A 54,055-nucleotide genomic window follows, 5' to 3' on the forward strand; every position below is an offset into this window, starting at 1 on the left:
ACGGCACCCGACGGCGGGCGGCGGGGGGGGGGGGGGGGGGGGGGGGGGGGGGGGGGGGGGGGGTCCGGGGGGGGGGGGGGGGGGGCGGGTGCCCCCCCCCGGGGCCCCCCCACCGCTCTGAGGCACAGTGCGGTGATGCTCTCCACGACGGGCTCCGGACCGGTTCGCGCGCCGACCGGCGAGAGCGGGCCGAGCAGCGCCTCGCCGACCGCCCCGATCACGGCGGCGGCCGACAACTGGGCGTTCTGCTGGGGCAGTTCACCCGCCGAGATGCCCGCGACGATGACCGTCTCGGCGAGCAGGTGGTAGCCGCGCCGGTAGGTGAGCCGCTCCTCCTCGACGAGCGGGTCGACCGGTTCGGCCAACAGTGCCCAGGCCGTACGGGGACTGCCCAGCGCGCGGTACGAGAAGACCTCGACGAGCGCGCGCAGCTGCTCGGTGGAACCGCTCCGTGCCTGCACCGCCCCTCGTACCGCGCTCAGCTCATGGCCCGCCACATGCCGGAAGACGGCGGCGAGCAGCTCCTGTTTGGAGGCGAAGTGGTTGTACACGCTGCCGGTGGCGACGCCGGCCCGCCGGGCGAGCGCGGAGATGCCCGCCGCCGGATACCCACCCTCCGCGAGCAGCTGCCGCGCCGCGTCGAGCAGCCGCTCGCGGTGGGCGAGGCGGGTCTCCTCCGTGCGGGCGGTGGGTCGGTAGGCCATGAGTTGAACCCCGATTCATATCTTCTGTTGTCCAGCCAACCACTGTTGTTCTCCGCGTGCAATGGCCCGTCGCGCAACCGGGCGGCTCCGCGCCGGAGGCGTTCCGCGCCGGTCAGGAGCCGTCCGGGTCCGGCCCGATCTCCTGCTCGGTCCACAGGGTCTTGCCGTGGGCGCCGTACCGGGTGCCCCAGTGGGCGGCGAGCTGGGAGACGATGAACAGTCCGCGCCCGCCCTCGTCGACGGTGCGGGCATGGCGCAGATGGGGCGAGACCGGGCTGCCGTCGTGCACCTCGCAGGTGAGCGTGCGGTCCAGGATCAGCCGGAGCCGCAGCGGAGGGGCCCCGTAGCGGACCGCGTTGGTGACCAGTTCGCTCACGATGAGCTCGGTCGCCTCGATCGTCTGCTCGTCGAGGTGCCAGCCGTCGAGCCGGTCGCGCACGAGGGTGCGGGCGACGCCGGGGGAGGTCAGGTCGCCGGGCAGGTCCCAGGTCGAGTACCGGTCGGGCGGGACGACGCCGGTGCGGGCGAGGAGCAGGGCCGCGCCCTCGGGGTGCGCGTCGGCGGGCAGGTTGTAGAACACGTCGTCGCACAGGTCCTGAAGGCCGCGGTCGTGATCGGACAGGGCCTCGCGCAGACCGGCCGGCCGCCGGCCCTCGGGCATGGGGGTGCCGGAGAAGAACGCCAGGACGCTGCCTTCGTCGAGCGCGAACGTGCCGGTGGCGAAGGGGGCGCTGTCGACGGAGAAGAGCCGGGGGCCCTCGGGCACGTCCAGCGGGACCATGGTGCCGTCGGGGGCGAGGAGACCCGCGGTCGCGTTCCCCGCCCGGGCGATGGTGCAGGTACCGGCGAACGGGTCGTGGACGGCGTACATGCACGTGGCCGTGAGGGACTGCCCGAGCAGCCGGTCCGCGGGCGGCAGCTCCTCCCGCTCCCTGGCCAGGCGGTCGGCGGTGTCGGCCAGTCTGGCCAGCACCTCGTCGGGCTCCAGGTCGAGACCGGCCAGCGCGTGCAGCGCGGTCCGCAGCTGACCCATGGTGATGGCCGTCTGGAGCCCCGGACCCTCGACGGCGCCGACCACCAGTGCGGTGCGGGCGCCGGAGAGACCGATGGTGTCGAACCAGGAGCCGCTGTTGCGTCCGGGCAGCAGGACATGGGCGGTCTCCAGGGCGACGTTGTCGTCGTCGCTCTGCGGCAGGAGCCGGCGCTGAACCGTGGACGCGATCACATGGTCGCGCTCGTACCGCCGGGCGTTGTCGATGCTGAGGGCGACATGGGCGGCGGCCGTCAGCGTCAGCGGGAGGTCGTCCTGCCCGAAGGGCTCCGAATCCCGGCACCGGTACAGGCTCACCAGGCCGAGGACCGTGCCGTGCAGTTTCAGCGGCACCGCGATCATGGTGTGGGCCCCGGTCGCCCCGATCAGCCGCGCGCTCTCGGGGGCGGCGGCGAGCCAGGGCGTACGGGCACCGATCCGTACCAGGCGGGGCCGGAGGTCCGAGACGGCCAGCGCGTACGGCGTACGGGCGGGCAGTCGGCGCATCTCGCCCACGAGGCCGTCCCGGTGGCCGTCCGCACCGTGGGCCCGCAGGGCCACGCGGCGCAGCGGCACGTCGTGCCCCAATGGCCCCGGCGGCGGATCCGACCCCCGCAGCACCTCGTCCACCACCTCGACGACGGCCAGGTCGGCGAAGACCGGCACCACGGCCGTCACCAGCCCCTCGCAGGTGGCCGCCACATCGAGCGACCTGCCCACCCGGGTGCGCACCGCGGCCAGGCAGGCCGCCCGGGTGCGCGCCTTCTCCTGCTCGTCGACATCGACGACCGTGGCCAGCAGTCCGAGCGTCCGCCCCCGTGTGTCGTCGAGCCGGTGGATGTCGACCTTGAGACTGCGATCGGGACCGGGGTCGTCCATGAGCCTGCCGCGGACCACCAGGTCACGCACGGCCACTCCGCTGTCCAGCACTTCGCGCAGCACCCGCTCCGCCTCGTGCGGCCGTTCCACCCGGTAGGCGTCGGTGAAGTACTGCCCTGTCGGGGGCTCGGCCGGAGCGGCGGCGGGGAGGAGGTTCGTCCGCACCACCCGCAACTTCGTGTCCAGCACATGCAGCCCCACGGCGGACTGGGTGAACAGGGTGTGCATGATCGCCGCCGTCATGTCGCCGGCCCCTGCCGAAGCGGGCACCGTCGCACCGGCGTCCGACGCGTCCGACACGGATTCACCCCCATCAGGCTCCGCCGCCTGCACGGATCGGCAGTTCAGGGACAAGCGTCGGCGCACCCCGCGGACTTCGCCACCGGGGGACCGCGCGGCCGCCCGGGGCGCAGATATGAGAGTTGACTCTCACGTATTATGAGAGGAAGCTCTCACGTCATGGGTAATCGACTGGGCGATATCGAGATCACCGATCCACAGGCCATGCGGGCACTGGCACATCCGGTGCGGCTGGCGATCCTCGACCACCTTCGGCGGCACGGGCCCGCCACCGCCACGCAGCTCGCGCCCGGCGTGGGAGCGACTCCGTCCGTGACCAGCTGGCATCTGCGCCACCTGGCAGGATTCGGACTGGTCCGCGACAGCGAACCCGGCCCGGACCGCCGCCAACGGCGGTGGGAGGCGGTGGCGAGCGGCTTCCGGTTCGAGACGCCGCAGGACCCGGCCGACGAGGAGGGCCGGTCGGCCGCGCGGGTGCTGTCGCAGGAGATGTTCCGGCGCTCCGCCGACTTCCCGGGCCGATGGGCCGCCGAGGTCGAACCCGGACTCGACCCGCAATGGCTCGGGCAGGCCGGGCTGGCCGACACCCGCGTCGTCGTCTCCACAGAGGAGCTCGCGGCGATCGAGGACGGCATCGAGAGCCTTCTCGCGCCCTACGTCACCCGCGAGCCGGCCGAGCGGCCCGCCGGGGCCCGCGGCGTCCGGCTGCTGCGCTACGTCCTGCCGGAAGGCGCCGAGGAGCAGACCGGGCGGACACCGTGACCGGCCCGGCGCGGAGCGCCGAGCCGTCGCTCTGGCGGGACCGGCTGTTCCGCCGCTTCTGGGCCGGTCAGTCCGTCTCGCAGTTCGGCGACCGGATCACCGAACTGGCACTGCCCCTGATCGCCGTCGGCGCCCTGGACGCCACGGCCAACGAGGTGGCGTGGCTGACCGCGCTCATCTGGACCCCGAACCTGCTCGCCATGGTCCTGGGGGCCTGGGTCGACCACCGGGCCCGCAAACGCCGTCTGATGATCCTCGCCGACCTGGTGCGGGCCGCGGTGCTGCTCAGCCTCCCGGCGGCCTACCTCCTGGACGCGGTGACCCTGGGGCAGCTGTACGTCGTGGCGCTGCTGACCGGCGCCGCGGGGGTGCTGTTCAACACCGCCTATCCGCCGTTCTTCGTGCGCCTGGTGCCGCGCGCTTCCTATGTCGACGCCAACAGCAAGCTGAGCGCCGCCCGGTCCGCGTCGTTCGTCGCGGGACCGGCCATCGGCGGCCCGCTGGTCCAGGTGCTGACCGCGCCCGTGGCCGTCGTGGTGGACGCCCTGACGTTCCTGGTGTCGGCCGTCCTGATCAGCAGGGTCCCGGTCGCCGAACCGCCGGCCGCCGCCACCGCGGAGCCCTCGCTGTTGCGGCGGGCCCGGGACGGCCTGGCCTTCGTCGTCCGGCACCCGGTACTGCGGGCCGGGCTCGGCTGCGCGGCCACCGTCAACTTCTTCACCTTCGTGGCGGGCAGCGGACTGTTCGTGCTGTACGCCAGCCGGAGTCTCGGACTCTCCGCCGGGGTGATCGGCATCGCGTTCGGGGTCGGCGCGACCGGTGCTCTCCTCGGCGCGGTGCTCGCCCCGCGGATCTCGCTCCGCTTCGGCGTGGGGCGCAGCATTTGCCTGGGCGCGGTGCTGTTCCCGGCGCCGTTCGCCATCGCCGCCGCAGCGGACGGCCCGCTCTGGCTGCGCGTCGCAGCCCTGGCCGCGGCCCAGTTCCTCTCGGGCTTCGGCGTCATGCTGTTCGACGTCAACCTCAACTCCCTCCAGGCCGCGGTGATCCCCGACGGCATGCGCAGCCGCGTGGCCGGTGCGTACAGCACGATCAACTACGGGATACGCCCCGTCGGTGCCGTCGCCGGCGGGCTGCTCGCCACCCTCGTCGGCCTGCGGGCCACGCTCCTCGTCGCCGCCGTCGGCGGGGCCCTTTCGCTGCTCTGGCTGCTTCCCTCGCCGATACCCGGCATCCGTTCCCTGACACCGGGCGACGCACCGGACGACGTACCCGACGACGCGCTGTGCGGCGCACCGCAGGAGGCACCGGACAACGCCGAGGGCGGCGCCGGAGACGTGGACGCCGGCAATCGGCCGGTGGCTCCATGAGACGTGGGCGGCGGCCCGGCGCGGACCACGGACACCGCTTCGGCCTCAGCCGGGAGAGTCCCCCCGAGGGGCCGGGCCGCCCAGACCCTGGTGGTCCGGGACGTCCGCGACCGCGGCCAGCAGCGGGTCGGACAGGGCGGTCGCGGACAGGCGCTCCAACGCGGCTGTGCGCCGGGCGAGTTCCGGCCTGCGCGGCGGCGGCGCGGCGGCGCTCACGCGCTCCAGCAGCGCGCGCAGGCGCCGGACGACCTGCGGGTTGGACGACCCGTACAGCAGCGTCTCGTCCAGGGCGAGGGAGACGAAGTCCGCCCAGTCGGGCGCCGGGTACGACACCCGGGGGGTGCCGCTGCCGTCGAGCAGCCAGGCGTCGCCCAGGGGGCGTGGCGCCAGCCGCAGGAGCGCGTCCTCGATCTGGTCCAGGGCCTGCACCGCCGTCGTCGGGTCGTTCACGGCCGGTGACAGCGCCCTGATCGCGATGTCGGCCAGCAGCCGGAACCCGTACGCGGCGTCCTGCTCCACGGTGCGGCTGGGACCGTACCGGACACAGGCGGCGACGCGCGCCGGACGGACGTCCACACCGCCCCGGCCGCCCACCGGTTCCAGGAGCGCGATCGTGGCGCCGGCCCCCGCGAAGTCCCCGATCGCGCGGACGAAGCGGATCCGGAGACCGTGGCGGGCGGCGAGCCGTACGAGCTTCGGCTCGTCCGCGGAGAGCAGGACGGCCGGCCCGCCCCCGTGGACGACGGGTACGCGGGCGCCGCGGCGGGCGTCGTCGGCGGTGGGCGGCACGGGCACCACGGGCCCCGGCGGATACGTCTGGTCGATGACGGTGCGCAGCCGTTCGGCCACCCCACGCGAGAGGCCGCCACCCGTCACCGCGTGCCGCAGGGAGGCCAGGAGACGGAGCACGACGACGGAATCGACCAGCACCAGCCCCACGGCGAGGGTGACGCTTCCCCGGGGCACCAGATCGTCCTGCACCTGGCTGAGGGCCACGAGCGCGTACAGGGCGGTGCCGATCAGCAGCCCGAAGAGCACCAGGTACCGGCTGAAATGACCCAGCGCCGAGACCAGCCGGGGCGACATCGACTGGACGGTCTGGATCACGAGCGTGATCGCGGTGACGATGAAACCGGCGAGTGTGATCATGCCGCCCGCGATGGCGGCGAGCGTCGCCTGCGCCGTCGACGCGTCGAACCCCAGCCCTGTCGACGGCAGATGCCGCTCCCAGCGGGGCACGGCCCATCCGAGGAAGGCGCCGAGCACGACCAGCAGAACGGCCGCGCCGCGACTGCGTACGTTGCGGGCCCGGTGGGAGCCCCTGCTGCGGCGGGGTGCCCGGGCGCGGACGGGCGGCGTCATCGTGGGGCGTGCGGGGAGCGCGCGGGGCCGGGCGGGGATGCGGCGCTGCTCATGCCCCTCCTGACCCCGATGCCGTCACGTCCGAGACCGCCATCGTGGAACCCCGCCACAGGTCCCACAAGCCGCGATGCTCCGCGCGGGCGAAGAGGCCCGGTACGGAGCCGCCTTCGAGTCCCCCGTTCGGAGCAGCCCCGATCGTGCCCCGATGCCCGCCGTCGGAGGGTGGGCCGGAGGCGTCCGCGCACCTCGGCCGAGGGTGCCGCGCGAGAGGGAGACCGAGAAGATGACCCGGAAGACAGGCTCCAAGCCCGCGCAACAGCGAATAGCGGAGGACAACTCCGCGGTACTGCGGCGATTCCCCTTCGACGACACCCGCGACCTCGACGACGCCCGCCGCGGATTCGTCGGGACCTCCGGCCGGCAGGTGATCCGTGACGCCGCCGGACGCACCGTCTGGGACCTCGAAGCCTACGGATTCCTCGCCGGGGACTGCCCCGGCACGGCCAACCCCAGCCTGTGGCGCCAGAGCCGTCTCTCGGCCGATCACGGCCTGTTCGAAGTGGTCGAGGGCATCTACCAGATCCGCGGCTTCGACCTGTCCAACATGACGGTGGTGGAGGGGGAACGGGGCGTCCTGGTCATCGACCCCCTCATCTCGGCGGAGACCGCTGCCGCCGCCCTCGCCCTGTACCGCGGACACCGGGGCGACCGCCCGGTGACCGGTGTCCTGTACACCCACAGCCACGTCGACCACTTCGGCGGTGTACGGGGCGTGGTGACCGACGCCGACGTCGGCGGGGTTCCGGTCATCGCTCCCAGGGGGTTCCTGGAGCACGCCGTCAGCGAGAACGTCCACGCCGGCACGGCGATGGCCCGCCGCGCCGCCTACATGTACGGTGCCGCGCTGCCGAAGGGCGAGCGGGGCCAGATCGGCGCGGGACTCGGACAGACGACCTCGACGGGAACCGTCGGACTGATCCCGCCCACGCTGGACATCACCCGCACCGGGCAGACGGAGACGGTGGACGGCATCCGGATGGTCTTCCAGATGACACCCGGAACCGAGGCCCCCGCCGAGCTGAACATCCACTTCCCCGACCACTTCGCGCTCTGCATGGCGGAGAACGCCACCCACAACCTGCACAACCTCCTGACGCTGCGCGGCGCGCAGGTGCGCGACCCGAGGGAGTGGGCCCGGTACCTGACGGAGGCCGTCGGCCTCTTCGGCGACAGCACCGACGTCGCCTTCGCCTCGCACCACTGGCCCGTGTGGGGCCGGGAGCGCGCCATCGGGTTCCTCACCGAACAGCGCGACGTCTACGCCTATCTGCACGACCAGACCCTGCGCCTGCTGAACCGGGGACACACCCCGCTGGAGATCGCGGAGACGATGGAGATGCCGCCCGCCCTGGAACGGGCCTGGCACACCCACGGCTACTACGGATCGGTCAGCCACAACACGAAGGCCGTCTACCAGCGGTACATGGGCTGGTTCGACGGGAATCCCGCGCACCTGTGGGAGCATCCGCCGGTCGAGAGCGCCAGGAGGTACGTCGAGTTCATGGGCGGCGCCGACGAGGTGCTGCGCCGGGCGCACGAGTCCTTCGCCGCCGGAGACTTCCGCTGGGTGGTCCAGGTCGTCAACCACGTGGTGTTCGCCGACCCGGACAACGCCGGGGCCCGCGACCTCCAGGCCGATGCCCTGGAGCAGCTCGGCTACGGCAGCGAGAACGGCACCTGGCGCAACTTCTACCTCACCGGGGCGCTGGAACTGCGCCACGGCCCGGTCGGCACCCCGACCGCCACCGCGTCCCCCGACCTCATGCGCGCCCTGACGCTCGACCAGCTCTTCGACGCCCTCGCCATCCGGGTCGACGGACCCCGCAGCTGGGACGCGGACATCTGCGTCCGCTGGAACGTGAAGGACCGGGAGCCCGTCACCGTGCGGCTGCGCAACGGCGTGCTCACCCATGTGACGGGCATCGGGCCCGCGGCCTGCGAACCGGACGTCGAGGTGACGCTCGACGAGGACGCCCTGCGCGCCGTGCTCCTGGGCGAGGCGTCCGTCCCCGGTCTGGTGGAGCAGGGAAGGGCGAAGGCCGACGGCGATCCCACGAAGGTGGACGAACTGCTCGGCCACCTCGGCGAGCCCGACCCCGGCTTCGCCATCGTCACCCCGTGAACACCGTCACCCCGTGAACACCGTCACCCGGTGGGTGCGGGGGCCGCCACCGGTGTGCCACGGCGGCGACCCCCGCACTTCGCCCCGGGTTCACCGGATGGTTCCGGAATCAGGAAATCCTTCTGTCGGCGGCCCCGCGGTCCGGCCCCGGACCGTCGCCGCCCGCACGAAGGAGAACGACGCGTCATGTCCCACCCCGTGCCCGAATGGGCCGATCCCCAGGTTCCCGCGGAGTCGCTCGACCCCCAGGGCCTCAGCCGCCGGGGGCTGATGCGCCGCGCCGGTCTGTTCGGCGCGGCCTTCGCCGCCGCCTCGCTGCCGCTGCCCGCGCTGGCCGACAGCCGGGGAGGACGGTCCCACGGGCACGGACGTGGCCACGCCCCTGATCTCGTCTATCTGGTCGGTGACCACCACAACCACTCGGTCTACAGTCACGACGCCAAGTACACGTTCTCCCAGCTCGCCTCGGCAGGACAGAAGTTCGGCCTCGACTGGATGGTCTTCACCGAGCACAGCAACGTCGGCCACGCCGGGTCGGGTGCCGCGCAGGAGCACCGGGAGATCCTCAGGGCCCGCGCCGACAACAAGCGCATGCTGATCTTCCAGGGGCTGGAGTGGTACATCCCCGGCGCCGAGCACTGCACCGTCTTCTCGCCGCCCGGGCGGCACGAGGTCGAGCTCCTCACCCGCTTCGAGGAGGCCTTCGACGGCAAGCTGCTCGGTTGGACGGCCGGTGGCCCGACGCACCCCGATACCCCGCGCAACGAGGCTCACGCGGTCAAGGCCCTCAAGTGGCTGGCCGAACAGCGCCGCACCCGGTACGTCGACGACGTGCTCGTCCTCGCCAACCACCCCATGCGCCTGGGCATCGACTCCCCGCACGAGATGCGCGGCTGGCGCGACGCCGCACCCGGGATCATGATCGGCATGGAGGGTGCCCCCGGCGCCCAGGCCGGTGCGATCCCGGGCTGGCACCCGGACACCAACGTCCGCGGCGAGTACACGAATTCACCCTCAGCCGACTCCTGGCCCGGCTACCCGCGCGAGGCATACGTCACCTACGGCGGCTTCGACTGGGCGACCGCGACCGTCGGCGGCCTGTGGGACGCGATGCTGGCGGAGGGCAAGCTCTTCACGATCACCTCCAACTCCGACGTGCACCGCGTCGCCCAGGACACCTGGGTCAACGGCGAGTGGCCGCCCGGCCGGGACTTCGACAACACCGGCCGCCTCCCCGACCCGTACAACACCACCGAACCGCAGCCCGGCGGCGACTTCTGGCCCGGCCAGTTCAGCCGTACACACGTCGGCGTCACCCGGTACGGCTACCGCAACGTGATGGAGGGGCTGCGGGCCGGCCGGGTCTGGGTCGACCACGGCCATCTCATCGACGGAATCGATGTCAAGGTGCGCGGTGAACACGGCAACAGCGCCACGCTCGGCGGCCGGCTGCGCGCCAGGCGCGGCGAGCGGCTCACCCTCACCGTCACGGTGACCGCCGCCTCCCGACGCAACCCGTACGGTGTGCTGCCGCGCCTGGAACACGTCGACGTCATCCGCGGCGCGGTCCGCGGCCCGGCCGCCGACCGCGACGACTGGCACGCCCCCGACACCCGGCTCGCCCACACGGCCGACGTCTCGGGCCGCCGGGGCACGTACACCCTGCGCATCCCGGTCGGGCGCGCGGACGAGCCGTTCTATCTGCGGCTGCGCGGCAGCGACGGCAAGCGTCACGGGGCGGGTTTCCTCGGCTCGGCGATCGACCCGCACGGACCGCTGCCGCACGAGCCGGGACAGGGCAACCCGTGGCTGGACACCTGGTTCTACACCAACCCGGTCTTCGTGGACGTGGTGCGCTGAACCCGGGCGAACGGCCGGGGCGGCCCGTGGGCCGCCCCGGCCCGGCTCAGGACCCCAGCGCCGCCGAGACCACGGCCCTGGCCTCCTCCTGCACCCGGCCGAGATGGCCGGTGCCCAGGAACGACTCCGCGTAGATCTTGTACACGTCCTCGGTGCCCGAGGGGCGCGCCGCGAACCAGGCGTTCTCGGTGGTCACCTTGATGCCGCCGATCGGCGCGCCGTTGCCGGGCGCCTCCGTCAGCACGGCCGTGACCGGCTCACCGGCCAGCGTGTCGGCGGTGACCTGCTCGGGGGAGAGACGCGCGAGCACCGCCTTCTGCGCGCGGTCGGCGGGAGCGTCGATCCGGGCGTACGCCGGCTCGCCGAACCGGGCGGTGAGCGCGGCGTAGTGCTCGGACGGCGACCTGCCGGTCACCGCGAGGATCTCCGAGGCGAGCAGCGCCAGGATGATGCCGTCCTTGTCGGTCGTCCACACCGAACCGTCGCGGCGCAGGAAGGAGGCCCCGGCGGACTCCTCGCCGCCGAACCCGAGCGAGCCGCCGACCAGGCCGTCCACGAACCACTTGAAGCCGACCGGCACCTCGACCAGCTCACGGCCGAGACCGGCGGCGACCCGGTCGATCATTCCCGAGGACACCAGCGTCTTGCCGACCCCCGCGGCCGCGGGCCACCGCTCCCGGTGGGCGTACAGGTAGTCGATGGCGACGGCGAGGTAGTGGTTCGGGTTCATCAGCCCGGCGTCCGGTGTCACGATGCCGTGCCGGTCGGCGTCGGCGTCGTTCCCGGTCGCGATCTGGTAGCGGTCGCGCTGCCCGATCAGCGAGGCCATCGCGTACGGCGACGAGCAGTCCATCCGGATCTTTCCGTCCCAGTCCAGCGTCATGAACCGCCAGGTGGGATCGGCCAGTGGATTGACGACCGTCAGATCGAGCCGGTGCTGCTCGGCGATCCGCCCCCAGTACGCCACCGACGCGCCGCCCAGCGGGTCGGCGCCGATGCGTACCCCGGCCGCCCGGACCGCGTCCAGGTCGAGCACGGACGGCAGGTCGTCCACGTAGTTGCCGAGGAAGTCGTACGTACCGGTGGTCGACGCCGCCCGTGCGCGGGCGTACGGCAGCCGGCGCACGTCCTTCATCCCGGCGGCGATGATCTCGTTGGCCCGCTCCTGGATCCAGCCCGTGGCATCGGACCCGGCCGGGCCGCCGTTCGGCGGGTTGTACTTGAACCCGCCGTCACCGGGCGGGTTGTGGGACGGGGTGACCACCACACCGTCGGCGAGCCGGGCCGTCCGGCCCCGGTTGTGCCCGAGGATCGCGTGGGAGACGGCCGGGGTCGGGGTGTAGCCGTCGGCCGGATCGATGAGCACGGTCACGTCATTGGCGGCGAACACCTCGATGGCGGTGATCCGGGCCGGTTCCGACAGCGCGTGGGTGTCGGCGCCGAGAAAGAGCGGCCCGTCGGTGCCCTGCATGGCCCGGTACTCGCTGATGGCCTGGCTGGTGGCGGCGATGTGGTCCTCGTTGAACGCGGTGGCCGTGGACGACCCGCGGTGACCGGAGGTGCCGAACGCCACCCGCTGGTCCGGCTCGGCCGGGTCCGGGTGCAGTGTGTAGTACGACGTCACCAGCCGGGCCACATCGATGAGATCCTCCGGCCGGGCCGGCTGTCCAGCTCGTTCGTGCGGCATCTGCCCACTCCTCGGTATCGGTCGTTCGGTGTTCCCCCGTCACATTTTCGCGGGTGGCCCGCGCCGGTCCGTGACTGCCCCGCCGAATTCCGCTGGCGGCCGGGCAGGGCCCCGGCATAGGTTCGTCCGCGACCACGAGCGGTTCACCGCGGATCGCGTGCGACGGCGGGCTTCCGGCCGGACCAGGAGAGACGAGATGTCACGAGACGATTCCGGGCCGGACGGCCGGGTACTGCTGCGCGAGGCCACCGCGGCGGACGCCGGGCCGCTGACCCGGCTCTTCCTCGACTCGCGCGCCGCGTCGATGCCGTACCTGCCGAAGGTCCACAGCGACGAGGACACACTCGCCTGGATGGCCCATGTGGTGCTGCCCGGCACGACGGTGCGGATCGCCGAGACCGGCGGCGGGGAGCTGCTGGGCTTCGCCTCCCTCGACGGAACCGAGCTGGAACACCTGTACCTGCGCCCCGACGCCCGGCGCCGGGGCATCGGCTCACTGCTCCTGGCCGAGGCGCGCCGGCTCGCGGCCGGTGAACTCACGCTGTACGTCTTCCAGCGCAATGCGGACGCCAGGGCCTTCTACGAGCGGCACGGGTTCACCGCCGTCGAGTTCGACGACGGCAGCCGCAACGAGGAGCGGGTACCGGACGTCCGGTACCGGTGGACGGCCGACAGCGCGTTATCCACCCGAGACGTTGATCTCCACCGTGTGCGGTGGTTGAGTGTGGCACGCGCCGGCGGAGTTCCGGCCGACGACTCCGTGTCAACTCCCCGCGAAAGGAAGGCCCACGTGGCAGCCGCCCCCGCGCCCCGGGTCGCCGTGGACTGGTGGCGGGACGCCGCCATCTACCAGATCTACGTACGCAGCTTCGCCGACGGCGACGGTGACGGAACCGGCGATCTCGCGGGCGTACGCGCCAAGCTGCCGCACCTCGTCGAACTGGGTGTGGACGCGATCTGGTTCACCCCCTGGTATCTGTCGCCGCTCGCCGACGGCGGATACGACGTGGCCGACTACCGCGCCATCGATCCCGCGTTCGGCAGTCTCACCGAGGCCGAGGGACTGATCGCGGACGCCCGTGAACTGGGCATCCGCACGATCGTCGACATCGTCCCCAACCATGTCTCCGACCAGCACGCGTGGTTCCGCGCGGCCCTCGCCGCCGGGCCCGGCAGCCCCGAGCGGGAACTGTTCCACTTCCGGACCGGGCGCGGCCCGAACGGCGAACTGCCGCCCAACGACTGGGTCTCCGAATTCGGCGGCGTCCCATGGACCAGGCTCCCGGACGGCCAGTGGTACCTGCACCTGTTCGCCGCGCAGCAACCCGACCTCAACTGGGCACACCCGACGGTCCGCCAGGAACACGAGGACGTGCTCCGCTTCTGGTTCGAGCGGGGTGTGTCGGGCGTACGGATCGACTCGGCGGCCCTGCTCGCCAAGGACCCCGCGCTGCCCGACTTCGTCGAGGGCCGCGACCCGCACCCGTTCTCCGACCGCGACGAACTCCATGACATCTACCGCTCCTGGCGGGCCGTCGCCGACGAGTACGGGGCGGTATTCGTCGGTGAGGTCTGGCTCCCGGACAGCGAGCGCTTTGCCCGCTATCTGCGCCCGGACGAACTGCACACCGCCTTCAACCTCAACTTCCTGGCCTGCCCCTGGGAGGCCGGCAGGCTGCGCTCCACGATCGACGACACGCTCGCCGAACACGCCGCGGTCGGTGCCCCCGCCACCTGGGTCCTGTGCAACCACGACGTGACCCGGACCGCCACCAGGTACGGCCGCGAGGACACCGGATTCGCCTTCCCCACCAAAGCCTTCGGCACGCCGACGGACCTGGCACTGGGCGGCCGGCGGGCCCGCGCCGCGGCACTGCTGTCGCTCGCCCTGCCCGGCGTGGTCTACCTCTACCAGGGCGAGGAACTGGGACTTCCGGAGGCCGACATCCCGCGCGACCGGATCCAGGACCCGATGCATCTGCGCTCGGGCGGCACCGACCCGGGCCGCGACGGATGCCGGGTACCGCTGCCGTGGTCCGAGCGGGCGCCGTACGCCGGATTCGGCTGCACCACGGAGCCATGGCTTCCGCAGCCGGCCGACTGGAGTTCGTACGCCGCCGACCGGCAGCGCACCGACCCCGAGTCGATGCTCAGCCTCTACCGCGAGGCGCTGCGGCTGCGCCGGACCGAGCCCGGCTTCCGCACGGCGGGGGCCGGGGGACGGCAGCTGACCTGGCTGCCCTCCGCACCCGGTGTGCTCTCCTTCGCCCGGACCGGCGGACCGGTCTGCGTGGTCAATCTGGGGGAGGGGCCTGTGGAACTGCCCGAACACACGGACATCCTTCTCCTCAGCGGACCGCTGGACGGGCAGGGACGGCTCCCGCGGGACACCGCGGCCTGGTTGCGGCCGTAGGGCCGCCCCCGTCGGGTGGGCGGATGATCCGCCCACCCGGGCCAATGCCAGGATCGCGGAGTGACGGGCACTGCGGCACAGTGGGCACATGGACGATCTGAATGCCCTCGCCGACGAGCATCTGGCCGCGGCCCGGACCTCCGCGCACGGCCGCAGCGCCCACCGTCTGCTGCACGAGGAACCCCTGAGGCAGACCGTCATCGCCCTCACCTCGGGCTCCGCCCTCGACGAGCACAACGCCCCCGCCGCGGCCTCCCTCCAGGTGCTGCGCGGCAGGGTCCGGCTCACGGCGGCCTCGGGCGATGTGGAGCTGGGGGCCGGAGGGCTGCACCCGATCCCGCAGGAGCGGCACGGTCTGCTGGCGCTGGAGGACGCCGTGGTGCTGCTGACCGCCGTCAACGACTGACGGCGCCGGGGCGCGCGGCGGAGGCCGTCCGGGTGCGCTCCAGGACCCAGAGCACGAGGCTGCCGGCGGCGAGGGCGCCGCCCAGGAGGCAGACGCCGCTCCAGCCGGCCCGGGACCAGACCACCGAGGCCAGCGCCGCTCCTGCCGCCCCGCCCATGAAGAAGAGGGTCATGAAGGCGGAGTTGATGCGGTTGCGGGCCTCCGGACGGAGTGCGTAGATCACGTTCTGGCTGCTGTTGAGCCCGGCCTGCTGGGCGATGTTCAGCAGGATCACGCCGACCGTCAGCCACAGCAGCGACCGTTCACCGGCCAGCAGCGGCAGCCAGGCGAGCGTGAGCAGCGCGGCCGCGGTTCCCGACACGGCCTGCACCCGGCCGCGGTCGCTCAGCCGGGCCCCGATGTTCATGCCCACCACACCGATGACGCCCACCAGACCGAAGAGCCCGATGGCGGCCGCGTTCCACCCGAAGGGCGACCGGGTCAGCAGGAACGTCAGCGCGGTCAGCTGCACGCTGTACGAGGCCATGGAGAACGCGCCGATGGCCGCCCGCCGGCGCAGCACGGGTTCCTCTCGCAGCAGGGCCAGCGTGGAGCGCAGCAGCCCGGTGTACGACAGGGTGGCGACGTCGCCCGTCCGGGGCAGGCGGGGGAGCCGCTTGTGCAGGAGTACCGCCATGACGGCCATGAGCAGCGCGTTGACCCAGTACACGGTCCGCCAGCCGCCGAACTCGGAGAGCGCACCGGCGGCCATCCGTCCGAACAGCCCGCCCAGCAGCACGCCGGACATGACGACGCCGACGATCCTGCCGCGTTCGGCCGGAGCCGCGAGGGCCGCCGCGAACGGCACCACGACCTGGGCCCCGACGGAGGTCAGCGCGGTCAGCAGCGTACCGGCGATCAGCAGCGGTCCGGTGGGGGCGGCGGCCGTCGCCAGGAGGAAGAAGGCGGTCAGGGCGAACAGGCCCACGGCGAGCCGCCGCCGGTCCATGACGTCCCCGAGCGGGACGAGCAGGATCAGCCCCAGCGCGTACCCGGCCTGGGCGGCGGTCACGATCAGCCCCGCAGCGGTGACACCCAGGTGCAGATTGCTCTCGATGACGTCGAGGAGCGGCTGTGCGAAGTAGTTCCCGGCGCAGGACAGAGCGGCGGCGAGAGCCATCAGCAGAACCAGACCGCGGCCGAGCGCGGGCTGCGGGGGCGTGGTGCGGGGCACGGCCCTGCTGCGGATTTCATGAGTGGTGTGAGCCATGTGACCCAGCCTCAGGGACCAGCCATCCATGAGTCCAACACATGTTTTTCATTCCATCGATCGTGGTTCACGATGGATGGATGGAACTTCAGCAGATGCGGTACGTCGTCGCGGTGGCGGAACTGGGCAGCTTCACCCGCGCCGCGAAGCGGTGCCTGGTCGTCCAGTCCGCGTTGAGCCATCAGATCGCCCGGCTGGAGAAGGAGCTGGGGGCCCGGCTCTTCGACCGCACCAGCCGCCGGGTACGGCTCACCGCGGCGGGCGAGGTGTTCCTGCCGGAGGCCCGGCAGGCGCTGGACGCGGCGGAGCGGGCCCGCGCCGAGGTCGCCGCGACGGCGGGGGAGGTCAGCGGCCGTCTCGCGGTCGGATCCATCCCGACCATCTCCGCGGTCGACATCCCGGCCGCGCTGCGGGCCTTCCACCTCCGCCACCCGAAGGTGCGCATCGTGCTGCGGGACGGGGCGAGCAAGGACCTGGCCCAGGAGGTGCGGGACGGGACGCTCGACGTGGCGTTCCTGGGGGTGCTGCCCAGCTACCGGCCCAAGGGCGTGAGCGATCACGAGCTCGCCACGGGCGAACTGGTCGCCGTCGTGGCACCCACCCACGCCCTGGCCGGGCAGGCGGAGGTGGGCCTGGACCGGCTGGCGCAGGAGATGTTCGTCGACTACCCGGACGGCACCGCCGCCCGGGCACAGTCGGAGGAGGCGTTCGCCGCGATGGGCCTCACCCGTGAGGTGGCCTTCGAGGTCAGCGGCACCGACTTCATCGTCCGGCTGGTGCGCAGCGGCCTCGGCATCGCCATGTTGCCGGCCGCCTTCGCGGCGGAGCTGACCGGCGTGCACGTGCTCTCCGTCCGTGACGCCCCCGCGCGCACCGAGCGCCTGGTCTGGAGCCGCTTCCGTCCCACCCCGGCCGCCGCGGCGTTCCTCACGGGGCTCGGGGTGGATCCCGGAGCGACGGCCGGCTCAGGCGCCCCGTCCCGGTGACCGGAGTACGTGATCGCGGCTTCGGACCCGACAGGTATTTCCGTTCATGTAATTTGAAATCGTAGTAACCTCGCCCTCCGCTGCCGAGGCCGGTGTGGACGACGCGGTCATACGCTTCGAGCTCTTCGACGGAGGGCATCACGCCGTCGAACACCGGATGCCGCCGGCCCTGGCCCGGCTCTCCCGGCAGATGACCGAACCGGGCTGAGGAGCCGTCCGCCGACCGTTCGCGCGGGGGCGTCTTCGCGCCATCCCCGCCGACCGTCCGGCGGATGGGGTGCCACCGGAGTTTGCTGGGCAGGTACTGGTGTACGACCCCGGGAAGCGGGGTGCGGAGACCGGTGGCGAGGGACGTGTGACGTGAGGGAGCAGACCGTGTGGCAGTTCTCCGACGATCGTGGACAGTTGTCGACGGCCGAGCGGCGCCCGGCGCGGGTGCTCGCCTATGTCCAGGCCGGCGCGACCCTGTGGGACCACGGAATACGCCCCGGTGCGATATTCGGCTCCGATCACGACGACCGGGGCGTGCCGGACGCGGCGAAGACCGGTTCGCTGCCCTTGGCCGAGGTCGGTTACCTCGGCGCGGGCAGCACCCTGGACGTGGACACCCTGCTGAGCGGCGAGCCGGACCTCGTCGTGGCGGTCAGCTACGGCGGCGGTCATGTCTACGGGCTCGCCGCCGAGACCGCCAAGCATCTGGAGGAGCACGTCCCGGTCGTCGTCATCGACGTGGGCCAGGCACGCACCCTCGCCGAGATCGGCGACCGGTTCGCCCTGCTCGCCCGCTCGCTCGGGGCCGAGGAGCCGGAGGCGGCGACCCAGGGCCTGGACGCCGCGCGGCACCGGCTGAGCACGCTCGGCGCCGGTGCGGACGGCCCCCGGGTCGTCGCGCTCTCACCGGCCGGCCAGGAACGGACCCACCTCGCCCGCCCCCGGATGTGGCCGGAGCTGCGGGTGCTGGCCGAGCTCGGCGTCGGCCTCGTGGAGCCGGCCGAGGGGCCCGGTGCCAACTGGTCCACGGTCGGCTGGGCGGAAGCGGCGGCGCTGCGCCCGGCGGTGGTGCTCGCCGACATCCGGGCCAACGCCACACCGCTGGACGAGTTGCGGACCAACCCCGACTGGGCGGCGATCGAGGGAGCCGCCCGGGTGGTGCCGTGGAACCCGGAGCCGGTGTGCAGCGCGCGGGCCCACGCCGCCTTCCTGAACCTGGTGGCCGACGCGGTGGAGGCGGCCGGACGCTGAGCACCGGCGGCGACGCGCGCCCGGCACGCGACGGGGATCGCCGCATCCCGGGCGGTGGGATCCGGAATCGGTGCGCCCGCGCGCCGACGCCCGTACGGACGCGTCCGATCGCGCGGGGCGTACCGGTTCGCCAGGCTGGTCGGGACCATCCCGCGCCGACCGCGTACGTCCCCAGGAGCAGGCATGCAGCAGGACAAGCACCCTTCCTACCGTCCCGTCGTCTTCCGAGACCGTTCGGCGGGCTACGCCTTTCTGACCCGGTCCACCGCGTCGAGCGAGCAGACGATCGACTGGGACGACGGCAACAGCTACCCCGTCATCGACGTGGAGATCTCCGCCGAGAGCCACCCCTTCTTCACCGGGAAGGCGCGCGTCGTCGACGCGGAGGGCCAGGTCGCCAAATTCGAGCGCCGGTACGGGGGCGAGGACGCCTCCTGACCCGCGTACGGACCCGGGTCCCCCGTCCCTGTCCGAAGGGGCGGGGGACCTGCTCGTCACACCTCTTGGCACCGTCGGCCAACCCCTCGCGACTTGCCTGCAACTCGCACTGACGCGCGTGACCGGAGCGCTTCCCCGGAGCACGGCCCGCCGCCTCCGCCACCGGGGCTCCGGGCGGTGGGCGCACGCCGTCGCCGTCTCCACCCACCTCCTGCGCGTGCCGAGGCCGGACGCGGCCACTACGCCGCCAGGACCTGGACCGGGGCCGGCCTCGCGCTGCGGATCAGGGCCCGGGGCGGGCGGATCGAGGCGTGCGTCGGCGGAGCCCGGTCGCCCGATGTGACCGACACCCATCACACACGAGGCAGGATCGGGCTCAATGTGTCCGGTGGCCGCGCCGCCTGCCAGGACACCTTCGTCACCGCACTGTAGGAGATCCCATCCCCATGCTCGACAGAACCGACCTGCTCGTCATCGGTGAATGCGTCGCCGACATCGTCCGGCTGCCGGGTGCGGCCGACCAGGTCCACCCGGGCGGCAGCCCGGCCAACGTCGCGTACGGCCTGGCCCGGCTCGGGCACGCCACCACCCTGCTCACCCAGCTCGGCCCGGACGACAACGGCCGGCTGATCAGGGACCATCTCGCCGGAGCCGGCGTCGAGGTCCGCACGGACGACGCCACGTCCGCCACCCCGGCCGCCGCCGTCACCCTGGACGGCGACGGCCGGGCCGCGTACACCTTCGACATCGCCTGGACGCTGGGCCCGGTCTCCCCGGACCGGCAGCCCCGGCACGTGCACACCGGTTCCGTCGCGGCGGTGATGGAACCGGGGGAGGCCACCGTCGTCGGCGCGGTGGAGTCGCTGCGGACGTCCGCGACGGTCAGCTACGACCCCAATGTGCGGCCCGAACTGATGGGGGACCACGACGCGGCCGTCCGCCGGGTCGAACGGTGCGTCGCGCTCAGCGATGTGGTCAAGGCCAGCGACGAGGACCTGGAGTGGCTCTACCCGGGCCAGGATCCGGAGCGGGTCGCCGAGCGCTGGCTCGCCACCGGCCCGGCACTCGTCCTCGTCACCCGGGGCGGCGACGGCGCACTGGCCGTACTGCCCTGGGGGCGGGTGACGGTCCACGCGCTGCCCACCGAGGTCGTGGACACGGTGGGGGCGGGCGACGCCTTCATGTCGGGCACCCTGCACGCCCTGGCCGGGCAGGGGCTGCTCGGCGCGGACGGCCGGGAGCGGCTGCGCACGCTGGACCGGACCCGGGTGGCCGACGTCCTGCGGCACGCGGTGGCCTCCGCCGCGGTGACCGTGGCCCGGGCCGGCGCCAACCCGCCGGACGGCGCGGAGCTGCGGGCGGCACTCGACCGGAGCTGAACACGCCCCGGCCGGGGACGGCGGGCCCGGCAGGCTCCGTCACCCGGGCACCGCCAGATGCGGGCTGCTGTCGTCGTCGAGGAACTCGACGACGGCGAGGACGATCAGCGCGCACAGCGCGATCCACACCGTGACCAGCCCCGTCGGCCGGTCCCAGGCCACCAGGACGGCGGCGGCGACCACGACGACCGCCCAGTTCAGCGGGCGCCTGGCGCGGTGCACCCACCGGCCGACCGGGCCGCCGGTGAACCCGGCCGCGTCCCGGACGGCGCCGATGCCGCCGTTCCACATCGCCATGACGCGGCCGGCGGCGCGGCCGTCACCGGTCAGCCAGGCGGCGAGCGCCACCACGATGCCGAGCGTGACGACCATCCGGACCAGGATCCGCATCGGTTCGGCGAGGGCGTCGAAGACCGCACCGGCCGCGGGCTGGGACACCCCGGACGGCAGGCTGTCGAGATAGAACGCCCGGCCCACCCAGATGGCCAGGCCGAGCACCGCGGCACCGGCCGCGACCGCGAGCGCCGTCGTGACCAGTGCGCGACGGCGGCGTACCGCGAGGAGCACCCCGCCCGCCGCCAGCACCAGGGCCGCCAACGGCAGCCAGAACCCGATGACCTGGAGCGCCCGGAACCACTTCTTGGCCTTGCCGACCGAGTCGGAGGTCAGCACCGTGAAATCGGTGTGGATCTCGGGGATCCTGGCCGCGACGCCCAGTCCCCGGTCGACGAGACGTTGTTTCACCCGGTCGATGACGGGTGCGAGGTCGATGGTGACGGTGTCGCCGGTGAGCTCCACCGCCCCGCCGCCGCTTCCCGAAAGCGCCTTCAGCGTGGCGGACTGGGCGGACCGGTTGAGGTCGGTCCAGATCTTCGCGAAGGCGTCGCTGGAGACGAACCTCTCCGTGGTCCCGCGCACGAAGTTCGAGATGCCCGTGGTGAGGGGTCCGCTCAGCTTCGACAGCGCCTTGTCGAGCACCGGCCGGTCAGCGGGGGAGACATCGGCCAGCAGGGCCTTCACGTCCAGGTGCCCCATGACGGCACCGGTGACGCGATCGGCCACCGCGGTCCGCACATCGGGGTCGGAGGCGAGCGGCGCGATCATCGCCACATAGTTGTCCGTATCGCCGATCTGGTTCTTCGCCCAGGTCGACACGATGCTCAGCGGAGTGAGGACGGCCGCGACGACGATGAGCAGCACGGCGAGGAACGAGCGGGCCCCGGGCCGGTGCCGGACCGGGGCGCGGGTCTCCAGCACGGCCACCCTGGCGCGCAGCGCGTCCAGTTCGGCGTGCTCGTCCGGGGGGTTCGACTGATCGTGGTCCGCTGCCATTCCCCCAGGGGACGGCCGTCCGTCACGCACGGCGCGGCGGGCTGCTGCGGACGGGTGAACACGGTCACCCTGGCGCGCGGCACCGTTCGGCCCGCCGGAGGTATCAGTGACCCTTTCGGCTCATTGGGCGCATCCTCGCCGGGGCTACGGCCGTTCGACAACCAGTAGGCCTGATCGATTACGGAGGAGGGGGCGGACATGACGATGGCCGAGAGGGGCGTCGCGGTGACCGGACTGGGGGTGGTGACTCCCGCAGGCGCGGACGAGCACACTCTCTGGGAGGGGCTGTGCGCCGGTGTTTCCACGGCCCGCGGCTGCGAGGAACTGGCCGGGCTGCCGGTCGACTTCGGCTGCCCGGTGGACGGGATCGACCTGGACGCGGCGGTCGGCGGGCGTTCGGTGTGGCGGATGGCGCGGTTCGTGAAGATGGCGCTGGTCGCCGCCCGCCAGGCCGTGGCGGACGCCGGGCTGTCGCCGGAGCGGTGGGACGGTGACCGGGTCGCCGTCGTGCTCGGCGTCGGGGTGGGCGGGGTGTCCGTGCTCGTCGACAACGTGCGCAGGCTCGACGACGGCGGAGCGGACGCGGTGTCACCGCTGCTGGTTCCGATGATGATGCCCAACGCGGCCGCCGGGGAGCTGGCCATCGCGCTGCGGGCCCACGGCCCCAGCCTGGCCCCGGCGACCGCCTGCGCGTCCGGGGCGACGGCCATCGCCGTCGCCCGCGACCTGCTGCTGAGCGACCGGTGCGACGTGGTGGTGGCGGGCGGTGCGGAGGCCGTACTGACCCCGCTGGTGGTGAGCGCCTTCGCGGGGATGGGCGCGCTCTCGCTGCGCACCGGCGATCCGGCGGGTGCCTCGCGGCCGTTCGCCGCGGACCGGGACGGGTTCGTGATCGGCGAGGGCGCCGCCGTGCTCGTACTGGAACGCACGGCCGACGCGTACGCCCGGGGCGGACGGGCGCGCGCCCTGCTGACCGGTGCGGGCTCCGCCACCGACGCCCACCACCCCACGGCCCCGGACCCGGAGGGCGGCGGTGCGCGCAAGGCCGTCGGGGCGGCGCTGCGCGAGGCGGGCTGGGCGCCCCGCGAGGTCGACCACATCAACGCGCACGGCACGTCGACGCAGCTCAACGACGCGATGGAGACCGCTCTGATCTCCGAGATCTTCCCGCACCGCCCTTCGGTGACCGCGCCGAAGGGCGTCCTCGGGCACACCCTCGCAGCGTCCGGGGCGATCGAGGCGGTCGCCACCGTACTGACCCTGGAGCGGGGTCTCGTCCCGCCGATCGCCAACCTGGACTCACTGCCGGACGGGTTCGACCTCGACTGTGTGGTCAAGGAGCCCCGGATCCAGCCGGTCGAGCGGGCGCTGAGCCACTCCTTCGGCTTCGGCGGACACAATGTCGTGCTCGCCTTCCAGCGCGCCGGTGCGGACGGCCCGCCGAGGAGGAGTCCGGGTGTCCTCGCCGTTGCTTGATCGTTATATTTTCCATGACCGCAACGATCGACAGTCCCTCCGCAGAACGGTCCACGGAGCTCCTCACCGATGTGCTCCTCGGCGGCAACCACCGCCGGGAGCACGGCTTCTGGCGGCGGCTGATCAGCACCGACCCCTTCCGCCGCCCGGACCACCGCACCCCCGAGGAGCGCCTGGCCCTCACGTACGAGCGGCTGCGCGTCCTCAACGACTGCCTGGACAGCGGGGCCCGGCTGGCCGCCGACCCCCGCGCCCTCGCCGCCCTGCACGAATGGCTCGGTCCGGTGGACCCGGCGCTCACCACGGTGGCGGGGATCCACTACAACCTCTTCCTCGGCAGCCTCCTCGACCACGGTGGCGACGGCGATCGCGATCTGTCGGACTTCCTGCGGCTGCGGCGCATCGGCACCTTTCTCTGTACGGAGGTGGCACACGGCAATGACGCCGCGGCCGTCGAGACCACCGCCGCGTACGACCGTGAGCGCGACGGGTTCGTGCTGTGCACCCCGCACGCCGGGGCGCAGAAGTTCATGCCCAACACCGGTCCGGCCGGCGGCCCCAAGACCGGGCTGGTGGCCGCCCGCCTGCTCGTCGACGGCACCGACCACGGGGTCTTCCTCTTCCTCGTGCCGCTCACCGACGAGGGACAGCCGCTGCCCGGAGTGCGCATCCGCACGCTCCCCACCCGCACGGGCAGCCCGGTGGACCACTGTCTGACCTCCTTCGACCGGGTCTTCGTGGGACGCGCCGCGCTGCTCGACGGGGACCACGGACGCGTCGGTGCGGACGGGGAGTTCAGCAGTGCCGTCGACAACCGCAGGCGGCGCTTCCTCGCGTCGATCGGGCGCGTCACCTCCGGGAAGATCTCGATGACGGCCTGCGCGGTCGGCTGTGCCCGCGCGACGCTCGCGGTCGCCGTCCGCTACGGCGGTCACCGGTACATCTCGGGCCCCCGCGGCTCGCACCGGGTGCCGGTGATGGCCCACCGCAGCCACCACGGACCGCTCGCCGCGGCCATGGCCACCGTCTTCGCGATGAGCCTGCTGCACCGCAGGGCCCTGGACCGCTGGGAGCGGAGCGAGCGACCGGAGGAGGCCGAGCGGCTGGTCGCCGTCGCCAAGGGGTGGATCACCTGGCAGGCCCGGTCCGTGATCGTCGAATGCCGTGAACGCTGCGGCGCCCAGGCGCTCCTGGAACACAACGGCATGAGCGAACTCGTCACCGGGGTGGAAGGCGCCATCACCGCCGAGGGGGACAACCTGGCCATCCACGCCAAGGCGGCCGCGGAGATGCTCTTCGCCGCCGGACCCGCCGCCGGGGCCTCGTCCGGCGGCCCCGGCGATCTCGACGACCCGGGCTTTCTCGGCGGGCTGCTCACGGAGCTGGAACGGATCTGGTTCGACCGGGCCCGGGAGCGGATGGGCCTCGCACCGCACGGTGACCCGCTTGGGCGGTGGAACGCGGCGGCCGGGCCCGCCCTGCGCGGCGTCGAGGCCCACGCCCAGCGGCAGGCGGCCGAGGCATACGCGGAGGCGGTGGCCGTGCTCCCCGAAGGGCCCGCCCGCGACCGGCTCGGCGAGCTCGAACGGCTCTTCGCGCTCGACCGGATCGCCCGCAGCAGCGGTGACCTGCTGGCGGCGGGCCTGCTGAGTGCCGACCAGGTCAACGGCCTGCCGGCCAGGGTGGAGCAGCTCATCACCACGGTCGCCGCCCATCTGCCGGACCTGGTCGACGCCTTCGCGCTGCCGCCGCAACTGCTCGCGGACTGGCCGATCGCGGGCGCCGACTACGTGGCCGCGTACGACGATCCGGGGGCTTTCTGGCAGACCGGCGGGGGTCGGGACGCGGTTCGGGACGAGCGGTGACGGCCATGACGAGGAAAGGAACAGTTGTCCGGGGCCGTCGGGTCAGAGAGACCGCCGGGGCTCTCGGTGTGCGTGTTGTCCTGCTGGCCTTCTGGGGTACGGCGTCCGTCCTGGCCCGGTGGTGCGGTGAGCGCGAGGAGCACGCTGCCGAATCGGTTCGGCACAAGGCGTAACTGGAGGCACTCCTCCCAGTTGATTCGGCGTCGGGACGGTGTCACCGCCGGCCCGACAGCCGGACCGAATGATGGAGAGAAAGCTGATGAGTGCGATTCACCCCAAGATCACCGACGTTCTGACACACACCTTCAAAGTGCCCGCCGCAGAGATCCACCCGGGCTCCACGATGGACAGCCTGGAGATGGACTCCCTCGCCGTCGCCGAGTTCGCCGTCCTCATCAGGGAGACGACCGGCGGCGACCGGGACTTCGACCAGCTCCCCAAGGACGCCACGCTGGCCGACATCAGCCGGTTCATGGACACGGCGGCCGGCGGCGCGCGGGTGGGCGGCGGGGCAGCGATGAGCAACGCCCGATGAACAGGCCGGCCGTCGCCGTCACCGGACTGGGCATGATCACCCCGGTCGGCAACGACACCGAATCCACCTGGCGGGGCGTGTGCGCGGGTGTGTCACCGGCCCGCACCGTCGCCGGGCTCGACGGATGCGCGATCGACTTCGCGTGCATGGTCGACGGCATCGACCTGGACGCCGCGATCGGCGGCCGTGCGTCCTTCCGCATGGGGAAGTACGTGAAACTCGCCGTCCTCGCCGCCCGCGAGGCGGTCACCGACGCCGGGCTCGACCCGGCGGGGTGGGAGGGCAGCAGGGTCGCGGTGGTCGTCGGCACCAGCAGCGGCGGCTCCGCCTCGCTGACCGAGCAGGCCGTCGTGCTCGACCGGCTCGGCGCCGGGGCCACCTCACCGTCGGGCATCCTGCTCACCATCCCGAACATGCCCGCCGCCGAGATCGCGATCCAGCTGCGGGCCACCGGACCCAGCCTGGCCCCGTGCACCGCCTGCTCGTCCGGCGCCACCGCACTGTCCGTCGCCCGCGACCTGCTGGTCACCGGGCAGTGCGACATCGCGATCGCCGGTGCCACCGAGTCGATCGTCTACCCGGCCGCCATGGCCGCGTTCGCCAGGTCCGGGGCGGGAGCCCGGCGCGACGGCGACCTGGCCGGACTGTGCCGGCCCTTCGCGGCCGACCGGGCCGGCCTGGTCATGGGCGAGGGCGCGGCCGTCATGGTGCTGGAACGGACGGACGACGCCCGGGCCCGGGACGCGGCCCCACGGGCGCTGCTCGCCGGCACCGGAGCCACCACCGACGCCCACCACCCCATCAGCCCGCATCCGTCGGGCGTGGTCGCCCAGGCGGCGGTGGAGGCCGCGCTGCGCGACGCGGGCTGGGCGGCCGAGGACGTCGAGCACGTCAACGCGCACGGCACGGCGACCCCGGTCAACGACGCCACCGAGGCCGCCCTGATCGCCCGGGTCTACCCGCACCGGCCACCCGTCACCGCGCCCAAGGGCGTACTGGGGCACTGCATGGGAGCGGCCGGAGCGATCGAGGCCGGACTCACCGTCCTCACGCTCCAGCGCGGAGTCGTACCACCGATCGCCAACCTGGACGCCCCGGCGCCCGAGTTCGACATCGACTGCGTCACCGAGCGACCTCTGCGGCGGCCCATCAGGCGCGCCGTCAGCCATTCCTTCGGATTCGGCGGCCACAACGCCGTACTCGCTCTTCAGCGTCCCTGAGAGCCGTTCCGCAGGCAGCAGGCAGGTGGTGCGACGGGAAAACAGCCCGGCGTACCACCGGCCACACCGGCCGTGAGCTGCACAGAGGCGCGTGATAGCTTGCCGGGGCCAGTCAAACTCCACCTAGGGGTCAGGGAATCCGGTGCGAATCCGGAACTGACGCGCAGCGGTGAGGGGGACGGGCGGGGCCACAGCCACTGGGAGCACCCTCGGGTGCCCGGGAAGGCGCTCCGTCCGGACGAACCCGAGTCCGAAGACCTGCTGGCATCCGCGACCCGGCACCGGGCCGCGGGACTCCGTACCACGGGCTCCGCGCATGAGCCCAGAGACGCAGAGGGACTCCGTGCCGTCCATAGCCAGCCCCGTCCGCACCGTCGCCCTGCTGTCCGCGGGACTGGTCCTGCTGACCGCCTGCGGAGGCGGAGCCGGTGACACCACCGCGAAACCGGGCCGCGCGGACGGATATCCGGTGACGCTGAAGAACTGCGGCCGTACCGTCACCGTCGACGCCGCGCCGCGCCGCGCCGTCTCGGTGGACCAGGGATCCACGGAGATCCTTCTCTCCCTCGGCCTCGCCGACCGGATGGCCGCCACCGCGACCTGGACCGACCCGGTGATGAAGGGCCTGGAGAAGGCCAACGACGAGGTGCCCAGGATCGCGGACAACCGGCCCTCCTCGGAGAAGGTCCTCGACCGCGAACCGGACTTCGTCAGCGCCTCGTTCGAATCGACACTCGCCAAGGGCGGCGTCGCACCCCGCGAACAGTTCGAATCGCTCGGCGTCCCCACCTATGTCTCGCCCGCCGACTGCGCCGGCAAGGACAACAGCGGCGGCGGCGACGGAGCCCGCACCGCACCGCTCACCATGGACAGCGTCTACGGCGAAGTGCGCGACCTGGCCAAGGTGTTCGGCGTACCGGAGCGCGGCGACTCGCTCGTGGCCGCACTGCGCGAACGGGTGAAGAAGGCGACCGAGGGCATCGACGCCTCCGGCACCACCCTCCTGTACTGGTTCTCCGACTCCAAGGCCCCCTACCTGGCGGGCTGCTGCGGAGCCCCCGGAATCATCACCGGAGAACTCGGCGCGAAGAACGTCTTCGACGACACCCACGAGGAATGGCCCCAGATCAGCTGGGAGACCGTCGCGGACCGCAACCCCGACGTCCTGGTCATCGGCGACCTGACCCGTAAGGCCCAGACCGCCGAGAGCGCCGCGAAGAAGATCGAGTTCCTGGAGTCCAACCCCGCCACGAAGAACATGGACGCCGTCAGGCACAAGCGGTACGTCCTGTTGAGCGGCCAGGCCATGAACCCGTCCGTCCGGACGGTCGAGGGCGTCGAACGTGTCGCCGCCGGACTGCGCGGGTTCGGGCTCGCGCGGTGACGCCGACCGAACGCGGCACGACGGTGACCGCGCCACCGGCCGTCGTCGCACCGGTGGGCGTCACGAAGGGCGTACGACGGCTGCGCGGCGGGGTCCTGTGGGCCTGCGGCCTCGCGCTGCTCCTCGGCTCCGTCGCGGTCGCCGTCACCATCGGACCCGCCCGCATCTCGGTGGGCGACGTCTGGTCCGCGGTGGCCGCCCACCTCGGCGGGGGCCAGTCGCGGCTCTCCCCTATCCGGGACGGCATCATCTGGAACCTGCGCATGCCGCGCACCCTGCTCGCCGCGGTGTGCGGCGCCGGGCTCGCGGTCTGCGGCACCGTCATGCAGTCCCTGCTCCGCAACCCGCTCGCCGACCCGTTCGTCCTCGGCGTCTCCTCCGGCGCGTCCACCGGCGCGGTCGTGGTCGTCGTCCTCGGTGTCGGCGGGGGAGCCTTGTCGATCTCGACCGGCGCGTTCATCGGGGCGCTGTGCTCGTTCGCCCTGGTGCTGCTGCTCAGCCACACCCTGGGCGGCACGACGGACCGGGTGGTGCTCTCCGGTGTCGCGGCCATGCAGCTGTTCTCCGCGCTCACCTCCTTCGTCGTGATGACCGCCGCCGACGCGGAGCAGACCCGCGGGGTGCTGTTCTGGCTGCTCGGCTCGCTCAGCGGGGTCGGCTGGACCGATGTGTGGGTCTGCGCCGCCGTGCTCGCCGTGACCCTGCTGATCTGCCTGGGCCACGCCCGTACGCTCGACGCCTTCGCGTTCGGCCAGGACGCCGCCGCCACCCTCGGCGTCGATGTCGCGCGTACCCGGATCGTGCTGCTGTGCACGACCGCGCTGCTGACCGCCGCGCTGGTCAGCTCGGCCGGTGCCATCGGCTTCGTCGGTCTGGTGCTGCCGCACGCCGCCCGTGCCCTCGCCGGTTCCGGCCACCGGCGGCTGCTGCCGGTGACGGCGCTGGCCGGGGCGGTGTTCCTGGTCTGGGTCGACACGCTCGCCAGGACCGTGCTCGACCCGCAGGAGGTGCCCGTGGGCGTGGTCACCGCACTGATCGGGGTGCCCGCGTTCGTCCTGGTCCTGTACCGCACCCGGAGGACCTCATGACGGACGCGGCGGGCGCGGGACTGCGTGCCGAACGGGTCAGCCGGACGGCGGGCGGCCGCCTCGTCCTCGACGGGATCGACCTCGCGCCGCGGCCCGGCGCCACCGTGGGGCTGATCGGACCGAACGGATCCGGCAAGTCGACCCTGCTGCGGGTGCTGGCGGGAGTCCTGGCCCCGGAGACCGGCGTGGTCACCCTCGACGGACTGCGGCTCACCGAGATCGGCCGCCGCACCGTCGCCCGGCGCGTCGCAATGGTCGACCAGCACGCCGTCACCCAGGTCGAGCTCAGCGTGCTGGACGTGGTGCGGCTCGGCCGAATCCCGCACCGCAGGGCCTGGTCGGCGCCGGACGGGGCGGACGAGGAAGCGGTACGCGAAGCGCTCGCCCGGACCGGTCTCACCGACCGCGGCGACCAGTCCTGGCACACCCTCTCCGGGGGCGAGCGCCAACGCGTCCAGATCGCGCGTGCGCTCGCCCAGCAGCCGCGGGAGCTGCTGCTCGACGAGCCGACGAACCACCTCGACATCCAGCACCAGCTGGAGCTCCTCGCGCTGATCGCCTCACTGCCGCTGACCGGTGTGATCGCCCTGCACGACCTCAACCTGGCGGCGATGTTCTGCGACCGGATCGCGGTGCTGAAGAAGGGGCGGGTGGTGGCCGCCGGCACCCCCTCGGAAGTGATCACCGAGGAGCTGATCGCGGACGTCTACCGGGTCGCGGCCCACGTCACGCCGGACGGCCCGGACGGGCGGCCCTCGGTGCGGTTCCTGCCGGGGCGGCCGGTGGGGACACAGCGGTCGGTGGGGTCGTAACGGCTGGTGGGGACGCGCCGAATGGGGGGTCCTAGCGGCCGGTGGGGACGTAGCGGCTGGTGGCGGCGCAGCCCGTTGTCGGCGACGCGGCTTCCGGCCGGGGAGCGGCCGGCTCCTCGTGGCGGGGGCCGCGACGCCGAGCGGGCGGACCCGGCACTGCGTGGCGTGGGTCCGCCCGTTCTTTCCGGGTGCGGCGGCTCGCCGCGGTGCGTGAGGTGGAGTGGGCCCGGCGGGTCAGCGGCGGCGTCCTCCGCCGAGGCCGCCCCCGATGTCCTTGCCGCCCATGTCCTTCCCGGCGATGCCGGTGTCGTCCGCGTAGTCGATCTGCTCCTTGCGGAGTTCGGCGGAGACCTCCTTCTGCTCGGTCACCTTCTTGGTCTCCATCCGCACCCGCTCGACGGCCACGGTCTCCTTGCGGGAGGTCGGGCGTTCCGCGTGCAGGGTGACCTCGACGTCCTGTTCGCGGATGGCGGCACGCTCCCCGGGCTTGTCGCCGGGCTGGAGCGGTTCGCGGATCAGCCGCACCTCCTCGTGCGTCACCGGGACGGTCCTGGTGACGTTCTCGGTGACGACGTACTTGTGCAGCCGGGCCGTTCCGCTCTCGTACTGCTCGGTGCCGACGAGGAGTTGCTCCTCGGAACGGATCATCTCCTCCTTGCCGCCCAGGTCGGCGGCGGACCGTTCGGCGCCCGCCCCGGCGCCGACGAGGGGACGCGAGGTGCCGGCGGCCGCCCCGGCGTCGCGGTGCCTGCCCTGGCCCGCGCCGGTCCCGGCACCGGCCGTGCCCGCACCGGAGGCGCCCGTCATGCCCGTCCTGCCGGCCCCGGTCGTGCGTCCGGTGCCGGCCGCGCCCATGGCCCCGGCGGCTCCCGCGGCACCCATGGCCGTGGTGCCCGTCCCGGACGTCGTCGTGTTCGCCGTGCCCGGTCGGTCGCCCAGCTTCGCGGTGGTGTTCCTGGCGAGGCCGTAGTGCTTGTAGAGCTCTTCCTCCTCCGCCACGGACAGATGCGCGTCGGCGTCCACCCGGGGGGCGTCCTTGACCCGTTCCTTCGGATGCGAGATGTGCAGATCGGATCCCACACGGCGGGCGCCGGCAAGGGGAACGAAACTCTCCTTCATGCCGAACAGGCCGGTCTTCACCGTGATCCAGTCCGGCCGGCCGGTGTTGTCGTCGACATACACCCGGCCCACACTGCCGACCTTCTCGCCGTCGGTGTCGTACACCGTGAGGTCGTCGAGCTCTCCGGAATCCGTGAAACCGTCAGCGGCTCCCATGACCGATTCCTCCTCGTCCGGGCGCGTCCTGTGGCGGGGGCCGACAGGGGAGGCGCGTCCGCATTCCATCGGGCCTCACCCGGATGGACGCTGCAACCTCCCGGGCCGGGGTGCCGGGCCGCCGCATGCTCGGCGGTTCGGCGGTGACCGCCTGCCACGGTGGTGGGCGCCCCGATCCTCCATTAGGCCATTCGGGTGAGGAGTGGCGCGTGGTGAGTGTGCGTGCCGGACGGGCGGGTGGGCGGGCGCCGCCGCACCGCGAAACCGGAAGGATCCGTCCGGTGTTCCACCGGCAGGACACATCGCGCGGCACATTCGACGAGGACGCGGAGACCGCGACCGGACGCGCCCGCGGCCTTCCGTCGGGCCGGGCGCCGGGATCATGGCCTCCGGCCGGCCCGACCCCGCGGAGCCGGGCGCCCGAAACCGGCCGGGCACCGAGCAGTTGACCGTCGGCGCGCGAGGTGGCCACCAACGCCGTACGGGCGCTGTGCGCCCACCCCGGGCAGCTCGGGCTCCTCACCCCCGGCCGGGTGGGCCGGGCCGACGTGGCGGAGGAGACCGAGACGCCTCGCTGGGGCAGCCCGCCGGCTGCTTCCCGTTCGGGCATCCCACCCGGGACCTCACCCTTGACGGCACCGTGACACCTCCGGGCGCCCCCGTGCCCTTGGGCGGCCGTCCGGCCGCTTCCCGGAACTGGAACTCGCCGTACCGGAGCCCGCCCTGCCCCACCACCCGGGCTTCGTCGGCAACAGCACGGGACCGCTCCCGGTACGGCCCCGCCCGTCGCTCCCGCGGTCGTACACCCCGCCCCCACGCGGCGCGTACGACCGCCGCCTCCGGTACAAATGCCGGCACATATGATCGACGGGCCAAGAGCCGACCTACATCCTGCCGCGCCACCGGGGGTGCCCCATCAGTTCCGTACGCATCCTGCTGCCCGAACAGCGCGGCGAACTGCTGACCCGGTACGAGGACGGTACGGAGCTGCACCATCTGGTGTGGCGGCTCGGGCCGGGGTGGCGGGTGTGCGGCAGCGCCGTGCTCGGCGGCGGCATCGGCCCGCGCGACTGGATGCTCAACGCACAGGTGCCCGGTGGCTACCCGCGCCTGGACCCCGACCGGCACCTCGCCGAGATCGCCGCCGCCGAGCACCTCACGGGACCCGGTGCCGGTCTGATGACGGCCGCCGACGTCACCGCGTACACGGTCGCCGCCGAGGCCGGTGTGACGGCGACCGCCACCTGCGGACTCGGCGTACGCGGCTGGGCCGCCGCCCCGGCGGAGGGCACCGAGGTGCCACTGCGCCCCGGCACCGTCAACATCGTCGTCACCGTCCCCGTGCCGCTCTCCGACGCCGCACTCGTCAACGCCGTCGCCACCGCCACCGAGGCCAAGGTCCAGGCACTCCTGGACGCGGGCCTGGACTGCTCGGGCACCCCCACGGACGCCGTCTGCATCGCCGCCCCGTCCCCCGGGCCGACGCCCGCCGAACCCTTCGCGGGACCGCGTTCCCTGTGGGGCGCGCGACTCGCCAGGGTCGTGCACGCTGCCGTCCTGGAGGGCGCGCTGCGGCAATCCTGAGAGACCACAGCGCCGCGATCCGACCCGGACGCGGCCGTCGAAGGGAACCCCTCATGACATCGGGCACCGCGGACACCACCACCGCCGACACCACCGCGTACCGGCCGGTCGTCGCCGTTCTCGGCACCGGGATCATGGGATCGGGAATGGCCCGGAGCCTCCTGCGCGCCGGACTGGACGTCCGCGCCTGGAACCGTACGGAGTCCAGAGCGGCCCCGCTCGCCGCCGACGGCGCGGTGGTCACCGGGACGGCCGAGGAGGCCGTACGCGGCGCGGATGTCGTCGTCACCATGCTCAGCGACGGCCCCTCCGTGGCCGCCGCACTCGCCGCCGCGTCCGGGGGAGTGCACACCGGTCAGGTCCTGCTCCAGAGCTCGACGGTCGGGATCGACGCCACCACCGATCTCGCCCAGCGCGCCGCCGACCTCGGCCTGGTCTACCTCGACGCACCGGTCTCCGGCACCAAACAGCCTGCGGAACAAGGGGCGTTGACGGTCTTCGTCGCGGGCCCCTCGGCCGTCCGTGCGACGGTCGATCCGGTGCTGGACGCGATCGGGCAGCGCACGGTGTGGGTCGGCGAGGCACCGGGAGCGGCCTCGCGGCTGAAGCTGGTGGTCAACACCTGGGTGATCACCATGGTCAACAACATCGCGGAATGCCTCAATCTCGCGGAAGGGCTGGGCATCGATCCGCAGGCGTTCCTCGACGTCATGAAGGGCGGCCCGCTGGACTCCGCCTATCTCCAAGGCAAGTCCGCCGCCGTCCTCTCCGGCGACCTCACCCCGAGCTTCACCCTCTCCACCGCGCTCAAGGACACCCGCCTCATCCTGGACGCGGCACAGTCGGCGGGGGTGCGACTGGACCTGGTCGCGGCGTCGGCCGACCGCTTCGTGCGGGCCGAGGCGGCGGGACACGGCGGCGAGGACATGATCGCCACCTACTACGCGGGCCGGGCCCCGGAGCAGGACGACGACTGACGCTCCTGCGCACCACCCGCCACCCGCGAACGGAGCTTCTGTACGACTCCGGGGGGCGGGGAAGGGCGGTCGGTGGCGATGTGTCAGACAGGCCGGGCGTCGTACGGAACGGTCAGCAACTCCCGTACGAGCAGCCCGACCTGGTCCGTCTCGATCAGGAACCCGTCGTGACCGTGGGGCGAACGAATCGTCCTGAGCCGATCCGCGCCCGGCAGCAGCGCCGCCAACTCGGCCTGTTGCGAGGGGAGATGGAGCCGGTCGGAGTCGACGCCCGCGATCAGGGCCGGCATCCGGGCGCGGCTCAGCGCCCGGGTGACGCCACCGCGCCCGCGTCCGACGTCGTGCCCGTTCATCGACTCCGTCAGCGTGACATAGCTGCCGGCGTCGAAGCGGTGCACCAACTTGGCCGCGTGGTGGTCGAGGTACGACTCCACCGCGTACCGTCCGCCGTGCCAGGGATGCTCGTCCGGTTGCGCCGTACCGCCGAACCGGGCCCCGAGTTCGGGCTCGCTGCGGTACGTCACATGAGCGATCCGGCGGGCCAGGCCGAGGCCCCGGTGCGGGCCCCCGCCCGGTGGCGCGTCGTGGTAGTGACCGCTCCGCCAGCCCGGATCGGAGCGGATCGCGGAGGTCTGCAGCGACCCCCAGGCGATCTGCTCCGCCGACGACGCCGCGGGTGCCGCGAGCACCAGCAGCGCTCCGGTACGCTCCGGCCGGCTCACCGCCCACTCCAGCGCCCGCATGCCGCCCATCGACCCGCCGATCACCGCCGCCCAGTTGCCGATGCCCAGTGCATCGGCCAACGCGGCCTCGGCGTCCACCTGGTCACGGATCGTCAGGTACGGGAAGTCGCCGCCCCAGCGCGGCCCCTCCGGACGGTGTGAGGACGGCCCCGTGCTGCCCTGGCAGCCACCGAGCACATTGGGCGCGACGACGAACCAGCGCTCGGTGTCCAGCGCCTTCCCGGGGCCGACCAGTGCGTCCCACCAGCCGGCCGTGGGATGCCCGGGGCCCGCGGGTCCCGCCACGTGGCTGTCACCGGTGAGGGCGTGCAGCACCAGCACCGCGTTGGCGCCGTCCGGGGCCCGGCGGCCCCAGGTCTCGTAGGCCATGCGGACGTCCGGCAGCACACCGCCCGCCTCCAACGGCAGCGGCCGCTCCAGCCGCACCCAGGAGCGGCGGCCGGGCGGGTCCTCCTCCCGCCGGCCTCCGGTGGCCGGCGGGAGGAGGGACGCGGGGGAAGGGGCCGTGTGGTTCAGGACGCCGCCTTCGCCGCCAGGAACCCGGTCTCCAGATCGGCCTTGAGGTCGGCCACGTTCTCCAGGCCCACCGAGAGACGTACCAGCCCCGCGGTCGCTCCGGTGGCGGCGAGCTGTTCCTCGGTCAGCTGGCTGTGCGTGGTCGACGCCGGGTGGATGATCAGGCTCCGCACGTCGCCGATGTTGGCGAGGTGGCTGAACAGTTCGACCGCGTCCACGAACCGCTTGCCCGCCTCGACCCCGTCCCGCAGTTCGAAGGCGAGCACGGCCCCGGCGCCGCGTGGCAGATAGCGGCGCCCCGCCTCGTACCACCGGCTCGACGCGAGACCGGCGTAGTGCACCGCCGACACCTCGTCGCGCTGCTCCAGCCACTCCGCCAGTGCCAGGGCATTGGCGGTGTGCCGTTCGAGCCGGAGGCTCAGCGTCTCCACACCCTGGAGGAGCAGGAAGGCGGAGTGCGGCGAGAGGGCGGGGCCGAGGTCGCGCAGCAACTGGACGCGGAGCTTCACCGCGAAGGCCCCCGGCCCCAGGTCCGGCCAGTAGCGCAGCCCGTGGTAGCTCGGGTCGGGGGAGACGAAGTCCGGGAACCGTTCGGGGTGCGCGCCGAAGTCGAACGTCCCGCCGTCCACCACCACACCGCCGATGGTGGTGCCGTGCCCGCCGAGGAACTTCGTCGCCGAGTGCACGACGACGTCCGCGCCGTGCTCGATCGGACGCAGCAGGTACGGGGTGGGCACAGTGTTGTCGACGATCAGCGGCACCCCGGCCGCGTGCGCGGTGTCGGCGACCGCCCGGATGTCGAGCACGTCGCCGCGCGGGTTGCCCAGCGTCTCGGCGAACAGCGCCTTGGTGTGGGGACGGATGGCAGCGGCCCATGCCGCGGTGTCGTCCGGGTCGTCGACGAAGGTCACCTCGACGCCGAACCGGGGGAGCGTGTGCCGCAACAGGTTGTACGTGCCGCCGTACAGCGAGGCGGAGGAGACGATGTGGTCCCCGGCGCCGGCCGACGTCAGCAGGGCGAGCGTCTCGGCCGCCTGACCGGAGGAGAGCGCCACGGCGGCGACTCCGCCCTCCAGCGCGGCGATCCGCTGTTCCAGCACGTCCTGGGTGGGGTTGTGGATCCGGGTGTAGATGTTGCCCGGCTCGGCGAGCGAGAACAGGTCCGCGGCGTGCCGGGTGTCCCGGAAGACGAAGGACGACGTCTGGTAGATCGGCACGGCCCGGGCGCCGGTAGCCGGATCGGGGACGGCTCCGGAGTGGATCTGCTTGGTCTCGAAGGACCAGGCGGGACCGGCGTCCTGCCGGTCCTGGTCCTCGGGGGTGTGGCCTGCGGTGACGGAGTCGACGGGCTGGGTCATGGTGTTCCTCGCACGGTGGTCTCTCGGGGCGCGGACGCGTGTGGGCGGATGTGTGTGGGCGGGTGTATGGCTCGCCTCGTCCAGATGGTCCTGGTCCCGGGAGGACACGACTTCGTGTTCCAGGACCGCGGCGCGGACGGCGGAGACCACGGCGGAGTCGGGTCGGCCACCGGGGCGGACAGCCAAGAGCACGGCGCCGGTGGCGGTCGCCCGGTCTGCGGACAGTGACAACAGGTCCGGTGGACGAGGGCGCGGAAGCGGAGGCACGGGAGGAGGAGGCCGGCTCCGCGGCGGGTGCGGAGGTCGTGGCGGAGACCTTTCCGGGCGGAACGGTCCGGGGGTGTGCGCAGCCCGGCGGCCCGGCGGAGGGGCCGGACGCGGGCACGCGAATCGTCGCTGCGGTGGCGCCGGTGCGGCTCAGCTGCTCAACGGAGCGGCGCGCGGCGGAAGCTGCGGCGACACGCGGCGGACGCGAGGCGTCCCAGATCGACGTGGCGCCGCGAGACGAGTACCGGAGTCGCGGGCATGGCTGTGAGCGTGTCAGCGGCTCCCGCAGGCGTCAACCGCACTGCCGTACGGCCCGCCGGGCCCGCCGGGGCCACGGGGAACCGGCCGCGCCACCGCCGTCCGCCCCTCGATTCCACCGCCGGACCGCCTCCGACCTGGGAACGGACCCTTCTTGGCCGGCGCGACGGAGACCGGTGGCGACGGGTCGCCGAGCGGCCCGGTGGCGGCGCCGGAATTCACTCGCCCGCAATGTACGGCCGCGATGTACGCCCGTGATGTGCTGCCGTGATGTGCTGCCGTGGCGTACGGCCGCGACTCCGGGAACGCTCACTCCTCGACGAGCATCCCGGTGCGGAGCTTCCGCAGAATTCTGCTGATCAGCCGCGACACATGCATCTGCGAGATGCCGAGTTCGGCGCCGATTCCGGCCTGGGTCATCTCCTGGCCGAAACGCATGTCGATGATGCGGCGCTCGCGTGCGTCGAGGCACCCCAGCAACGGCGCGAGCGTGTGCAGATTCTCGACCGTCTCCAGGGCGGGATCCGGGCCGCCCAGGACATCGGCGAAGGTGCGCCCCGGGGCGTGGCGCCGCCCCGCCTCCGATGGATCGGCGGGCATGTCGAGCGAACCGGCCGCGTACCCGTTGGCCGCCACGATGCCCTCGGTGACCTCGTCCTCGCTCAGCCCCATCTGCTCGGCGAGCTCCGGGACCGTGGGGTCGCGGTCGAGCTCCGTGACCAGCGACTCCTTGGTCCTGGCGATGTCCACCCGCAACTCCTGGAGCCGGCGCGGGACATGCACGGCCCAGGTGGTGTCGCGGAAGAACCGTTTGATCTCCCCGGTGATGTACGGGACCGCGAAGGAGGTGAACTCGACCTCGCGGGAGAGGTCGAACCGGTCGATGGCCTTGATCAGCCCGATCGTGCCGACCTGGACGATGTCCTCCATGTCGCCGCCCCCGCCGCGGTGCCGGAACCGTCCAGCGGCGAACCGCACGAGGGAGAGGTTCATCTCGATGAGGGTGTTGCGCGCGTACTGGTGGGCGGCGGTTCCCTCCTCCAGTTCCTGGAGACGGCCGAAGAACAGCCTGGACAGTTCGCGCGCGTCACAAGGGGCGATCCTGCCCGCGTCCTCGATCCATGGCAGCCCGCAGAGGTCCCCGGCCGGCACGTCCGCCGATGTCGAGCGGGAGTCCTCCGCTCGCTCCGTACCGGCGGTCCGTGCAGTGTGCGCCGTCATCCCGTCACGCTCCCCAGGTCGTATCCCATGAGGTGTATGCGCATGCCCCAGGAGGCAATTCCCATGCGCGGGAGCGGGAGTTGATCACGTCACACGGCGGCGATTGGCCGGGAAACGTCGTGATCCGGCGTCATCCCGCCCCGCCCCGCGTCACATCCGGTCTCCGTGCGGGCCGGGTACGTACGGAACGCGGAACCGCCCCACCGGTACGGGGGAGCCCGGTGGGGCGGTCGTTCACCAGACTGCCACAGCCGAGGGGCAATGGGGACCGACCGGCGCATATCCAGCGGTAGTTGAGTCGAAATCGACGGTGTTCCGACGTCGGTGTCTCAGCTTCGGGAGAAAGACGGCAACTTCGGCCAGGAGCCGGCTTCATCGGCCCGTACGGGAACCGGATCGGGAACCTGTGCCCGTGCCCGTGCCCGTGCCCGTGCCCGTGCCCGTGCCCGTGCCCGTGCCCGTGCCCGTGCCCGTGCCCGTGCCTGTACCCGTACCCGTGCTTTTGCCCGTGCTCGCGCCCGCATCCGCGTATCCGGCGACGGCCCCACCGCCGAGGCGCGCGGCCGCGATGGCACGGCTGCGCGCCGCCGTGACGACCCCCACCACCGGCATGGCCAGCACCGCGAGGACCACGGGTCCGTATCCTCCCTGCGACGACACGTCCATCACCGCCACCTCGCCCGCGGACAACGCCGTCCCCACCACGAAGCAGCTCAGGCCACGGGCGGGCGCGGAGCCGAGCATGCGCGGGGGCGCGACGGCCAGTACGGCGCCCGTCACCAGGCCGACTGCCGCACCGACGGCGAGGGAACCCAATACGGCGACGAGTCCCGCCGCAGGCTTCTCGAAGGTGCTTTCCAGCGGCTCCCCGGACAGCCCGGACAGCGCGATCGCCGCCCACAGCACCGCGCAGATCCCGGCCGGGATCGCCCCGGCCCGGAGGCCGAACAGCAGCCCACGACGCATTACGGCGATCGACGTCCTCATGTGCATCTCCCCGATGCGTATCTCCCCGTGGTGCATCTCCCCGACCGTGCCCCTCCGCGCCCACCGTCCGCTGTCACCCGAGGGCCTGTCGCGGGCGACGCGCGGCAGCCGGGCCGCGACATCTTCGCAGGCCCGCCGATGCGGCCGGACAGCGCGTCCGCGGGGACAGCGATCCGCTCCCGTACGGCATTCTCGAATCCTGTGACTGTTCTGTGGACCATCATGGGTGGACGGACGGCACGGCCGAGGGGGCACAGATGATTTCCGAGCCGGAGATGGTGGACGAGTTCGGTGCGGCCGGGACGGGCGAGGTGGTGGGCGACTTCGACCGGGAACCCGCCCGGGAGCCCCGGCCACCCCGTCCGTGGTGGTGGGCGCTGGGCGGAGCCGTGCTGGCCTCGGCCGTGTGGGCAGGCGCGTTGTACCTGAACCCGATCGACGACCGGAAGCCGGAGATGCACGGCTACCGGCTGAACGAGGACCCGTGCCCGACCGTGCGCCTGAAGGCGCTGGGCGCGGCGATCTCACCGCGGGAGCCCATGTCCGGGGCCGGTCCCGAGCTGCTGAACGACCCGGCCCTGGACCGGGTGAGGTGCTTCCTCTCCCTGCGGTCGAGGCCCTGGAAAAGCGCGAAGAAGTCGGTCGGGAGCCGCTGGCACACCGGATACTCCGTCGGGGTCACCGTGGCCCTCCACAAGAGGACCGACCCCGCGGCCGAATTCGAGGCGATGCGTGGCGTGACCGAAACCATCACCGGTGACGAGGTGAAGGTCGAGAAGGTGCCGAACCTCGGCGACAGCGCGTACCTGCTGACGCAGGACAGCGGTAATGCGGAACTGCGGGTACTGGACGGCGGTGCGGTCCTCGCGCTGAGTCTCGACGCCTACACGACGTACGACGGTGACGGGAGCGAAACCCCGTCCGACGACGGGCCGGACGTCTCCGATCTCTCCCCGTACCAGTCCGCGATGATCAGCGACATGCGCGACCTGATGAAGAGCCTCAGACACTGACCTCCGAATGACCGGCCTTCGAATGGCCGCCCTTCGAATCACCGGCCTCCAGGGCGTGCGGTGCCGGTCGTGCGGGGGCCATTCGAATTCATTGCGGTCCCGTGAACGCTCCACCCGCCGGGGAATACGTGCCCGGACCGGCGCCTTCCTGCTGGCGTGAGACCGATGGCCGACCGGCCTCCGGTGCCGTGCAGCAGGAGAGAGGGAGCTCATGCCCAAGGCGTACGTGTTCACCCGCCACGGCGGACCGGAGGTGGAGACCCTCGTCGAGCAGGACGTACCCGTGCCCGGCCCGGGCGAGCTGCTCGTCGCGGTGCGGGCGGCCGGGGTCAACCCGGTCGACTGGAAGCTGCGCACGGGATACGTCAGGCCCGGCAGCGAGATCCAGCCCTTCCCCACCGTCTTCGGCAGCGAGGCCGCCGGAGTCGTCGAGGGCGTCGGCCCGGACGTCGAAGGGTTCGCGATCGGGGACGAGGTCTTCGGCAACCCGTTGACCGGCGGATACGCCGAGTACACGCTGCTGCCCGTCGCCGTGACCGCGCACAAGCCGGACGGGCTGTCGTTCACCGACGCGGCGGTACTGCCGGTCGCGGTGGCCACCGCGTACGACGGCGTGCGCCAGCTCGGCCTCGCCCCCGGGTCCACCCTGCTGGTCACCGGCGCCGGTGGTGGTGTCGGAGCCGCGGCGGTACAGCTCGCCCGGCACGCGGGCATCCGGGTCGTCGGCGTCGCCGGCGCGGCCAAGAAGGACTTCGTCGAGTCGCTGGGCGCGGTGCACATCGCGTCCGGCCCCGGACTCGCCGACCGTGTGCGGGCAGTGGCCCCCGAGGGCCCGGACGCGGTCTTCGACCTGGTCGGCGGTGACACGCTGAGGGCCGTGGCCCCGTTGCTCGCGGACCCGGCCGCGCTGATCAGCGCCGGGGACAAACCGCTGGCCGTGGAGCTCGGTGGGGCGGCCGTCGAGCGGGCCCGCAACGCGGCGGTCCTCGACGAGGTGGCGAAGCTCGCCGCCACCGGCGCCCTGCGCACCCATGTGAACCGGTCCTTCCCTCTCACCGGGGCGGGGGACGCCCTGCGTGCGGTGGAGAGCGGCCACACCCTCGGCAAGATCGTGATCGAGGTCGGCGCTTGAGTGCGCCGGATCCCACCGGTGAGCAGCACCCGCTGGACAACCCGGTCCGTGCCGCGCTGACCGGCCCGCACGCCCGTTTCGCCGAGCGCCGCGGCCGAATCCTGCGGTACCGGGCGGACGTGGCCCCGTGGGTCGCGGTTCCGGACGACCCACGGCCCCAGGACTGGGACGACGCGGCGGCGCTCGTCGGACCCGGCGGCGCCGTCACCATCACCGCCTTCCGTGAGCCGCCGCCCGCCGACTGGGAGACCGTCTTCCGGGCCGAGGGCGTCCAGCTGGTCGATGCCGGGGTTGCGGCAGCGCCCTTTCCCGGGGCCGTACGGCTCGGACCCGCCGATGTCCCCGAGATGCTCGAACTGGTCGAGCGCACCCGGCCGGGGCCGTTCCTGCCCGGTACCGTCGAGCTCGGCACCTACCTCGGCGTACGGCGGGAGGGGGTGCTGGTCGCGATGGCCGGCGAACGGCTGCACCTGCCGGGCTGGTCCGAGATCAGCGCCGTCTGCACGGACGAGTCCGTACGCGGCCAGGGGCTCGGCACCGGACTGGTGCACGCCGTGGCCCACGAGATCAGGCAGCGCGGCGAGACGCCGTTCCTGCACGCCGCCGCCTCCAACGCCCATGCCGTCCGGCTCTACGAGTCCCTGGGATTCGTGCTCCGCCGCCGGACGTCCTTCCTCTCGGCGCTCGCACCGAAGCCGCCGACGGCGCGCCTGCCGGGTCCAGGCGGCATCCGCGAGGCGCGCGCGGCCGCCGCACACTGACCCCGGCACCGCGCTCCGGTGCGGGACCTTCGGCCCGGAACGGCCGGGCCGAAGGTCCCCGTCCGCCCCGCACAGGGGACCTTCGGCCGTGCCCCTCGGGCCGTAAGCCTCGTGTTCCGCCCCCAGCGAACCGGGTGGACTGGTACCGGACGCCGGCACCGGGTCGGCCGACGGCGGGAGGAGCCGGCCGTGGCGATGGGGCTTCAGCGCCGACCTGCGACGCGTGGAGTGACGCTCGCGGACACCACGGACCCGGGGGAGGCAGCCGTGGGCAGGCAGCGGGTCGGGAACCCGGCGCTGTTCGGCGGGCTGGCACTGCTGACCGCACTGGTCGGCCTCCTGGACTTCCGGACCGGGGAGGACCTGCACGTCATACCGCTGCTGGTGGTCATCCCCGCCCTCGTCTCCGTCTTCGGAACGGTCCGGCAGACCGTCGGCGTGGCCAGCTGGGTCACGGTCGTCGTCGCCTGCTCACGGATGGTGGACGGCGGAACCCTCTGGGACACCGTGACCAGCGTCGCCTTCACCGTGCTGGCCTGCTTCCTGGGTGTCGGCGCCTGTGTGCTGCGGATCCGCCACGTCACCCAGATCGCCCGGCTGCGCTCCGCCGCCGGAGCGCTCCAGCGCCAGATCCTGCGCCCACTGCCCATCCTGACCGACCAGGTCCTCACCCATGGCATCTACACCCCGATCGAGGAGGACCGTCTGGTCGGCGGCGACATCTACGAGGTCGTCGAGTCGCCCTACGGAACCCGGGTGATCATTGGGGACGTCCAGGGCAAGGGACTCGCCGCGATCGGCGTGGGCTTCGCCGTGCTCGGCGCGTTCCGGGAAGCGGCCATCCGGGAGCCCGACCTGGCCGGGGTGGTCGACGCCCTGGAGGACGCGGTCGCCCGGCACAACGCCTTCTCCGCCCAGACCGGCGAGATCGAACGCTTCGTCACCGCCCTGGTGCTCGGCTTCGACGGGCGCGACCGGGTGCAGGCCGTCAACTGCGGTCACCTGTCGCCCCGGCTGCTGCACCGGGGAGTGGTCCGCGCACTCCCGCTGCGCCGCACCTCCGTCCCGCTGGGCATGGCGGAACTCAGCCCCGAGGCGCGGGGCGCGGAACCGCTGGACGTCCCGGCCGACGCCACGCTCCTGCTCTGCACCGACGGGGTGACCGAGGCCCGTGACCCGTCCGGCGCCTTCTACCCGCTGGACACGCGGCTGAGCCGCTGGGCGGAGCTGGGGCAGGTCGAGCTCCTGGAGGCGCTCCACGCGGACCTGGAGGCGTTCTCCGGCGGCGTACGACGTGACGACATCGCCGTACTCGCACTGCGCCGGGCCCCGGGCGGCACCCCGCCCCGGCCCGGCCCGGCGGACCATGGCGCCCGCCGGGCGGCCGTGGCGTTCAGCGGCCGGTAGCCGGGCGGCGAGAACGACCCCGGCAGCCATCGAATGTCCCGACGAGACTCATGTCGCGTCGGGACATTTTCAGGTGTACGGTGCACTTATGAATCCGGAACGGAAGACCCCGGAGCGGCGGAGCCGAAAGGCCCGCAGAACCCGGGACACACTGGCGCAGGCCGCGTTCGAGCTCGTACTCGACCGGGGTCTGCGGAATGTGACGGTCGAGGAGATCGCGGAACGCGCGGACGTCGACCGGCGCACCTTCAGCCGGTACTTCACGAGCAAGGAAGCCGCGGTCCTGGACTCGCTCCGGGGTGACGGCGACCGGATCAACGACGCCCTGCGGGCCCGCCCCGCCGACGAGCCCCCGCTCACGGCCTACCGCCGGGCCGTCCAGGACTGGGTCGAGGACCCCGGAGCGCAGGCCTGGCACCGGCGCGAGCGGATCTTCGATCTGCTGGTCCTCGCCGAACAGGAACCGACCCTCTACGCGGCGTTCCATCACATCCGGGTGGACGCCCAGGAGGACTCGGTCGCCATCGTCGCGGACCGGCTCGGGGTCGACCCACGACGGGACATCCGCCCCGCCGTCACGGTCGCCGCGGGCGCCGGGGCACTCCTGGCGGCCCAGGCCGCCTGGGCACGCGCCGGGCAACCGGACGACCTGCCCCGACTGATCGGGCAGGCCTTCGACGCCCTCGCCGGGGACCTGCTCGCGCAGCCCCCCGCCGGGCGGGCGCCGCACAGCACCACGGAAGGAAGCACAGAATCATGAGCACCACCCCCACCCCCGCCGACCGGGAGTTCGCCGGCAGGACCGCCCTCGTCACCGGCGGCGCCTCCGGGATCGGACTGGCCCTGACCCACCGGCTGGCCGCGGGCGGCGCGTCCGTCGTCGTCGCCGACTACGACGAGGCCGGTGCCCGCAAGGCGGTCGCCGAACTGCGGAGCGCCGGCGCCGAGGCCGCCGCGATCGCCATGGACGTGACCGACCCCGCCTCCGTCGAAGCGGGCGTGCAGTTCGCCGTCGACACCTTCGGCGCCCTGCACCTCGCCGTCAACAACGCGGGCATCGGCGGCCCCAGCAACCCCACCGGCGAGTACGGCATCGACGACTGGAACCGGGTCGTCGCCACCAACCTCAGCGGCGTCTTCTACTCGATGCGCTACGAGCTTCCCGCCATCGTCGCGGCCGGCGGCGGCGCCGTCGTCAACATGTCGTCGATCCTCGGCACCAACGGCTTCGCCGGATCGCCCGCCTACGTGGCCGCCAAGCACGGCGTCGTCGGTCTCACCAAGACGGCGGCCCTCGAATACGCGGCCCGGAACGTCCGTGTCAACGCCGTCGGCCCCGGCTTCATCGACACCCCGCTGCTGCGCAACACCGACAGCGTGGCCCGCGACCACCTGATCTCGCTGCACCCGGCCGGACGCCTCGGCAAGGCGGAGGAAGTGGCCGAACTCGCCGCCTTCCTGCTCTCCGACCGCGCCTCCTTCATCCACGGCAGCTACCACCTGGTGGACGGCGGCTACTCCGCCCCCTGAGTGGCGGACGGGGGCAACGGGGGCGAGCAACGGAACAGAGTACGTGAGGAGAATTCCATGAAGGCCGTTCAGTACCGCACCGTGGGCGCAGCGCCCGAGGTCGTCACCGTGCCCGACCCCGAGCCCGGCCCCGGCCAGGTGATGCTGAAGGTCACCGCCGCGGGCGTCTGCCACTCCGACATCGCCGTGATGAGCTGGCCGGCGGAGCAGATCCCCTTCCCGCTGCCGCTCACCCTCGGCCACGAGGGCGTGGGCACCGTCGCCGCCCTCGGTGACGGAGTGAGCGGACTCACGGTCGGCGAGTCCGTCGCGGTCTACGGCCCCTGGGGCTGCGGCACCTGCGTCAAGTGCGCCGAGGGCAAGGAGAACTACTGCCTGCGCGCCAAGGAGCTCGGCATCGCCCCGCCCGGACTCGGCGCACCCGGCGCCATGGCCGAGTACATGATCGTCGACGACCCGCGCCACCTGGTGCCCCTCGGCGACCTCGACCCGGTGCAGGCCGTGCCGCTCACCGACGCGGGCCTGACCCCGTACCACGCGATCAAGCGTTCACTGCCCAAGCTGGTGCCGGGCGCCACCGCCGTCGTCATCGGCACCGGCGGCCTGGGCCACGTCGCGATCCAGCTGCTGCGCGCCATGACGGCCGTCCGCGTCATCGCCCTCGACGTGGCCGAGGACAAGCTCGCCCTCGCCCGGGCCGTCGGCGCGCACGAGACCGTGCTGTCCGACCAGGGCGCGGCGGCAAAGATCCGCGAACTCACCGGAGGGATCGGCGCACAGGTCGTCCTCGACTTCGTCGGGGCGCCGCCCACCGTCGCCACCGCCGGGGCCGCGGCCGCCATCGACTCCGACGTCACGATCGTCGGCCTCGGCGGCGGTGCGCTGCCGGTCGGCTTCGGCTCGCTGCCGTACAACACGACGGTGACCGCACCGTACTGGGGGTCGCGCTCCGAGCTCGCCGAGGTGCTCGACCTCGCCCGCGCCGGAGCGGTCGAGGTCCACGTGGAGACGTACTCGCTGGACGAGGCGCCGCTGGCGTACGAGCGGCTGCACCACGGCAGGATCAACGGCCGCGCGGTCATCCTCCCCAACGGCTGACCGGCCGGAACCCTCTTCTCACCCACGGCCGTGCGGGCCGTCGCACGGTGCGGCGGCCCGCATCGTCATACCCGCGACCGATGCGCGGAGCGCCACCCGCGGGAGAGACTGGGCGGATGGAATTCGTCGCGCTGATGACGCTGCCCGGACTTGTGATCGGGCTGACCGCGGTCGCCCTTCTCGACCAGCTGATGCTGCGCGCCGGCCGGGCCGGCCTGCTGCCGTGGCGCAACGGCGCACGGCAGGGCCAGGTGTCGGCGACGGGATTCGAGCAGCTGCACGCCAGCTTCTCGCCGGGCAAGCAGAGCGAGCTCAGGGAGCGCCGGAGCGCTCTGCTGATGCGCGACGACGAGGAGGACGGCGCCCCGCCCCACCGCTCCACCGTCGACCTCGACGGCGGCCGCGCCGTCATCCGCCTCCCCGGCGGCGCCACCCGTTAGGGGCACCGGCCCCGGAGCGACCCGGCTCACCGTGTCGCCACCAGAGGCCGCAGCGGAGTGCCGCGCAGCCGGACCACCGCCGGGGCGCAGCGCCGTGCCGCCACCGTCAGCAGCCAGGCGACGAGGGCGCCGGTCAGCAGCCCGATCAGCACATCGTGCGGATAGTGCACACCGACCCACACCCGGGACGCGGCCATCAGCACGGCGGCGGGCACCGCGATCGCCCCGAGCCTGCGGTCGGTCAGCCAGATCGCCGTGGCCGCGGCCGCCGCGATGGCGGCGTGGTTGCTGGGGAAGGACCAGTCACCGAGCGCCGGGCACGCCTCCACCGTGACGACATGGAGGGTCCGGCACGGCCGCTGCTCGTGGAAGAGCGATTTCACCAGGTCATTGGCGAGATACGCGGCCACCACGACGAGCGGGGCGCAGAGCGCCATGGCGGTGCGGGCGGGACCGCCGGAGCGGGAGCGCCACCAGGACGCGAGCATCAGCGCGGCGAACAGGACGAGCCCGTAGTCCGACCAGATCCGGACGGCGGAGTCCACGGCGCCGGGGGAGCGCTGCGCCAGCTCGGTGATCCAGGTGTACAGAGCACCGTCGGTCGAGGCGGCGGAGGCGAGGAGCATCAGCTGTTCTCTCCTTCGGGAGTGCGACGGCCCCGGGAGCGGAGCAGTTCGGCGGCGAGCGGGACGAGCGAGACCACGACCACGAGGGCGACGATCGGCAGCAGGTAGCGGTCGACATTCGGCACCGAGGACCCCAGCGCGTACCCCGCGAGGACCAGTCCGACGGTCCAGACCACCCCGCCGACGGCCTGCCAGAGCGTGAACACCCGGGCCGGGACGCCGAGGGCCCCGGCCAGCGGGTTGAGCACCGTACGCACGACGGGTACGAAGCGGGCCAGCACGATCGCCCGCGCGTGGCCATATCTCCCGAGGAGCTCCTCGGCGCGGGCAGCGCCCTCGTGAAGGCGTCGGGAACGGCTGCGGGCCAGCAGGGCCCGTCCGCCCCGTTCGCCGATCCAGTAGCCCGCCTGGGCGCCCAGCAGCGCGCCGGCGACGGCCGCGACCAGCACCTGCGGCAAGGACAGCCGCACCGGACCATGGGCACCGGACACACAGAGCAGGCCCGCCGTGAACAGCAGCGAATCGCCGGGGAGGAAGAAGCCGACGAGCAGTCCCGTCTCGGCGAAGAGCACGACGGCGATGCCGAGCGCGCCGAACGCTCCGAGCAGTGACCCCGCGTCCAGCAGGTTCACCGCCTGTGGCGCGGACGCCAGTGAGAATACGGACACGGTGGAAGGTCTCCCATAATGGTGAGCGGGCGGCCCCGCGGAACGCCCGGACTGACTACAGTGATGTAGACGGTCTACATCACTGTAGACGCCCGAAGGGGGAGGAGAGTTCCCATGTCCCAGGTGAAGGGGATATCGAGCGGCGACCCCGGCCCCCGCCCGCACGGCGAACCGGCATCCGGGCCGACGCCGGAAGCGGCCCCGCACCACCCGTCACCGCACCCCGCCGCCGCACCGGACCGCCGGCCCGCCGGTGAGCTGGAGGCCACGATCCTGGCGGCGCTCTGGGCCGCCGGTACACCGCTCACCCCCGGCCAGGTCCAGGGCGCGATCGGTGCGGAACTCGCTCGCACCACGGTCACCACGATCCTGTCGCGCCTGTACGAGAAGGGGGCGGTCGACCGCACCCGGGCCGGCCGCGGATTCGCCTACACGCCCACCGAGGACGAGCCCGGACTGACCGCCCGCCGCATGCACAGCGAGCTGCGGAAGCAGGAGGACCGCAGCACCGTCCTCGCCCGCTTCGTCTCCCAGCTCACCGACGAGGACGAGCGGCTGCTCCGGGACCTGCTCGACGGCGAGACCTCATGAACCGGGCGGACGGCATGAGCCAGGCAGACCGCATGAGCCAGGCAGAACTGCGGGGAGATCTCGTGAACGAGGCATACCGCGGGGAGATCTCGTGAACGGCCCAGGCCGCGGGGAGACCGCGTGAACCACGCCGAGTCCGGGGAGGCCCCGTGATCTACGCCGTGTGGGTGCCGCTGCTGATGCCGTTCCTGGCGGTGCCCGCTGCCCGCCGTCTGGCGGACGCGCTGTCGCCGGTGCGTGCCGTACGACTGCTCGCCGCGACCGGCGCCGGCCTCGCCCTGTGCAGCCTCCTCGCCCTGGCCCTGCTGGTGGTGCCCGGCGCGACGCGGTTCTCCGTGGTCTCCGCCCTGGGTGAGCTGGTCAGACCGCTCTCCGACGCGGTCCCGGCCGCCACCGTGCCGTTGGCCGCCGCCGCACTGGCCCTCCTGGTGGGCTGCGCCGTCGCCGTCGCCCGCGCCGCCCGCCGCCACTGGGCGGAGCTGCGCCGGGCCGGACGGCTCGAAGGGCATGCCGACGGCGAACTGGCCGTACTGCGCGACAGCCGCCCCGACGCCTACGCACTGCCCGGCCGTCCCGGCACTCCCGGCCGGATCGTCGTCACCACGGGAATGCTGCGCGCCCTCGATCCCGCCGAACGCGATGCGCTGCTGGCTCACGAACGCGCCCATCTCGTCGGCCGTCACCATCTGTTCATCGCCGCGATCGAAGCGGCGGCGCTCTGCCACCCGGCGCTGCGTACCCTGCGCGCCCCGATGGGCTACGCCCTGGAACGCTGTGCCGACGAGGCGGCCGCCGACGCGGTCGGCGACCGGCGGATCGCCGCCCGGGCCATCGGCCGGGCCGCCCTCGCCGCACGCGCAGCCGAAGGCACCCCGCAACCCCGCCCGCGAGTGGCGCTCGCCGCCGCTGCGGGGCCCGTACCGCGCCGAGTCGCCGCCCTGCTCGGCCGGAACGCGGCACGGCCCCGGGCCGGCCGTGCCGCGGCGGCGGCGCTGCTGGCCTGCCTGGTCGCCTCCGGAGCCGCTGCGCTCGACGCGACCAGCGATCTGCACAGCAGCATCGAGGCGGCGCAGGGCGAGAACGCACCGCACTGACCGGCCGCTCCCCGCCCGTCCGCCCGCCCGTTCATGTGCCTGCCTGCCCGCCGGTCTGCCCACGTGCTCGTCCGCCCGCCCGGCGACCTGCTCGTCCGCTCATGCGCCCGCCCGGCGACCTGCCCGTCCGCCCATGCGCCCGCCCGGCGGCCTGCCCGGATCCCGTTCCGGTCAGTCGTCCCCCGCCCGTCCGCCCGCCAGGTGCTCCCGCAGCCGGTCGAGAAAGACCCGCTGCCCGGCGACCAGCCGTTCCGCCGCCTCCTGCGGCGTGCACCAGGCGAACCGGTCGACCTCCGGGAACTCCCGCCACACCCCCGACCCCTTCGGCCACTCCATGCCGAACGTTCCCGGAACAGCGGTCGCGGCGTCGAGATCCGCCTCCAGCCCCCACACCGTCACGGTCTTGCCGCCCGACTGACGTGCCTCGCCCAGCACCACCCACTCACCGTCCGGCGCCGGACGCCCGAACTCCTCCCCGAACTCACGCCGGGCGGCGGCCTCCGGCTCCTCCTCGGGGCCGTACTCCCCCTTGGGGATCGACCAGGCCGCACTCTCTCGACCCGCCCAGAACGGGCCGCCCATGTGCCCGATGAGCACCTCGAAACCCGTCTCGCCGGACCGTCGGAACAGGAGAAGACCCGCACTGCGCCTGGTGCGCTTCTGGGATGGCATGCCGTCAAGTCTGCGCCCCGGTCCGGGCGCACCACCGCCGACGACACCCCTTTCACGCTGATCATTGCCGTCATCGAGCCGACGCGTCCTGTTCGCCGCGAGGTTCCCGACGCCCCCTGGTGCGCCCCCCGCGCGCGCGGCCATGCTGTCCGCCGACAGCGCCTGCGCCCGGGGACCGGGCCACGCAACCATCGGGAACCCAGGAGGACTTGTGGGCCTTGGCACAGTCGGCAGCACGGCCGGACCGCGCGTGAGGACGCAGCGGGGACACGGGACGGTCGCACGCCCGCTCGTACTGCTCGCGACGGTGACCGCTCTGACCGTCGGCGCGATCTCTCCCGCACTCGCCGATTCGACCCCCGACCCCCGACCCCGCACCTCTGCCGAGATCCTCAGACCGGTCGCGCCACCACCCGCGAGCAACCCGGCGGGGCAGACCGGAGCGGTCGCGGACGCCGACGGCATCGAGACGGCACGTACCTCCCGCCCGGTCGCCCCAGGGGTCCGCCTCAGCTCGTACGACCGGCTGGAGTCCGACAAGTGGCTGCGGGTCGACAACCTCTCGGTCGACCTCGCCGGCAGCGGCGTACGCGCCGACTACCTCTCCTCCGGCAAGGTCTCCGAACGGCACACCGTCTCCGAACTCGCCGCCGGACACGACGCGGGCCGCGGCCGCCGCACCGTCGCCGCGATCAACGCCGACTTCTTCGACATCAACCAGACCGGCGCTCCCGAGGGGATCGGCATCAAGGACGGGGCCACCGTCCAGTCGCCCGCACCCGGCATCAACCGTGCCGTCGGCATCGGCCCCGGCAGCGCGGGCCGCATTCTGAACCTGTACTTCGAGGGCACCCTCACACTGCCCGCCGGGCAGCGGCCGCTCGCCGCGTACAACGCCGCCAATGTGCCGGCCGGTGGAGTCGGCGCGTACACCTCCGCCTGGGGCACCGCCGACCGCGCCCTGACCGTGGACAGCGCCACCCCGGTCGCCGAAGCGCTCGTACGTGACGGCAAGGTCGTATCCGTCTCGCCCGCGCCCGGTTCGGGGGCCGTCCCCGAAGGCGCCACCGTCCTGGTCGGCCGTGAGGCCGGCGCCGTAGCACTCGGCGCGCTGAAGCCCGGCGACCCGGTGTCCCTGACCTACCGGGCCCGCACCGACAGCGGGGCCGTGCCGCGCACCGCCGTCGGCGGTCGGGAACTCCTCGTCGTCGACGGAGTCGCGCAGAACCACGACGGCGAGGGCAACAACACCGCCGCACCCCGCACCGCCGTCGGTTTCTCCAAGGACGGCCGGACGATGCAGATCCTCACCGTCGACGGACGGCAGGCCGACAGCGGCGGCGTCACCCTCACCGAACTCGCCCTGATGATGCGGCGCGCCGGCTCGTACAGCGCACTCAACCTGGACGGCGGCGGATCGTCGACCCTCGTCGCCCGCCGGCCCGGCAGCGACGCGCTCCGGGTGGAGAACAGCCCGTCCGACGGCAGCGAACGCACCGTTCCCAACGGCCTGGCCCTCACCGCCCCCGACGGCACCGGGCGGCTGAAGGGCTACTGGGTGCAGCCCCGCACGCCCGCCGACGCCGCACCCGGCGTCGACCCGGTCAAGGGCGGCCACCCCGACCGGGTCTTCCCCGGTCTCACCCGACGCCTCACCGCGACCGGATACGACGAGACGTACGGCCCCGCGCAGGGCACCCCGCGCTGGCGCACCGCACCCGGTTCGGTCGGCGAGGTCGACAGCAACGGGCTCTTCACCGCGCACCGCAGCGGCACCACCGACGTACGCGCCGAACGCGGGCCGGCGCGCGGAAGCACGTCACTGACCGTCCTGGACGAGCTGGCCCGGATCGAGCCCACCACCCAGCGGGTGGGCCTCGCCGACGCCGGGGCGGCCGGCACCTTCGGCATCGTCGGGCTCGACGCCCACGGCACCAGCGCCCCCGTCGAACCCCGCGACATCGAACTCGACTACGACCACGCCCTCTTCGACATCCGCGACGACGGGCAGGGCTCGTTCACCGTCTCCTCACGCACCGGCTCGGGCGCCGGACGGATCAAGGCGACCGTCGCGGGCACCACCACCGTCCTCGCCGTCAGCGTCGGCCTCACCGAGCAGGCCGTCTCCACCTTCGACGACGCCGGGTCCTGGAAGTTCAGCCAGGCCCGTGCGGACGGGTCGCTGACGGCCACCCCCGACGGCCGCACCGGCACCGGACTGAAGCTCGACTACGACTTCACCCGCTCCACCGCCACCCGCGCCGCCTACGCCGCCCCGCCCCAGCCGGTCACCGTGCCCGGCCAGCCCCAGTCGTTCAAGCTGTGGATCAAGGGCGACGGCCGGGGTGCCTGGCCCACCCTGCACCTCAAGGACGCCGCCGGCTCGGACCAGTTGCTGCGCGGACCGTACGTCACCTGGAACGGCTGGCGGCAGGTCACCTTCGCCGTGCCGGCGGGAGCCGCCATGCCGCTCTCGGTGTCCCGCTTCTACCTCGCGGAGACCGCGGCGGACAAGCAGTACACGGGCGGGATCGTGATCGACGACCTCACCGCCCAGGTCCCGCCCACCGTCGAGCTGCCCGAACGGGCCGCCCCGGCCGACCCGCTGATCGACCCGGCGGCCGTGACCGGGCGCAGGGACTGGCGGTTCGCGGTGATGTCCGACGCACAGTTCGTCGCCCGCGACCCGGACAGCCCGATCGTCGCCCAGGCCCGACGCACCCTGCGCGAGATCAAGGCGGCGGAGCCGGACTTCCTGGTCGTCAACGGCGACCTCGTCGACGAGGGATCGCCCGCGGACCTGGCCTTCGCACGCTGCGTCCTCACGGAGGAGCTCGGCGACTCGCTGCCCTGGTACTACGTACCGGGCAACCACGAGGTGATGGGGGGCCGGATCGACAACTTCATCACCGAATTCGGGCCCGCCCAGCGGACGTTCGACCACAAGGGCACCCGTGTCGTCACCCTCGACACCTCCAGCCTCAGCCTGCGCGGCGGCGGCTTCGCCCAGATCAAGCAGCTCCGCGACCAGCTGGACGCGGCGGCCAAGGACCGGACCGTCGATTCGCTGATGCTCATCGAGCACGTGCCGCCGCGCGATCCGACCGTGCAGCAGGGCAGCCGGCTCGGGGACCGCAAGGAGGCGGCCCTGGTCGAACAGTGGCTCGCCGACTTCCGCCGTACGACGGGCAAGGGCGCGGCCTTCATCGGCAGCCACGTCGGGGTCTTCAACGCCTCGCACGTCGACGGAGTGCCGTATCTGATCAATGGCAACTCCGGCAAGGCACCGGCCGGACCCGCGGACGAAGGCGGCTTCACCGGCTGGTCGCTGATCGGCGCCGACCGGATCGGCCACGGAGCGCAGGCCACGGCACGGCAACGGCCGTGGCAGGGCGGACCCGACTGGATCTCCGTGCAGACCCGCGCACACGTGGACGCGCTGAGGATCGACGCACCCGCGGTGCTCGGCACCGGAAGCCGTACGAAGGTCACCGCGACCGTCACCCAGGGGGCCCGCAACGTCCCCGTCGCCTTCCCGCTGGCCGCGGACTGGACCGGCTCGCCGAACGTGCACATCGGTGACCGCGACGGCGTCCGCCATCGTCACGCGGCGGTACTCGACCCGTCCACCGGCACCCTGACCGCACTTCGGACGGGGACGATCACCCTCGCCGTGACGGTCAACGGCACGACACAGCGGGTACGGATCACGATCGGCGCGGCCGGGGCCGCGTCGGCGGCCTGAGGACCGGGAGCCGGACGGGGGCGGCCCCCCCCCCCCCCCCCCCGGGGGGGGGGGCCCCCCGCCCCCCCCCCGCGCCCGCCCCCCCCCCCCCCCCCCGCCGCGCCCCCCCCCCCGGGGCGCGCCCCCCCCCCCGC

46 protein-coding genes, 1 pseudogene and 1 riboswitch are annotated in these 54,055 nt (G+C 73.1%); of the genes and pseudogenes, 32 read left to right on the top strand and 15 right to left on the bottom strand.

Annotated features, from left to right (window positions below):
- Together ACGF8B_RS31895 and ACGF8B_RS31900 are read right to left on the bottom strand one after the other, a co-directional pair.
- Window positions 1–704, bottom strand: a 704-nt coding sequence (locus ACGF8B_RS31895; protein WP_392745493.1) for a TetR/AcrR family transcriptional regulator, incomplete at its 3' end; no start/stop codon positions are given.
- A 112-nt stretch (window positions 705–816) separates the two neighbouring features.
- Window positions 817–2,856: a SpoIIE family protein phosphatase gene (locus ACGF8B_RS31900; RefSeq protein WP_392745679.1), complete on the bottom strand. Its 2,040-nt coding sequence runs from the start codon at window positions 2,854–2,856 to the stop codon at window positions 817–819.
- A 216-nt stretch (window positions 2,857–3,072) separates the two neighbouring features.
- Here ACGF8B_RS31900 and ACGF8B_RS31905 point away from each other — a divergent pair, with 216 nt between their 5' ends.
- A complete protein-coding gene (locus ACGF8B_RS31905; protein WP_392745495.1) occupies window positions 3,073–3,675 on the top strand; it encodes an ArsR/SmtB family transcription factor in 603 nt (200 codons plus the stop codon).
- Window positions 3,672–5,042: an MFS transporter gene (locus ACGF8B_RS31910; protein WP_392745497.1), complete on the top strand. Its 1,371-nt coding sequence runs from the start codon at window positions 3,672–3,674 to the stop codon at window positions 5,040–5,042. Before ACGF8B_RS31905 ends, ACGF8B_RS31910 begins: the two co-directional genes overlap by 4 nt.
- Window positions 5,043–5,087: 45 nt before the next feature.
- On the opposite strand, the gene ACGF8B_RS31915 is transcribed toward ACGF8B_RS31910, so the two are convergent.
- The gene (locus ACGF8B_RS31915; RefSeq protein ID WP_392745499.1) at window positions 5,088–6,404 is read right to left on the bottom strand and encodes a DUF2254 domain-containing protein; all 1,317 of its coding nucleotides are present in this window, start codon (window positions 6,402–6,404) and stop codon (window positions 5,088–5,090) included.
- Window positions 6,405–6,687: 283 nt separating this feature from the next.
- Between ACGF8B_RS31915 and ACGF8B_RS31920 the strand changes: the two genes are divergently transcribed.
- Both ACGF8B_RS31920 and ACGF8B_RS31925 read left to right on the top strand, forming a co-directional pair.
- Window positions 6,688–8,586, top strand: a complete 1,899-nt coding sequence (locus tag ACGF8B_RS31920; protein WP_392745500.1) for an alkyl/aryl-sulfatase — start codon at window positions 6,688–6,690, stop codon at window positions 8,584–8,586.
- 186 nt (window positions 8,587–8,772) lie between these two features.
- The gene (locus ACGF8B_RS31925) at window positions 8,773–10,446 is read left to right on the top strand and encodes a PHP domain-containing protein (protein ID WP_392745502.1); all 1,674 of its coding nucleotides are present in this window, start codon (window positions 8,773–8,775) and stop codon (window positions 10,444–10,446) included.
- Window positions 10,447–10,492: 46 nt separating this feature from the next.
- Here ACGF8B_RS31925 and pgm read toward each other — a convergent pair whose 3' ends face one another.
- Window positions 10,493–12,133 carry a phosphoglucomutase (alpha-D-glucose-1,6-bisphosphate-dependent) gene (gene pgm / locus ACGF8B_RS31930; RefSeq protein ID WP_392745503.1) on the bottom strand — a complete coding sequence of 547 codons (1,641 nt, stop codon included), beginning with the start codon at window positions 12,131–12,133 and terminating at the stop codon, window positions 10,493–10,495.
- 196 nt (window positions 12,134–12,329) lie between these two features.
- Here pgm and ACGF8B_RS31935 point away from each other — a divergent pair.
- The 3 genes and pseudogenes from ACGF8B_RS31935 to ACGF8B_RS31945 form a co-directional block, all read left to right on the top strand.
- A pseudogene (locus ACGF8B_RS31935) lies at window positions 12,330–12,731 on the top strand (GNAT family N-acetyltransferase); the annotation flags it as partial.
- Between the two features lie 192 nt (window positions 12,732–12,923).
- Window positions 12,924–14,546, top strand: coding sequence for a glycoside hydrolase family 13 protein (locus ACGF8B_RS31940; RefSeq protein WP_392745680.1), 1,623 nt, complete (start codon window positions 12,924–12,926; stop codon window positions 14,544–14,546).
- Between the two features lie 88 nt (window positions 14,547–14,634).
- Window positions 14,635–14,952 carry a cupin gene (locus ACGF8B_RS31945; RefSeq protein WP_392745504.1) on the top strand — a complete coding sequence of 106 codons (318 nt, stop codon included), beginning with the start codon at window positions 14,635–14,637 and terminating at the stop codon, window positions 14,950–14,952.
- On the opposite strand, the gene ACGF8B_RS31950 is transcribed toward ACGF8B_RS31945, so the two are convergent.
- Window positions 14,942–16,201, bottom strand: a complete 1,260-nt coding sequence (locus tag ACGF8B_RS31950; RefSeq protein WP_392745505.1) for an MFS transporter — start codon at window positions 16,199–16,201, stop codon at window positions 14,942–14,944. The two genes, ACGF8B_RS31945 and ACGF8B_RS31950, sit on opposite strands and share 11 nt — an antisense overlap.
- Before the next feature lie 80 nt (window positions 16,202–16,281).
- On the opposite strand from ACGF8B_RS31950, the gene ACGF8B_RS31955 reads away from it, so the two are divergent.
- The 5 genes from ACGF8B_RS31955 (at window position 16,282) to ACGF8B_RS31975 (ending at window position 20,246) form a co-directional block, all read left to right on the top strand.
- The gene (locus ACGF8B_RS31955) at window positions 16,282–17,187 is read left to right on the top strand and encodes a LysR family transcriptional regulator (RefSeq protein ID WP_392745507.1); all 906 of its coding nucleotides are present in this window, start codon (window positions 16,282–16,284) and stop codon (window positions 17,185–17,187) included.
- Window positions 17,188–17,547: 360 nt separating this feature from the next.
- On the top strand, window positions 17,548–18,429 hold the full coding sequence (locus tag ACGF8B_RS31960; protein WP_392745509.1) for an ABC transporter substrate-binding protein: 882 nt from the start codon (window positions 17,548–17,550) through the stop codon (window positions 18,427–18,429).
- Between the two features lie 183 nt (window positions 18,430–18,612).
- Window positions 18,613–18,867 (top strand): type B 50S ribosomal protein L31, encoded by a 255-nt coding sequence (locus ACGF8B_RS31965; RefSeq protein ID WP_392745510.1) that lies wholly within the window; start codon window positions 18,613–18,615, stop codon window positions 18,865–18,867.
- A gap of 177 nt (window positions 18,868–19,044) precedes the next feature.
- Complete coding sequence (locus ACGF8B_RS31970; protein ID WP_392745511.1) at window positions 19,045–19,299, top strand: hypothetical protein; 255 nt, start codon at window positions 19,045–19,047, stop codon at window positions 19,297–19,299.
- Between the two features lie 14 nt (window positions 19,300–19,313).
- Window positions 19,314–20,246, top strand: coding sequence for a carbohydrate kinase (locus ACGF8B_RS31975; protein WP_392745513.1), 933 nt, complete (start codon window positions 19,314–19,316; stop codon window positions 20,244–20,246).
- 39 nt (window positions 20,247–20,285) lie between these two features.
- Here ACGF8B_RS31975 and ACGF8B_RS31980 read toward each other — a convergent pair whose 3' ends face one another.
- The gene (locus tag ACGF8B_RS31980; protein WP_392745514.1) at window positions 20,286–21,578 is read right to left on the bottom strand and encodes a hypothetical protein; all 1,293 of its coding nucleotides are present in this window, start codon (window positions 21,576–21,578) and stop codon (window positions 20,286–20,288) included.
- Between the two features lie 204 nt (window positions 21,579–21,782).
- Between ACGF8B_RS31980 and ACGF8B_RS31985 the strand changes: the two genes are divergently transcribed.
- From ACGF8B_RS31985 to ACGF8B_RS32015, 7 genes are all read left to right on the top strand, one after another.
- Window positions 21,783–23,054: a beta-ketoacyl-[acyl-carrier-protein] synthase family protein gene (locus ACGF8B_RS31985; RefSeq protein ID WP_392745681.1), complete on the top strand. Its 1,272-nt coding sequence runs from the start codon at window positions 21,783–21,785 to the stop codon at window positions 23,052–23,054.
- A 14-nt stretch (window positions 23,055–23,068) separates the two neighbouring features.
- Window positions 23,069–24,919 carry an acyl-CoA dehydrogenase gene (locus tag ACGF8B_RS31990; RefSeq protein ID WP_392745515.1) on the top strand — a complete coding sequence of 617 codons (1,851 nt, stop codon included), beginning with the start codon at window positions 23,069–23,071 and terminating at the stop codon, window positions 24,917–24,919.
- Between the two features lie 259 nt (window positions 24,920–25,178).
- Entirely contained in the window at window positions 25,179–25,454 is a 276-nt protein-coding gene (locus tag ACGF8B_RS31995) for an acyl carrier protein (protein ID WP_392745516.1), read from the top strand.
- Window positions 25,451–26,674: a beta-ketoacyl-[acyl-carrier-protein] synthase family protein gene (locus ACGF8B_RS32000; RefSeq protein WP_392745517.1), complete on the top strand. Its 1,224-nt coding sequence runs from the start codon at window positions 25,451–25,453 to the stop codon at window positions 26,672–26,674. Before ACGF8B_RS31995 ends, ACGF8B_RS32000 begins: the two co-directional genes overlap by 4 nt.
- A 92-nt stretch (window positions 26,675–26,766) precedes the next feature.
- A riboswitch (cobalamin riboswitch) is annotated at window positions 26,767–26,955 on the top strand.
- Between the two features lie 35 nt (window positions 26,956–26,990).
- Window positions 26,991–28,058, top strand: coding sequence for an ABC transporter substrate-binding protein (locus tag ACGF8B_RS32005; protein WP_392745518.1), 1,068 nt, complete (start codon window positions 26,991–26,993; stop codon window positions 28,056–28,058).
- Window positions 28,055–29,146 (top strand): FecCD family ABC transporter permease, encoded by a 1,092-nt coding sequence (locus ACGF8B_RS32010; RefSeq protein ID WP_392745519.1) that lies wholly within the window; start codon window positions 28,055–28,057, stop codon window positions 29,144–29,146. Before ACGF8B_RS32005 ends, ACGF8B_RS32010 begins: the two co-directional genes overlap by 4 nt.
- Complete coding sequence (locus tag ACGF8B_RS32015) at window positions 29,143–29,958, top strand: ABC transporter ATP-binding protein (protein WP_392745520.1); 816 nt, start codon at window positions 29,143–29,145, stop codon at window positions 29,956–29,958. The genes ACGF8B_RS32010 and ACGF8B_RS32015 overlap by 4 nt, the downstream gene beginning before the upstream one ends.
- Window positions 29,959–30,192: 234 nt before the next feature.
- On the opposite strand, the gene ACGF8B_RS32020 is transcribed toward ACGF8B_RS32015, so the two are convergent.
- Window positions 30,193–31,233 (bottom strand): PRC and DUF2382 domain-containing protein, encoded by a 1,041-nt coding sequence (locus tag ACGF8B_RS32020; RefSeq protein WP_392745522.1) that lies wholly within the window; start codon window positions 31,231–31,233, stop codon window positions 30,193–30,195.
- 999 nt (window positions 31,234–32,232) lie between these two features.
- Between ACGF8B_RS32020 and ACGF8B_RS32025 the strand changes: the two genes are divergently transcribed.
- Together ACGF8B_RS32025 and ACGF8B_RS32030 are read left to right on the top strand one after the other, a co-directional pair.
- A complete protein-coding gene (locus ACGF8B_RS32025; RefSeq protein ID WP_392745524.1) occupies window positions 32,233–32,817 on the top strand; it encodes an adenosylcobinamide amidohydrolase in 585 nt (194 codons plus the stop codon).
- 53 nt (window positions 32,818–32,870) lie between these two features.
- Window positions 32,871–33,794 carry an NAD(P)-dependent oxidoreductase gene (locus ACGF8B_RS32030; RefSeq protein WP_392745526.1) on the top strand — a complete coding sequence of 308 codons (924 nt, stop codon included), beginning with the start codon at window positions 32,871–32,873 and terminating at the stop codon, window positions 33,792–33,794.
- An 83-nt stretch (window positions 33,795–33,877) separates the two neighbouring features.
- Here the strand turns inward: ACGF8B_RS32030 and ACGF8B_RS32035 are convergent, their stop codons facing one another.
- From ACGF8B_RS32035 to ACGF8B_RS32055, 5 genes are all read right to left on the bottom strand, one after another.
- The gene (locus ACGF8B_RS32035) at window positions 33,878–35,053 is read right to left on the bottom strand and encodes a homoserine O-acetyltransferase (RefSeq protein ID WP_392745682.1); all 1,176 of its coding nucleotides are present in this window, start codon (window positions 35,051–35,053) and stop codon (window positions 33,878–33,880) included.
- The gene (locus tag ACGF8B_RS32040) at window positions 35,050–36,411 is read right to left on the bottom strand and encodes a bifunctional o-acetylhomoserine/o-acetylserine sulfhydrylase (protein ID WP_392745527.1); all 1,362 of its coding nucleotides are present in this window, start codon (window positions 36,409–36,411) and stop codon (window positions 35,050–35,052) included. Before ACGF8B_RS32040 ends, ACGF8B_RS32035 begins: the two co-directional genes overlap by 4 nt.
- A gap of 425 nt (window positions 36,412–36,836) precedes the next feature.
- Window positions 36,837–36,938 (bottom strand): putative leader peptide, encoded by a 102-nt coding sequence (locus tag ACGF8B_RS32045; protein WP_392745529.1) that lies wholly within the window; start codon window positions 36,936–36,938, stop codon window positions 36,837–36,839.
- Between the two features lie 307 nt (window positions 36,939–37,245).
- A complete protein-coding gene (locus ACGF8B_RS32050) occupies window positions 37,246–38,157 on the bottom strand; it encodes a SigB/SigF/SigG family RNA polymerase sigma factor (RefSeq protein ID WP_392745531.1) in 912 nt (303 codons plus the stop codon).
- A gap of 372 nt (window positions 38,158–38,529) precedes the next feature.
- Complete coding sequence (locus ACGF8B_RS32055; RefSeq protein WP_392745532.1) at window positions 38,530–39,144, bottom strand: hypothetical protein; 615 nt, start codon at window positions 39,142–39,144, stop codon at window positions 38,530–38,532.
- A 257-nt stretch (window positions 39,145–39,401) separates the two neighbouring features.
- Between ACGF8B_RS32055 and ACGF8B_RS32060 the strand changes: the two genes are divergently transcribed.
- The 8 genes from ACGF8B_RS32060 (at window position 39,402) to ACGF8B_RS32095 (ending at window position 46,525) form a co-directional block, all read left to right on the top strand.
- A complete protein-coding gene (locus ACGF8B_RS32060; protein ID WP_392745534.1) occupies window positions 39,402–40,157 on the top strand; it encodes a hypothetical protein in 756 nt (251 codons plus the stop codon).
- A 211-nt stretch (window positions 40,158–40,368) separates the two neighbouring features.
- Entirely contained in the window at window positions 40,369–41,289 is a 921-nt protein-coding gene (locus ACGF8B_RS32065; RefSeq protein ID WP_392745535.1) for an NADP-dependent oxidoreductase, read from the top strand.
- Complete coding sequence (locus ACGF8B_RS32070) at window positions 41,286–42,050, top strand: GNAT family N-acetyltransferase (RefSeq protein ID WP_392745536.1); 765 nt, start codon at window positions 41,286–41,288, stop codon at window positions 42,048–42,050. Before ACGF8B_RS32065 ends, ACGF8B_RS32070 begins: the two co-directional genes overlap by 4 nt.
- 189 nt (window positions 42,051–42,239) lie before the next feature.
- Window positions 42,240–43,457: a PP2C family protein-serine/threonine phosphatase gene (locus ACGF8B_RS32075; RefSeq protein WP_392745538.1), complete on the top strand. Its 1,218-nt coding sequence runs from the start codon at window positions 42,240–42,242 to the stop codon at window positions 43,455–43,457.
- 88 nt (window positions 43,458–43,545) lie between these two features.
- A complete protein-coding gene (locus ACGF8B_RS32080; protein WP_392745540.1) occupies window positions 43,546–44,217 on the top strand; it encodes a TetR family transcriptional regulator in 672 nt (223 codons plus the stop codon).
- Window positions 44,214–44,987, top strand: coding sequence for an SDR family NAD(P)-dependent oxidoreductase (locus tag ACGF8B_RS32085; protein ID WP_392745542.1), 774 nt, complete (start codon window positions 44,214–44,216; stop codon window positions 44,985–44,987). Before ACGF8B_RS32080 ends, ACGF8B_RS32085 begins: the two co-directional genes overlap by 4 nt.
- Before the next feature lie 57 nt (window positions 44,988–45,044).
- Window positions 45,045–46,085 (top strand): NAD(P)-dependent alcohol dehydrogenase, encoded by a 1,041-nt coding sequence (locus ACGF8B_RS32090; protein WP_392745544.1) that lies wholly within the window; start codon window positions 45,045–45,047, stop codon window positions 46,083–46,085.
- A 116-nt stretch (window positions 46,086–46,201) separates the two neighbouring features.
- On the top strand, window positions 46,202–46,525 hold the full coding sequence (locus ACGF8B_RS32095; protein WP_392745546.1) for a DUF6191 domain-containing protein: 324 nt from the start codon (window positions 46,202–46,204) through the stop codon (window positions 46,523–46,525).
- A 26-nt stretch (window positions 46,526–46,551) separates the two neighbouring features.
- Here the strand turns inward: ACGF8B_RS32095 and ACGF8B_RS32100 are convergent, their stop codons facing one another.
- Window positions 46,552–47,151, bottom strand: coding sequence for a phosphatase PAP2 family protein (locus tag ACGF8B_RS32100; protein ID WP_392745548.1), 600 nt, complete (start codon window positions 47,149–47,151; stop codon window positions 46,552–46,554).
- On the bottom strand, window positions 47,151–47,819 hold the full coding sequence (locus ACGF8B_RS32105; protein ID WP_342282662.1) for a DedA family protein: 669 nt from the start codon (window positions 47,817–47,819) through the stop codon (window positions 47,151–47,153). The genes ACGF8B_RS32100 and ACGF8B_RS32105 overlap by 1 nt, the downstream gene beginning before the upstream one ends.
- Window positions 47,820–48,077: 258 nt before the next feature.
- On the opposite strand from ACGF8B_RS32105, the gene ACGF8B_RS32110 reads away from it, so the two are divergent.
- Both ACGF8B_RS32110 and ACGF8B_RS32115 read left to right on the top strand, forming a co-directional pair.
- Window positions 48,078–48,410, top strand: coding sequence for a BlaI/MecI/CopY family transcriptional regulator (locus tag ACGF8B_RS32110; protein WP_392745683.1), 333 nt, complete (start codon window positions 48,078–48,080; stop codon window positions 48,408–48,410).
- Window positions 48,411–48,559: 149 nt separating this feature from the next.
- Entirely contained in the window at window positions 48,560–49,504 is a 945-nt protein-coding gene (locus ACGF8B_RS32115; protein ID WP_392745550.1) for a M56 family metallopeptidase, read from the top strand.
- Window positions 49,505–49,675: 171 nt separating this feature from the next.
- Here the strand turns inward: ACGF8B_RS32115 and ACGF8B_RS32120 are convergent, their stop codons facing one another.
- Window positions 49,676–50,176 (bottom strand): NUDIX domain-containing protein, encoded by a 501-nt coding sequence (locus ACGF8B_RS32120; protein ID WP_392745551.1) that lies wholly within the window; start codon window positions 50,174–50,176, stop codon window positions 49,676–49,678.
- Between the two features lie 250 nt (window positions 50,177–50,426).
- Between ACGF8B_RS32120 and ACGF8B_RS32125 the strand changes: the two genes are divergently transcribed.
- Window positions 50,427–53,921, top strand: coding sequence for a phosphodiester glycosidase family protein (locus tag ACGF8B_RS32125; RefSeq protein WP_392745553.1), 3,495 nt, complete (start codon window positions 50,427–50,429; stop codon window positions 53,919–53,921).
- The last annotated feature ends 134 nt before the right edge of the window (window positions 53,922–54,055 follow it).

This window comes from Streptomyces sp. NPDC047917 (genome assembly GCF_043204345.1).
Taxonomy (GTDB): domain Bacteria; phylum Actinomycetota; class Actinomycetes; order Streptomycetales; family Streptomycetaceae; genus Streptomyces; species Streptomyces sanglieri.

Bases quoted from the DNA above. Each gene is read 5' to 3' on its own strand.
- ACGF8B_RS32015 (WP_392745520.1), top strand. From the start codon at position 29,143: ATGACGGACGCGGCGGGCGCGGGACTGCGTGCCGAACGGGTCAGCCGG.
- ACGF8B_RS31990 (WP_392745515.1), top strand. From the start codon at position 23,069: ATGACCGCAACGATCGACAGTCCCTCCGCAGAACGGTCCACGGAGCTC.
- ACGF8B_RS31900 (WP_392745679.1), bottom strand. From the start codon at position 2,856: ATGACGGCGGCGATCATGCACACCCTGTTCACCCAGTCCGCCGTGGGG.
- ACGF8B_RS31985 (WP_392745681.1), top strand. From the start codon at position 21,783: ATGGCCGAGAGGGGCGTCGCGGTGACCGGACTGGGGGTGGTGACTCCC.
- ACGF8B_RS32085 (WP_392745542.1), top strand. From the start codon at position 44,214: ATGAGCACCACCCCCACCCCCGCCGACCGGGAGTTCGCCGGCAGGACC.
- ACGF8B_RS31995 (WP_392745516.1), top strand. From the start codon at position 25,179: ATGAGTGCGATTCACCCCAAGATCACCGACGTTCTGACACACACCTTC.
- ACGF8B_RS31920 (WP_392745500.1), top strand. From the start codon at position 6,688: ATGACCCGGAAGACAGGCTCCAAGCCCGCGCAACAGCGAATAGCGGAG.
- pgm (WP_392745503.1), bottom strand. From the start codon at position 12,133: ATGCCGCACGAACGAGCTGGACAGCCGGCCCGGCCGGAGGATCTCATC.
- ACGF8B_RS31975 (WP_392745513.1), top strand. From the start codon at position 19,314: ATGCTCGACAGAACCGACCTGCTCGTCATCGGTGAATGCGTCGCCGAC.
- ACGF8B_RS32065 (WP_392745535.1), top strand. From the start codon at position 40,369: ATGCCCAAGGCGTACGTGTTCACCCGCCACGGCGGACCGGAGGTGGAG.
- ACGF8B_RS32030 (WP_392745526.1), top strand. From the start codon at position 32,871: ATGACATCGGGCACCGCGGACACCACCACCGCCGACACCACCGCGTAC.
- ACGF8B_RS32080 (WP_392745540.1), top strand. From the start codon at position 43,546: ATGAATCCGGAACGGAAGACCCCGGAGCGGCGGAGCCGAAAGGCCCGC.
- ACGF8B_RS32055 (WP_392745532.1), bottom strand. From the start codon at position 39,144: ATGAGGACGTCGATCGCCGTAATGCGTCGTGGGCTGCTGTTCGGCCTC.
- ACGF8B_RS32095 (WP_392745546.1), top strand. From the start codon at position 46,202: ATGGAATTCGTCGCGCTGATGACGCTGCCCGGACTTGTGATCGGGCTG.
- ACGF8B_RS31915 (WP_392745499.1), bottom strand. From the start codon at position 6,404: ATGACGCCGCCCGTCCGCGCCCGGGCACCCCGCCGCAGCAGGGGCTCC.
- ACGF8B_RS32040 (WP_392745527.1), bottom strand. From the start codon at position 36,411: ATGACCCAGCCCGTCGACTCCGTCACCGCAGGCCACACCCCCGAGGAC.
- ACGF8B_RS32000 (WP_392745517.1), top strand. From the start codon at position 25,451: ATGAACAGGCCGGCCGTCGCCGTCACCGGACTGGGCATGATCACCCCG.
- ACGF8B_RS32090 (WP_392745544.1), top strand. From the start codon at position 45,045: ATGAAGGCCGTTCAGTACCGCACCGTGGGCGCAGCGCCCGAGGTCGTC.
- ACGF8B_RS31950 (WP_392745505.1), bottom strand. From the start codon at position 16,201: ATGGCTCACACCACTCATGAAATCCGCAGCAGGGCCGTGCCCCGCACC.
- ACGF8B_RS32005 (WP_392745518.1), top strand. From the start codon at position 26,991: ATGAGCCCAGAGACGCAGAGGGACTCCGTGCCGTCCATAGCCAGCCCC.
- ACGF8B_RS32050 (WP_392745531.1), bottom strand. From the start codon at position 38,157: ATGACGGCGCACACTGCACGGACCGCCGGTACGGAGCGAGCGGAGGAC.
- ACGF8B_RS31955 (WP_392745507.1), top strand. From the start codon at position 16,282: ATGGAACTTCAGCAGATGCGGTACGTCGTCGCGGTGGCGGAACTGGGC.
- ACGF8B_RS31965 (WP_392745510.1), top strand. From the start codon at position 18,613: ATGCAGCAGGACAAGCACCCTTCCTACCGTCCCGTCGTCTTCCGAGAC.
- ACGF8B_RS31945 (WP_392745504.1), top strand. From the start codon at position 14,635: ATGGACGATCTGAATGCCCTCGCCGACGAGCATCTGGCCGCGGCCCGG.
- ACGF8B_RS31925 (WP_392745502.1), top strand. From the start codon at position 8,773: ATGTCCCACCCCGTGCCCGAATGGGCCGATCCCCAGGTTCCCGCGGAG.
- ACGF8B_RS32120 (WP_392745551.1), bottom strand. From the start codon at position 50,176: ATGCCATCCCAGAAGCGCACCAGGCGCAGTGCGGGTCTTCTCCTGTTC.
- ACGF8B_RS32060 (WP_392745534.1), top strand. From the start codon at position 39,402: ATGATTTCCGAGCCGGAGATGGTGGACGAGTTCGGTGCGGCCGGGACG.
- ACGF8B_RS31980 (WP_392745514.1), bottom strand. From the start codon at position 21,578: ATGGCAGCGGACCACGATCAGTCGAACCCCCCGGACGAGCACGCCGAA.
- ACGF8B_RS31905 (WP_392745495.1), top strand. From the start codon at position 3,073: ATGGGTAATCGACTGGGCGATATCGAGATCACCGATCCACAGGCCATG.
- ACGF8B_RS32100 (WP_392745548.1), bottom strand. From the start codon at position 47,151: ATGCTCCTCGCCTCCGCCGCCTCGACCGACGGTGCTCTGTACACCTGG.
- ACGF8B_RS32020 (WP_392745522.1), bottom strand. From the start codon at position 31,233: ATGGGAGCCGCTGACGGTTTCACGGATTCCGGAGAGCTCGACGACCTC.
- ACGF8B_RS32045 (WP_392745529.1), bottom strand. From the start codon at position 36,938: ATGCCCGCGACTCCGGTACTCGTCTCGCGGCGCCACGTCGATCTGGGA.